Here is a 40,547-nt window from a genome sequence, read left to right as displayed (position 1 = left end):
CTTGGCCAGAAAAATGAGTCGTTCTCGCTGTTCTAAACTAAGTGGTACAGAAACAATTCGAGGCATGTGTGAACATCTGTTAACTAAAAAAACTTTTTTCGCATGATTAGTTATTTTTGTCAACTTACTTGCATTCGGTTTAATGGGATGTAACTCAAATTTAAATAATGAAGTGAGCCAAGAAAAAGTACAAAGTAATGCACCTGCAGAAACACAAGTTATTTATTTTAATGGCCCACAAGATTTAACCATTGAATTAAAATCTTCAGATAATTTTGAAACTGCAGAAATGGTAGATAATTCAGACACAGTTTATCATTTAAAACGTGCTGTATCTGGTAGCGGTATTTTACTGAGCAATGATGATGGTGTATCTATTCACTTTAAAGGTGGTGAAGGAGTACTTGAGTTAGTCAAAGATCAGCCTATTAATATTACTGAATTTAAAAAATAGATTTTTTGCTGATCTATACTTAAAAACATCATTCATATTATTTATGATTGATAAATCATTCTATTTGTTATATTGATGATGCTTTTATTTATACAAGCAAGCTTTAAAATAAATACTGAATTAAAAAACCACCTTTTGAGCGATATGCCGAAAGGTGGTTTTTTCTATACTTTTTTAGGGCTTAAATTATAAGAGAGTTAGGTATCCGCTGTTGGAACAATACCTGCAACAGCACAGCCTTTGAAAACTTGATCGCCATAATCTAAGGTCACAGAAAATTCAGCCATTGTACCATCTGCATCTTTACACGGTGTCGAATTAATATTCACATTCACCGCTTTATTGTCATGTTGCCCCATAAACTCAACCCCTTTTGGATACGCTGAACGTTCAACTGGAATTTTAAAGTTTGGCAACGCTGTTCCTTCAACCTCAATCTGGTCGCCATCCACAAGTACACGCCATGATTGTGTTACACCATAAGCTGTAAACTGTTGGATTGGCCCATCATTCACAACTTCAGAGGCAGCTGCATCATTTGTTGTATTTTGCACAGCAGACTGTTGGGTTTCGACTTTTTCAACTGTATTTTCAGGTGCTTTAGATTGATTACATGCACTAAGTAATATTGCTGAACACACTACTGAAAGAACTAAATAATTTTTTTCATGTTTGCTTCCTTCTAAGCGTAAAAACTACAAATGTATATTGATGCCAATTTGAAATCCGCGACCAGGTAATGGTGCAATATATTTCAATGGTGAATTTTGTGGGCGTGCCTCTTCATTTAATAAATTTGAGCCATGTAAGAAAAAGTCAAAACTGGCATTTTTTAATGCAACTTTCTTTTTAATCGACATATCTAACAACTGATAACTTGGTAAAGCAACCTCATCAAAAATATTTTTACCTAAATATTTAGGCTGATCATAATAGGTACTCGTCACATTTACAGACCAATCTAACCAATCCCAAGTTAAGCTCGCCCCATAACGATTTGTTGGCATATTGGAAAAATACTGCCCTTCATTATTAGAGTCTGTATTGTCTGTATTTAATTGGGTCTTATTCTTCATTAGAGTCTGTATTGTCTGTATTTAATTGGGTCTTATTCTTCACTAAATCAGCGAAAGCTGAAACACTTAAATCACCGTATTTTTGTAGTGAAAATGTATGTGCTGCATCCACCTCAAAACCAGTAATTGTCGTATCTGTTTGCGTCCAATATTTTAACGGTAAACGATTACGCATCGACATTCCTGTATTGCGTAAATATAAATAATTATCAAAATTCATTTCATACACTGTGGTTTGTAAACGTGATGCAGAATTAGAAAAAATTGCCGTTAATTCTTTCGCTTTTAGTTTCTCAACTTTTAAATCTTGATTGCCTTCTTCTTGAGCTAAAACCGAATAATGCGGCTGACTACTATATAACTCATTAATTTCAGGTGCACGTTTAGCTGCACTATATTTTGCTTTTAATTCTAAATAATCTGTTAATCGAGTCCCCACACCAACAGAAAAACTGTTTAAATCAAAATCTCTATTTTCTAATGTTGTATTTTGTGCATTCCGTGCCAATTTAAAGCTTTGATCCTGAATTTTATGCTGCAATCGCTCGGCGCGATAACCTGCATCAAAGTAAAAACGATTAAAATCCAGCTTTTGTTGAATAAAATACGCAAAAGTTTCACTTTTGACATTCGGTAAATACTTTAAATCCCCTGCTCCTGTTACATCACTGTTAAAGTAAATCGTTCCTATTTCACCACTCAAGGTATAATTATTCAACAACTTCAATGGCGTTGTTGAATACTTAATTCAGCCTGTTGAGTATTAAATTGATACTGATTGGCATTTTCCGCCGCAATATATTCACCCGAACTATTATTGAGTTTTGCTGCTTTAACTTGTATCGACTCTACAAAATTTGCAGGCTGCTCCCATAGTGCATCTAGCGCAAAACGGTTCTGCTTGGTGTGTACACTAACTGGTAACAACTCAGTATAGCTACTTTGAAATGACTTATTTTCTAAAGAAAAACCCGGCACACCATATTGACTGCTTTTATGATCTGCACTGAAACCAATATAGCCTTGCTCCATAAAATAAGTTGTGCCAATCGCATAATGATCTTGTGTTGAGGCTGAATTGGCCAATTTTTTATAATAATTGGGTGTAACATCCTGGTTTATTTTTTGAATTGCTTCCTTACTCTCACCTGCAACATAGTCGGGATTTGGTGTATTGACATAATCTACATATCTGCCATTTACATACCAAGTTGATACAGGTTTATCGGTATATTTAGCCGACTCCTGACTATCATAATAATCTGATAAATTACTTGGATTTTGTTGAATATGTTCAAGCACATAATTATTTAAATAAGGTTGATAACGCGTATTAAATATTTTTTCGATACGAGTATCTTTTTGACACTGGCTGGCTAAACCTGTGTTTACCCCACCACGCCCACCAAATACTTGCGTTTCACACACAGCCGCCTTACTTACGCCAGGAATATCATACACATCTATTTCCTGCTGCGAAAATTGCAACGTGGTTGCCCAGTTTTTTTGATTATTCAATTCTATACGCATGCCTTTTGCATCAAACTGATTGAATCCTTTACGCAAAACAACTTCCATATAGTGTGATTTGTTGGCAATTTCTTTGGGTATTAAACCTGTATCAATATCAACACTCCCACCAATTGCCTGCCCACCATGTCTCACTGCATCCGACCATTTATTTACAGTGATGTTTTGGCTGAATAAAGAATCAAACGGAATGGCTATATCACCACTCATGGTATTTAAACCTTGAATACTTAATCCATTTTCCATTACACCAACACGATGCCCGCTCAAACTACGAATGACTGGCGTACCTGCATGTGGCCCAAAAGCACTGCTTTGTACACCCGATAAATGCTTTAAAGCATCTCCCAAAGTATTTGCCGTTTGAATTTTTTCTTTTCCCACAACATGGTCTGAGTTTTCTTGTTGTGCCTGCAAGCTTATGATTTCAAGTAAAGTTGTTTCAGCATGAGCTGTATGCATCATATAAAAAATGGATAAGCCGAGTAGCGTCAAACGCATTTAAAAATCCCCCAATACAATCTATTGTTATGTTATAACACTCCTACAAAGTGGTGTGATTTTTTTATCAACGGTAAATTTTTTATGCATCTAAATGCTGAAAAACAAATCGAATTTTAATAGTTTTTTTATACAATTCGCCTTATTTTGATCTTTATAATAAAGGTCACTTTTGTACATAAAAATAATGACTTATCTTAATAAATACTGCGCTAGTCTAAATTTTAGACAAAAAAATCCCACATGGGAATGTGGGAAAACTAAGAAACTACAGCTATGTTTCGTTCATTTATTTTATCGTCATCTGACCGACAAACAGTGGCATAAAATTACTTTTTTAAGTCTATTTTTCACCTTTAACATATCCCATTGGATCCGCATCGAAGTATACGATTTACACCTAGATTATTATTTCCGATCTAACTCTACTAGACCCTGTCTTGCTTCTGTAATGATCAGCTGAATTTCTTCATTTTGCTTTCTCTTTTGTTCAAAATACACATAAATGCCTAGAGAAAATCCCACAGCTAAAATGATCAGCGTCATCATGATAATTGCATTATGATTCATTATATTTAGCCCCTTTAAACTTCCTCACTATTGTGAGATGCAAGGACTATACACAGCAATAACAAAAATGCTCAATTCCAATAAAGAAAATACACTGTTTTTTTTAATTTTATCTAAGAAAAACACTTTATTATTTAACAATATAATAAAAACCAAAATGTAACACGCATTCAAAAAATACGTTAAAATTCAATTATATTTTGTTCTATCTGTCATGATTATATTTTTAAGATATTTTAATTAATTTTCTCTCTATCTCAATTATCAGTCTGTTAAAATAAAAATTGATCTAAAAAACATAAGCTTATTTAAGCCATTACAGCCCGTTTGAAAAATGCTAATCTACAAAAATACCAACACAAATATGTGACGTAGTTAGCATTTTTAATCAATTCTTCAATTTTTTCTTGTAATGTGAAATACAATTTTTTGCATCCAGTGACTAAAAAAACACCAACTTCGATACGCTCCACTGATGCTCAATCATTCTGCTGTTATATTGAAGCTCTGACTAATCTAGATTGAAATGACTTTAAATCACCAAAACTCTGACAATGATGGTTTGATGCTCCTCATTTTCCTCAATCAGTTGTAAACGCTTTTGTTCTTTACTCACGACTTTAAAGCGCAAGTTTTGATATTCAATAATGCTTGGAATTTGGTCAAAATATTGTGCATCAGCATCAATTTCATCCTCAAATAATGATGTACCAAGTTGATAGTCCAAACTTTTTAAAACGATATATTTCACCGTTGTTTTCATCACAGCATCCTTTTTATTACTTTTTGCTTTACTTTTATTTGTATCACCGTTAATGCCACGATTAAACCTATAATTGTAAATTTTGCTGTATTTATAGGCAGTTAAATCGTGAACATTCTTATTTTAGCATTTCACTTTTTGATGTTTTTTCGCACAAGTCGACAAAATTCAGTACACTTGAGCAACTTATTCTATTCACTTGCAGATTTATCATGCTCAAACAATGCTGTGCCATACTTGAACAACGCCAACAGACTGTGGCTTTTATTGAAAGTGCCAGCTCAGGTTACTTATGTAGTCAGTTTTCTATTTATAAAAATAGCGGTGCCAATATTTTACTTGGTGGATTAGTCAGTTACGACCCAAGCATTAAACGTGAGATTTTGCATGTGAATAGTGACTTAATTGCCACCTATACCGCTGAATCCGCAGAAGTCACACAAGCCATGGCAGTTCAAGGCAAAAAACTATTTCAACATGCAGATTTTATTGTGGCATGCACAGGGTTACTGAAACCAGGCGGCAGTGCCACACCAGAAAAACCTGTAGGGACATTTTTTATCGCCATTCATTATCAGCAGCAAACTTTTCAGTACAAATATTTTTTAGATGGCAATCCATTACAACGACTAGAACAGCTCACTCTGTTAGTCGCTCAAGACCTGATTGATCTAATGCAAGATACAAACACTTGTACTGCACCCTGAAGTAAACCTATCTTTTTAAGTCTCTATAAAAATTCTCATGACTGCCCAATTTTAAAAGATAGAGTGTCATGATTTCGTCATCACTCACAGAGTAAGCCAGTAGCACAAGCTGTTTGTCCATTTTAAATTTATAAACAAATACTCCTGCTAAATCCCCCACTTTAGCTTCTCCGATATCAGGATTATTCCAAACGGTTATTACGGCATTATCAACATCTTTTTTCTGCTGCTTGGTTAGTTTTTTCACTGTCCGTTCAAATAGGGGAGTTTGTTGTATATTCATTGAACTCAACCAAAGCTATATGGTGTTGTATTCCCTGCTTTGACATGCGCCATACTAAGCAACAAATCTGCTATATCTTGAAAAGTTAAATCGGGATTGTCTTGTGCGATTTTTCCAATTTTAGCCCAGTACTCAATTTGTTTAGTTGCACTTCTACTTTCAGCCATCCCGTAAATCTTTGCTGATTCAACAATATCGCTGTCGATTTTAACTGCTACATGTGACATTGCTTTTTCCTCATATTAATTATGGAATAAATTTTAGCCAATCATGCAACCATTTACAACCTTAAGAAACAAAATACAACAACCTTCTTTTATGATCAAATATTTAAAAATGCGCTATCGTACGCCCGATCTTTTTTAATTCTCTAACGCTTCAATAATTACTCATTGTATTTTTGACTACCCTCATCCAAACCTCAAAAAAAATAAGGTTCCATTGCTTAACAATGAAACCTTATCTTCAGCCTAAACTGCTGCATCACATGATGTTCATGCACGGTACAGCTTTTTAGACAACCAATTAAGCAGCCGAACGCTCTGCAATTGGTACAACTTTACGCAATTCTGGGCCTGTATAATCTGCACTTGGGCGGATAATACGGTTATCTGCACGCTGTTCCATCACGTGTGCTGCCCAACCTGTTACACGGCTCATCACAAAGATTGGTGTAAATAGTTTGGTCGCAATACCCATAAAGTGATACGCAGACGCATGGAAGAAGTCAGCATTACAGAATAATTTCTTCTCACGCCACATCACTTCTTCACAACGCACCGATACAGGATAAAGTACTGTATCACCTACATCTTGCGCTAAACGCTCAGACCAGATTTTGATGATGCCGTTACGTGGATCATTGTCTTTATAAATCGCATGACCAAAGCCCATGATCTTTTCTTTACGTTCCAACTTGCCTAGCATTTCACGTTCAGCTTCTTCTGGCGATGTCCAATTTTCAATCATTTCCATCGCTGCTTCATTCGCGCCACCGTGTAATGGGCCACGTAATGAACCAATCGCGCCTGTAATACATGAATGCATGTCAGACAAAGTTGATGCGCAAACACGTGCTGTAAATGTTGATGCGTTGAACTCATGCTCTGCATACAAAATTAATGACACATTCATGACTTGTTCATGCAATTCATTTGGTTTTTCACCACGTAATAAATGCAGGAATTGTGCGCCAATTGAATCATCATCCGTATTTTCTTCAATACGCACGCCATCGTGGCTATAACGATACCAGTAGCAAATAATAGCTGGCAAAGTCGCCAAGATGCGGTCTGCTACATCTTGTTGCTGTTCAAATGACTGTTCGGTTTCTAAGTTACCTAGCATTGAAACACCTGTACGCATCACATCCATTGGGTGTGAATCTGCAGGAATACGCTCAAGCACTTCTTTGAGTGCTTGAGGCAATGCACGTAAAGATTTCAATTTTGCTTTATAGGCAGCCAATTGCTCTGAAGTCGGCAATTCACCAAAGAAAATCAAGTATGCAACTTCTTCAAACTGACAGTTTTCTGCCAAGTCTTGCACATCATAACCACGGTAAGTTAAGCCTGCGCCACTTTTACCAACAGTTGAGAGTGAGGTTTTACCTGCCACTTGTCCACGCAATCCTGCGCCTGTGAGTACTTTTCCTTCAGCCATTTTTTTAATTCTCCTGTTTGAACAGCTTGTCTAATGTATTTTCAAAAGTATGATAATCAAGGAATTCGTATAATTCTTTACGTTGTTGCATTTTGTCTAAGACATTCACTTGCGTGCCATCTTTACGAATGGATTGCATCACTTCAAGTGCTGCTTTTTGCATAGCACGAGTTGGTGAAAGTGGATACAACACCATGCGAATGCCCTGCTCAGCCAATTCTTCAGTGGTGTAATAAGGGGTATCACCAAACTCGGTAATGTTTGCCAATACAGGTACACCTACGGCATCACATACAGTTTTATACATGGTAATATCAGTCATAGCTTCTGCAAAAATTGCATCTGCACCCGCTTCCACACATGCGCAAGCACGGTCAATAACCGCCTGTAAACCTTCTTTTTGCAAGGCATCAGTACGTGCCATGACTACAAAGTTTGAATCGGTTTTCGCATCAACAGCCGCTTTAATACGATCAACCATTTCTTGCTGGGTTACAATTTCTTTGTTTGGACGATGTCCACAACGCTTTTGTGCAACCTGATCTTCAATATGAACTGCAGCAGCACCCGCAGCAATCATTTGTTTAATACTGCGGGCAATATTGAATGCACCGCCCCAACCTGTGTCAATATCCACCAATAATGGTGTATCAACACGCTCAGTAATACGACGTACATCTTCCAAGACGTTGTCTAAACTGGTCATGCCCAAGTCAGGTAAACCGTAAGAATAGTTGGCAACACCTGCACCAGATAAATAAATGGCTTTATAGCCCACTTGTTTTGCCATCATGGCAGCATAAGCATTTACCGTGCCGATAATTTGTAATGGCTTTTCGACTTCCAAGGCTTGTCTGAATCTTAAGCCCGCAGATGTTTGTTCTGTCATCTTCCTTTCCGCTTTTCTTACTATATTTTTCGAGATTCGAGTATATCGAGAATGCGAGATCACGCCATGGCTTTTTAGAATCTATACTCTAAAACTTTAGTCAAATAATTTTCAAATTTATTGCACAATAAATTTTCGTGATGTTGGTTATTCTTTATTTTTGATAAACACAGCTTTTCAGTACACTAAATGAGCAAAATTTAAACTATTTTCTAAAAATATGGCTTTTTCAGCTCAAATCATGCCATGTGCAAGTACACTTCGACACAGCACGCTGTACATATATTTGTTATAATGACAATCTCCGTTCTATTTAATTGATGATTTTTTACTCAATATGCACGAACTCGCCCATTTCGCTCCTTTAGGTAAAGATATACCACCAACCAAGCGTGGTCATGAGCGATGTGTAGCGTTATTAGTCAGTGCAACTGAGCTATTTTTAGAGCGTGGTTACGATGCCGTATCCTTAGATGATATTGTGCAACACGCAGGCGGTTCTAAAGCGTCGATCTATAAATACTTTGGCAATAAAGAAGGGTTATTCAAAGCTATTTGTGATTATCGCCGTGATAAATTTTTTCAGGATATTCACATTCCCTTTGAACAAATTGATTCAAATTTACGTGGTTATTTGATTCAAACCTTATTGAATTTTTATCATCATATTTTGGAACCAGAAAATGCAGCCTTTATGCGTCTGGTATTAGAGCAAAGTCAGCGCAATCCTGATATTGCCTTACACATACATGAGCGCGGCCCTTTGCATGTGCAACTTTGTATTGCCAAAGTATTGGAACATGCCAGTCAGCAAGGTTTAATTTGCTGTGAACAGCCTATTTATTCTGCACAACTGTATTTTGGTATTTTAAGAAATTTTGAATGGCGTATCATCATGGGTATTCCAAAACAAGAAACAGAACAAGAAACAACCAATTATGTAAGTTATTGTGTAGATCGCTTTCTAGACGCTCATCAAAAAGCTTAGATTTTTTGCAATTTCTGCATCCTATAGTATATTAGCCGATTCCCTTTTTCACTTAACCAACCAACAACTAATTGTTGTTTTTTCTCATTCAGCAATTATTGTGGAGTAACGAATGGCTCTACGTCACTTTCTAACATTACGCGATTTATCGACTTTAGAACTGAATCAAATTTTGCAACGCGCCATTGAGCTCAAGCGTAAACAGCATAACAATGAAGTTTTCCAGCCTTTTCCTGGCAAAGTCATGGGTATGATTTTTGAAAAATCCAGCACCCGAACCCGTGTATCGTTTGAAGCTGGCATGAGTCAGTTTGGTGGTAGCGCAATCTTCTTATCATCACGTGACACGCAATTAGGTCGCGGTGAGCCAATTGAAGATTCTGCTCGCGTCATTTCAAGTATGCTTGACATTGTGATGATTCGTACCTTTGGTCACGACATTGTAGAACGCTTTGCTTCTTACTCTAAAGTTCCTGTGATCAATGCCTTAACTGACGATCATCACCCATGCCAACTCCTTGCAGACATGCAAACCTATGTTGAACACCGTGGTTCAATTGAAGGTAAAACTGTGGCGTGGATTGGTGATGGCAACAATATGTGTAACTCATATATTGAAGCAGCACACATGTGGGGCTTTAATTTAAAAATTGCGACACCGAAAGGTTATGAGCCAGAACAGCGCTTCCTGTCTGAATTTGCACACTGCGTAGAATTGGTCGATTCTGCTGAGGATGCAGCAGTGAATGCTGATCTGATTGTGACCGATGTTTGGGCAAGCATGGGACAGGAAGAAGAACAAAAAATTCGTGAAAAAGCGTTTGCAGACTATCAAGTGAATGAACGCCTGATGGATTTAGCACATCCTGATTGTTTATTTATGCACTGCTTACCTGCGCACCGTGGTGAAGAAATTTCTGAAAATATGCTCGATCACAAAAATGCTGTAGTGTGGGATGAAGCAGAAAATCGCTTACATGCTCAAAAAGCATTGGTTGAGTTTTTATTGAATGAAAATCTTAAAAAAGACTAAGCTTTAAAACCCGTCTTAAATATTCGCAAAACTTTGATGAGTTTTGTTACAAACAGCACCAAAAGGTGCTGTTTTTTTATTTGGCTCGCTATAATCTTGAGTTATGGTCTATTTTTCTAAAATTTCTAAAAGAGCCTAGATAAACAATATGATTGATAAAACACTTGCCACAATTACGCTGTGCACTACTACACTGATCGCGAGTGCTTCACTCTATGCCAAAGCCAGTGAATTAGATCAATATTTAGTCCAACAAAAGATTCTAAGTGCAGATTATAAAATTCAAAATATCGTCGCTTTAAATGAAATTTTAGATGTCATTAGTGATGAAGATTCTCGTACTATGCCTTATCAGGTCGATCAAAATACAGTGATTGAACAAAGTACGGCGACAGACAAACAAATCAATATTCGTGGCATGATTATTTCACCTGACTTCACGCAGTTTGTAGAAAGTACGGGTTATAACAATGTCAAAAATATGATTAAACAAAACTTAATTCATAATTGTGAATCTATTTTTGAGCATCAGTTCCAACGGGTAAATCCCTATGTATTGAACTTAAAACTCAGTGCAGAAAAAACCCAGTTTAATGTGCAATTGGCAAATAGCGAGTGCCAATTTAAAGCAGACTGAACTGTATTTAAAACTAAAACAACCTCAGCTTTAAGATTTAATGCCTAAGGTTTAATGCGTAAACCCAAATATAACCTAACGTATTAAACCTTGCGGTTGTAAAATAATGATCAATGCGCCTAAAACTACTATCATTCCACCGAACATATCCCAACGTGTTAAATTGACTTGATCTACATACTTTAACCAAATCAAGGCTGTACAAATATAAATACCACCATAAGCCGCATAAATTCGCCCCGATGCCGCAGGATGTAGAGTCAATAACCACACAAAAGCCGCTAAGGCTAAAATTGTTGGCAGCCATAACCACTGTGATTTCCCCTGATTTAAAATCAAATAAGGAAAATAACAGCCTAATATTTCCATAACTGTCGTAACAAAAAACAAGAACGTTGTGCTGGCAATTTTAGTGATCTGAAAATCCATAAATCCTGTGTGGTCTCTCTTTTAGCAGTAACGATTCAAGTTCACGCATCTGCGAATTCATAAAAAATAACCCATGTTCAACATGGGTTATTTTCAAAATTCAAATAAGGATTGATTAGGCTGGTTCAGCCGTTTGATCTTCAAAGACTTCAAGTTTCAAACCGACTGCCTTACCGTTCTCTTTCTTCACAGAAACAGCCACATTACCGCCCTGTTCTGCAAGTTCACCAAACAGAATCATTTCTGCCAATGGCTTTTTCAAGTGTTCCTGAATCAGACGTTGCATTGGACGTGCGCCCATTAAGCGATCATATCCATGCTCAGCCAACCATTCACGCGCATCTTGATCAACCTCAAGAATGACTTTTTTATCATCCAACTGCGCTTGTAATTCAGTCAAGAATTTATCCACTACATTTTCAATTACTGTAGTAGGTAAAGCTTTAAATTGAATGACCCCATCCAAACGGTTACGGAACTCAGGTGAGAAGGCTTTTTTCATCGCTTCTTGGTTGTCATTACTGTTGTCTTGATCCATGAAACCAATGCTCACGCGGGAAATACTTTCCGCACCAATATTAGTGGTCAGAACCAAAATCACATTACGGAAGTCTGATTTACGACCATTATTATCGGTCAATGAACCATGATCCATAATTTGCAGCAATAGGTTAAATACATCAGGATGCGCTTTTTCAATTTCATCCAACAACAACACACAATGCGGATTTTTATGAATCGCATCGGTGAGTAAGCCACCCTGATCAAAACCGACATAGCCTGGAGGTGCACCAATTAAACGTGAAACGGCATGGCGCTCCATGTACTCAGACATATCAAAGCGAACCAATTCCACACCCAACAGTTTTGCCAACTGCTTGGTAACTTCGGTTTTACCAACGCCTGTCGGGCCAGCAAATACAAAACTACCCACTGGTTTGTCTGGTGTTTTTAAACCAGCACGTGACAGTTTAATTGCTGATGCTAACGCTTCAATAGCTTCATCTTGACCAAAGACCACACGTTTTAAATCACGCTCAAGATGTTCAAGTACAGTCTTGTCATCTTTCGATACGGTTTTAGGTGGAATACGTGCAATTTTAGAGACGATATCTTCAATGTTTTCTACTGTGATTAAAGTATCATCTTGCTCAGCTCTTAAACGGCGCTGCGCACCTGCTTCATCAATCACATCAATGGCTTTGTCTGGCAAGAAACGGTCATTGATAAATTTGGCCGATAACTCTACCGCAGACACCAATGCTTTATCATCATATTTAACATGGTGAAATTCTTCAAATTTCGATTTTAAACCACGTAAAATATCAATCGTTTCTGAAATTGAAGGCTCATTCACATCAATTTTTTGGAAACGGCGTGAAAGTGCATGGTCTTTTTCAAATACCTGACGATATTCTTGGAATGTCGTCGAGCCAATGCAACGCAAAGTACCATTTGCCAACGCAGGTTTAATTAAATTTGATGCATCCATAGTGCTACCCATGCTTGAGCCTGCACCAATAATCATGTGGATTTCGTCAATAAATAAAATGGCATCAGGTTTCTTTTTCAAGGCATTTAACAGTTGTTTTAAACGCTTTTCAAAGTCACCACGGTATTTTGTACCCGCTACCAACGCACCGATATCCAAACTATATACTTCGGCATTTTCGAGTGGTTTTGGCGCTTTACCATTCACAATCAGCCACGCCAGACCTTCGGCAATAGAGGTTTTACCCACGCCTGGATCACCCACCAACAATGGGTTGTTCTTACGACGACGGCATAGAATTTGTGCAGCACGCTCAATTTCTTTTTCACGCCCAATTAACGGATCGGTTTTACCCTTTTGCGCTTCAGTATTCAAATTTAGCGTGTAAAGCTCTAACGGGCCAGCATTGGCAGAGCTTGAACTTTCGCTATCTAATTCTTCAACCTCTTCTTCCGCTTGCGTTTCGTCTTTACGTGTACCGTGCGATAAGTATTGCGTTAAGGTCAAACGGTTAATTTGATGACGCTTGAGTAGATACACGGCAAATGAATCACGTTCAGAGTACATTGCCACTAAAATATCTGCGCCTTCAACCGTACGGTCACCACCGCTAGATTGCACATGGAAAATACCACGCTGCAAAATGCGGTCAAAACTTTCGGTCGGGTGCGGCGCCTGATCGTTATTTTCAGCAAGTTTAGGGGTATGTTGTTCTACATATTCTTCGAGTTCTTTACGCAGCACAATAACATCTGCACCACACGCCTTGAGTGCATTGACTGCCGAATCATTGTCTAATAAAGCCAATAATAAATGTTCAACCGTTAGAAACTCGTGTCTCTTTTGACGAGCCATGCTAACAGCCAAACGTAGTGATACTTCTAATTGACGACTGAGCATGTAACCCCCTTAATCTTTAGGCTCAATCTGACAAAGTAATGGATGACCTTGTGATCGAGCGTAATTATTGACTTGGTTCGCTTTCGTTTCCGCAATATCCCGCGGATAGACCCCTGCGACACCTTTTCCTTCATAGTGTACAGTTAGCATTACTTGAGTCGCTTGGTCAAGATTCATTGCAAAGTATTGTTGTAAAATTTCAATTACAAAGTCCATTGGGGTGTAATCATCGTTCATTAAAACGACAACATATAAAGGTGGGCGTTTTAATTGTGGCGGCGCAGTTTGTACCGCAATATCACCATCATCTTCATGTCCTGCATCATCCACACTTAAACGCGGGGTTAAATGCCAATCGACATAGCCAGATTGATGAAAAGTGGTTTTAATTTCATTTAAACAGATGGATCTTTTTTGGGTTCGCATAAGTTTTACATATCACACATTATTGAGCGCTAGCTTCTGCTTGTGGAATTTCAGAAATAAAGGCAGAATCTGCCTCCACGGCTTTGCCTTTGCTCCAACTGAAGCGTTTAATCACAGGAGTTGCGCCATTTAAACGGACTTCAATAAAGTCTGGATTAAAGCCTTTAGGCATGCTCCAGCGCCCTGTTAAACGCTCATAATTATCAAAATTAAAATTGCTGTCTTCCATCGGAACAACCAGCACTTCTGTGCCTTGAATTAAACGCAGTTCTACCGTACCACTTGCACGTCGCTTGTTTGGACTCACTTGTACCAAATCGACCTGATATTCATAAGCATTGTCTGGTAATGGTTTCACCCCAAGATTTTGCACGGTCAGGCTTAAACCACCACGTTGACGCAAAACTTCACGATAAATCGCACTCATGCCTTCAGTACGTTGCTTATCTTCAGTTGCTTGAGTGAAAGCTTGATACAAATCATTGGAGTTACTGACCGCAACATCGCGTTCTTGAACCGCAGCATTTAAGCTCTTATTCAGACTTTCCAAACGCGTTTTTTGTTCTTGCACCACTTCAACCAGTTGTTCTGCATCGGCATCGTAACCAACCACAGTTAAGCCCTGACGATGCCCGACTGAATAGCCCAAAAAGCCACTACCTAAAATTAAAATGGCAGCACCAATTGCCAAAGGCGCATTGCTTTCAAGAAATGGCTTTTTTTCTGGCGGTGTAGATGAGGGTGTCATGCTTGAATTCGACTGTGACGTGGTTTCTGTATCGGTGTTATGCATCGTCATCTCTTGTTTTGATTCATTCAAAACACACATTTAAATCGAAATCTAAATGTGTGTGAAGTTGAAAAACGTGTTCTTATGGTAATAAACCAATCACCTCAAGTCCTGCATGTTCTGCAAAACCAAACATGAGGTTCATATTTTGTACTGCTTGCCCTGCTGCACCTTTCACCAAGTTATCTTGTGCCACCAAAAGTACTAATTTTTTCGGTTGTGGCTTATACAATGCGATACGCAACTGGTTAGCGCCACGTACTGAGCGTGTTTCTGGTGAACTGTTGGCTGGCATGACATCTACAAACTGTTCATTGGCATAAAACTGCTCGTACAGGCTTTGTAAATCTGCTGCATCACCTGCATCAGTTAAATCTACATAAATGGTGCTGAGCATACCGCGAATCATAGGTACTAAATGCGGTACAAACACAATGTGATTAAACACATCTTTTTGACCCGAAATATTTTCCAATGCTTCTACAATTTCTGGATGATGACGATGCCCCGCAACGCCATAAGCCTTAAAGTTGTCTGCATTTTCAGAATAAATCATGCCCAAACTGGCTTTACGGCCTGCACCAGACACACCTGATTTTGCGTCAATAATAATGCTTTCAGGTTTCACTAAAGCTTCAGCTTGTTTAAATAATGGTGCTAAACCAAGTTGCACTGTGGTTGGATAACAACCTGGGTTACCAATCACCTGTGCGTGTTTAATTTGCTCACGGTTGAGTTCAGACAAGCCATAAACTGAATCTTTTAAAATGTCTGGGCAAGCATGTTGCATGCCATACCATTTTTCAAACTGTGCTAAATCTTGCAAACGGAAGTCTGCTGCTAAATCGACTACTTTGGTATTGGCTGCAACAAGTTCCGCAGCATGTTGCATGGCAACGCCATGCGGTGTAGCAAAGAACACCACATCACACTGTTTTAATTCTTCGATGTTTAAATCTGAGTAGCATAGGTTTGTGTGCCCACGCAGGCTTGGGAACATATCATCTACACGGCGACCCGCTTCTGTACGTGAAGTCAGTACATTTACTTTTACATTTGGGTGTCGTAGCAAAAGACGCAATAATTCAACGCCTGTATAACCTGTACCACCGACAATACCAACTGAAATCACGTGCATTACCTCAATTCAAAAGCATGTTTAAGCTAACGCTATAGTATGACAGGAAGTTTTGGTTTTCTAAACTGTTTTACTAGGGTTTTGGGGCTTTTCTTTATTCTGTTGATTTTATAAAAGATGATTTGGATTGTAGTCAATACGTGCAACACCTTTGCATTGTAGTCTTATCATGTGGGTGTTGGCTTTTTTATTGATACCACCACCAAGGCAAAGACGTTGTTTTTAACTGCTTGCGATGCTGCAAATAGTGCGCATCATGCCGTTGTACTTCAACCCAAAATGCAGGACTATGATCAAAATGTCGTGTATGCGCCAACTCATGCACAGCAACATATCGCACAATTTGTTCAGGAAACAACACCAAGGCGCTATTGAGCATAATATGCTGTTGCGTACTGCAACTGCCCCAACGGGTTTTCGGTTGACGAATTGCGCACTGTTTAAATGGCAAAGCAATTTCATGACTGACTGTTTGCAAATATATCGGCAACATTTGTTTGGCATAAGCAATAACAAAGGCTTTTAAATATGCCGCAGGTTGGCGGTCACTAACCCATAGGCAATGCTGTTTTAAATCTAAAATAAAACTGTGTTTTTGTGTTTGATAATGAATATTTAAAGGCTCAGGCAAATTAAAAAGTGATAACTGATTTGGCAATTCACGCTGCACAAGTCCTTGCTGTGCTTGCTGTTTATGCCAAGTTTCAATCATCCACTGTTCAGATTGTTGCAAAAAATCCTGAATTTGTCGCTGAGTACAATATTTCGGTACAGTTAAGCGAATTTGATGCGGCTCGACACGCAAACGTAAACGTGTTGCTTTTGCATGTGGTGTGATTTGAATTTCAGGTAAGTCGGATAATGTCATTGTTGTTCTTTTATTAAATCCTCCCCGCCCCCTCCTTTAATAAAGGAGGAAGAAAAGCCCCCCATTAAAAACAAGGGACTTGGGAGACGAATTAAACCGCAGTACGTTCTTCAATGCCGTTATTGGTCGCTACAATTGCAATATCTGCTTTATTGATGGCAAAAATACCATTGGTCACAACACCCGGAATATCATTCAAGGTTTTTTCTAATTCCAACGCATTTAAAATATTTAAATTATAAATATCTAAAATCACGTTACCGTTATCAGTCACCACACCTTCACGGTAAGCAGGATCGCCACCTAAAGCCACAATTTTACGTGCTACCGCAGAACGAGCCATTGGAATGACCTCGATTGGCAATGCAAACTCACGTCCTAACTGCTCTACCCATTTTGAATCATCGACAATACAGATAAACTTACGTGCAATAGAAGCCACAATTTTTTCACGGGTCAACGCTGCGCCGCCGCCTTTAATCATGTGCATGTGACGGTCAATTTCATCTGCACCATCAACATAAGCATCTAAACTGCCCACAGAGTTCATATCGACCACTTCAATACCAAGTTTCTTTAAGCGCTCCGCAGTCGCTTCAGAACTTGCCACAGCTGCTTCTAATTGTAATTCAGGCAATAAATCAATCAGGAAATTCACTGTACTGCCTGTACCTACCCCCAAAATCCCGCCTTTAGGCAAATGTTTTAATGCTGCTTTGGCAGCCGCTTGCTTCTTTTCATCTTGGGTAGCATACAGACTCATGACTTCACTCAACTATTTTTGACATTTGTTGCCGATTTTACAGCGCAAATGTGCAGGGGTTTGTTACAATACCCCCCTATTTTAAACTGTTAGATGGAAGATTAACATGCTGTCTCGTTTGGTTCGACAAATTTTACAAGCAACGGTCTACGATGTTGCAATCGAAACCCCACTCGACGCAGCGCCACGAATTAGTGAAAAACTGAACAATAACATTCGCTTTAAACGTGAAGACTTACAACCTGTATTCTCTTTTAAATTGCGTGGTGCGTATAACCGTATTAGCCAATTACCCAAAGACCAACTTGAACGTGGTGTAATTACTGCCTCTGCAGGCAACCATGCGCAAGGTGTAGCATTGTCTGGGCAAGAACTGGGCATTCGCGCCATTATCGTTATGCCTAAAACCACGCCAGATATTAAAGTACAAGCGGTAAAACGCTTGGGTGGCGAAGTGGTATTACATGGTGACTCATTTGATGTTGCCAACAAATATGCAATTCAACGTGCCCAAGATGAAGGCATGACTTTTATTCCACCGTATGACGATGAATTGGTCATGGCAGGTCAAGGCACCATTGCCAACGAAATTTTGCGTCAATGGCGCGATGTCGAATATGTTTTCGTTGCTGTTGGTGGTGGCGGTTTAATTGCAGGTGTTGCAGCCTACTTGGGCGATGTCGCACCGCATGTCAAAGTCATTCCTGTAGAATATGATGAATCGGCTTGCTTAAAAGCGGCTTTTGAAGCCAATGAACGGGTTATTTTGCCGCAAGTGGGTTTATTTGCCGATGGTACTGCTGTCGCACAAATTGGTGAGAAACCGTTTGAAGTTTTACAACTACAAAAATCAGATCAATCAGGCCCAATTGTTGAGCGCGATGTAGTTTTGGTGAATACCGATGAAATCTGTGCGGCAATTAAAGACACCTTTGATGAAAACCGCAGCATTGTAGAACCTTCAGGTGCAATGGCTTTGGCAGGCATCAAAAAATATGTCGAGCAACACCAATTGCAAAATAAAAATATTGTGTCAATTGTCTGTGGCGCAAACATGAACTTTGACCGTTTACGCTATATTGCGGAACGTACTGAACTCGGTGAACATAAAGAAGCAATTTTTGCCGTGACCATTCCAGAAGAAAAAGGTGCGTTCCTTAACTTCTGCCGTGCGCTGCAAGGTCGTAATATCACCGAGTTTAACTACCGCGCCAGCGATGCTACTGCTGCACAAGTCTTTGTCGGCATCAGCTTAAAATCTGGTGAAAAAGAACGCCACGATATTTATGAGTTACTCAAAACCCAGTACGATGTTGATGATTTGTCGGATGATGAAGTAGCAAAACTACACATTCGTTATTTGGTCGGTGGTCATGCCGATATTGAAAATGAACGTCTATTCCGTGTGGAATTTCCAGAGCGTCCGGGTGCATTACTGACTTTCTTGGAGCGCTTAGGCCCAACCCATAACATCACCCTGTTCCATTACCGTAACCACGGTGCAGCGGAAGGTCGTGTATTGGTCGGTTTAGAAGCTTCGGATGCCAAACAGAACCCAGATGGTTTAATTGAAACTTTGGAAAAGATCACTTATCCATACCAAGAGATTACTAATAACTTGGGTTATCAGCGTTTCTTAAAATAACCGATCACACATCTCAATAAGTGCAAAAAACCGCTGATTTCAGCGGTTTTTTAGTCATATTGCTACAGTATAGAGCCCTAAAATATTTTAGAATATTGGAAGAATAATATAATTTTTCAGGATGATGCTATGGCACAATTTGCTGTCATTGGTTTAGGTAGCTTTGGTGCAACTGTGGCGACACAATTGGTCAAACTCAACCATGATGTCATTGGGATTGATAGCAATAAAAAGTTTGTAGAAAACATTGCCGATCAAATTACCCATGCGGTGATTGCCGATGCAACCGATGAACACGTTTTGGAAGAACTGAATATTCAAAATTGTGATGCAGTGGTGGTCGCCATTGGTGAAGATATTGAAGCCAGTATTTTGTGTGTCTTAAATTTAAAGAATTTGGGTATTTCTAAAATTTACGTTAAAGCCAAAAGTAAAGCGCATACCATGATTTTGACCCATTTGGGCGTAAGTAAAATTATTCACCCTGAAGAAGATATGGGCGTTCGCATCGCGCAATCGCTGAGTTATCCGATGGTGAGTCGTTATATGAGCCTAAACGACAACCACTATATTGTAAAAGTAAAAATTAAAGACAACTTGCATGGCACGCGCATTCATAGTCTGATGTCACATGCACCCGAAGTTAAACTTTTACTGTTTAAACGTGCCGAAACGATTTTCTATACGCTTGAATCCAATTTAATGCTACAAACAGATGATATTTTGGTGGTTGAAGGACAACTTGAACCATTAAAACGCTTATCTAAACAATTTAAGTCAGAATGAAAAAAACAGCGAAACAACCAATCAAAACTGTCAATTTAAGCCCACCCAGTCTTTTGGCACTGGGCTTTTTAAGCTTTATTAGCATTGGCACAATCTTGCTGAAACTGCCCATTTCCCATCATGGCGAGATGAGTTGGATTAATGCCTTATTTACTGCTACATCTGCAGTGACGATCACTGGATTGTCTGTAGTGAATATTGGCGATGCTTATACCGTATTTGGGCAAATGGTCATTATGTTGTTGTTACAATGTGGTGGCTTAGGTTTTATGACTTTTGCGATTTTAGCGGTTTTAAGTTTGTCATCCAAAATTGGTTTAAAACAACAAATCATGGCGCAAGACACCATTGGGCAAACCAACCTGTCTAAAGTGTCGATGACCATTAAAAGCGTGTTGCTCTACTCATTGTTTTTTGAAGGGATTGGCACGGTTATTTTAACCTTGGCATGGATGCAGGATTATCCATTTAGCGATGCATTTTTCTATGCGGCTTTCTATAGTGTTTCAGCCTTTAACAATGGTGGATTTTCATTATTTCCCAATAGCTTAATGAGTTTTGCAGATCAATACCTGATTACCTTAACTATTAGTATGCTGTATATCATTGGCGGTATTGGTTTTGTGGTACTCATGGATATTAAACGTGCCAAACGCTGGAAAAAACTCTCACCCAATAGCAAGCTGATTTTATCGACCATTGCTGGTTTAAACTTTGTGGCCTTTCTGCTGATTTGGGCGATTGAAGCCAATAATCCACATACCCTTGCAGCCATGAGTATTGGCGATCAAGCCCTCAATGCATGGTTTCACGCTACCGTTCCTCGCTCATCAGGCTTTAATAGTCTAGATGTCGCAAGTATGCAAAATAGCTCGACCTTGCTCACCATGCTTCTGATGTTTATTGGTGGTGGTTCGCTCAGTACCGCAGGCGGTATTAAAGTTGGCACATTTATTATTGTCATTTTAAGTGTGATCAGTTTTTTAAGACGTTCAGATGAGGTGCGTGTGTTTAATCATGCTGTACCTGAACGTACCACCTTTAAAGCTTTGGCGGTGATCAGCATCACAGGTATGTTAATTTGCCTCGGTTTGTTTAGCTTACTTGCCCTTGAACCGAAACTGAATTTTTTAGACCTGTTGTTTGAGGCTGTATCTGCAGCGTGCACGGTGGGTTTATCCCGTGGTGTTACAGGTGAATTACAACCTGCCAGCTTAATTATTTTAATGTTGTTGATGTTTGCAGGTCGTTTAGGGCCGCTGACTTTGGCTTATTTAATCGCCACACCACAAAAAAGCCGACTTAAACATCCAACCGCAGATATTCAAGTTGGATAAAAGCTGGATACGATCCGACTTCAAAAACAAACGCCAATCTTCAAGATTGGCGTTTTATATTCAGCGAGCAATAATGAGAAATCAATCTTAATCTACTTAAAACCAATTCATTAAAGACACACCCAAACCAACATAGGTTGCACGGTGATTATAGTCAATCAAGCTTTCGCCATAACCATCAAACAATTGGAAGTGACCACGTAACTTACCACTAATCGGGAAAACCCAATCAAACTGTGCCGCACCGTGCGAGTCATCACCACCTTTTAGGCTATGACGTAACATCAAAGAAAAGTCATGCTCTTTCCAACGATAAAATGCCAACATGTCACCACGCCCGATATAGTTTTTAATATCTGGGTTGTTGTCATCAGCGCGGTCTTCTTCAATGCGATACCAAGGACGCAACATCAAAGCAAAATTGTCTTTTTCAAAACCAAGATTAAAAATCACCCGATTCCAGCTACGTGACAAAGGGTCTGAACGACCATTGGACTGGTGATTCAATGTCAGCCCCATCAAACGCCCATGTAAACCAAAAAGCTGATAATTGGTACGGAACATTAAACTGGCTTCAGGCTCATAATTGGTTTCACGAAATGGGCGTGACTCATCACCATTGTAAACTTGCCAGCGAGAAGACTGGGTATATCCTAACCAGACATCACCATTATTCCCTAGCAAGTTCTCAACCGCTTTGGTTTTTAAAGAAAGCTGAAATTTACTTTCCATTGAAGTAAGATTCTGCTCCTCACCCAATTGAACTGTGTTTTGCTTATTTAAACTTTGAGGACGTTCGTTTTTATCACTGGTCCAAAAGCCGGGCATTAAATACACAGGCTGATAAGCACGTAAATTCCATGTACCCAACTTACTGTCTGCCGAAAGTTCCCAACGCTTATCCAGTAAAGATACATTCGGATCAAGCTTTGGTACATCAAAAGAAAATAAATTGCTTACGCTTACTGCAATTTTTTCTGTCACCGTTTCGGGTTCAGGCGCTAGTGCCTGAGCAGCTTGACGTTCGCTAATCAGCGCTGTTTTTTCTGCTTCAGGAATTTTAAACAGAGCATCGTAACACACCAAACGATCAGCATTTGACTCTAAAGCCACACAGGCTTCAGGTGTTGCAGGTGCAACTAAGCTAGCTGGGTCTTGTGCATAGGTTTTCGCCACAAACACAGTGCTGAGTGCGGCAACACTCAGCGACAGTCCTGTGCGTTCAAACAGTTTGAACGCGCTCATAAATCCCCCTAAGTTTTCGTTGTTATTTCACGTATCAGTTCACTTGTTTAATTTCAAAACCAAGTTCGAGCAATGCTTCACGTTTTGACACAGGTGCGACTACGGCTTTAGATGCTTGCTGCTGACGCAAATATTGCTCCGCAACACGTTTTAAATCGTCTAAAGTCACCGCCAATAAACGCTCACGTAATACTGTGCGGAATGAGGGTGTACGCGCGTGCAATAATGCATAACATGCAGTAATCGCTTCACCTGCAGGCGAACCCGGTTTATCCATACTAGCAATTAAACCTAAAATCGCTTCTTCTAGTTGATGCGGCAATTGCTCTGCATTAAATAACCAATCAATACTCGCTTCAAAGTCTGCGAAAGTTTCTGCCAAGCGTGGATCACGGTAACTGTAAAAACGGAATGAGCATGCATTGCCATCGTAACTTGCACCGCCACCGTAAGCACCGCCTTTTTCACGGATTGCGCTGTGTAAGAAACCATTGCGCAAATATGCAGCCAATACCATCAAAGGTGCAGCATCAGGATGCGAGACTTCCACCGCAGGATATGCAGCCGCACAGAATTGCACATTGGCTTGAATCAACCATGCCTGATCTTGCTCGGAATGATCTACAGGAACTTGAGTTAAAGCAGCAGGATTTTCTGCGACAGTGAGTTTATCCCAAACTTCTTGAACTTCTTCGACCAAACGATCAGATTGATGTTCTTCACATACCAACAAAAATTGCTTAGGTGCTTGCAGTAATTTATGGTGAATCAATTGCAATTCAGCAATTAGTTTATTGTATTCCGTTGCATCATTTTCAATTTTAGCAACCAAATCTGCCAACCAATTTAATGCGCCCAAACCTGTATTGTTGTAATCACGCAGCGCCAAAGCACTGTGATGTCGCCCTGCAATTTGCATAGCATAACTGTGCCCAGAACCTGATAAACGTGACTGCCAACGGGTTTTACGTTGTTGTAACAACTCAATAATGCGATCTTTTTCATCAAAACGTAATTGCTCAAATGCCAGTTTCAGCAAGCCGATAGCTTCAAGATTATTCACCAATGATTTGGTGGTTAAGGTGAGCCATGCACTGATCTGATTTTTGTCATCGACTTTAGAGCGTAAAGATGCGCCCATGCCCAAACCACCGCTGACTGCGGTTTGTAACTGTTGCAATTCTAAATAGTCGTATTCACCTGCACCCACTTCGCCCATCAAAATAGACAGCAAATTAAAATATGGCGATTGAACAATTTCATCAGGAATTTGAATCAATACTTGCTGATAGTAAATTCCATTGGTTCCTGCATGATATAAATTTAAAGGATAATCAATGCGGTTACTGATAATTTCACGCAACTCACCCTGCACAATATGCAAGGCTGCAGGCACATCTTCCAAACCAACTTTTGGCAATAAATTCAAATCATCTGGCGTATCTTGACGGACTTTTAAAGCTTCTGTTTGTGCGATGATTTCTGCTTTTTGCTCATCTGTGAGTTGTGCGCCTATCTCAGCCAGACGTGCTTTTTCAAGTGCAGCATCTTTGGCCGATTTTTCTGCATCTGGAACCAAAGTCATTTGAACACGGTGCGGGTTATCAATTAAATGCGTCTGAATTAGCCGTGATAACCACATTGGATCTTTAAGTTCTTCTTTGACTTGCTCAATCGCAGTATCTACATCCCACACCTGAATTGGGTCATTGTGGTGAATTGCACTGCTTAAACCATTTAAAATCAAGCTCAACCCGTATGGCATACCATCGCCATTAATTTCACGCTGATGCAATTCAATTTGATGCAAAATTGCATCAACCAAAGCCGTATCTACAGGCTGCGCAGCCACGTCTTGTAAAACTTTTAAAACGCCCGCCTGAAATTCTGCTGCATGTTCAGGGTTAGAACCTTGCACACCACAGAAGAAGGTCATTTCAAAGTTGGAATCATCCACGCCCATCAATGGCCCTGTAGATTGTGCATGCGCCCAAGTTTCCAAATAATGACGCAGTGGTGATGCAGAATTTTCAAGTAAAACACCTTCAACCAAACGCATACCTAAGCGTAATTTAATATCGCTTGCTTCAGGCAATAACCACGCCAAAACATGATAAGTTTTATCTTTGAGTTCTTCTGCATCGACTGCATAACTTTCAGTCACTGCCACTGGCGCAGCTAAACGACGCTCAGGCTTCGAATACAACGTTTCGCCCTGTTCAAATTTCGCCAAAGCCAACTGTTCAAACTGTTCTTGTAAATCGTATGCAGGCGTATTGCCAAAAGTCATAAATACCGCATTACTTGGGTGATAATGTGACTTATAAAAATCTACCAATTCTTGATAGGTTAAATCTGGAATATCTTTCGGGTCGCCACCTGAATTGTAGTGGTAAGTTGTTTCAGGGAATAAATGATAAGCCAATTGGTGATAAAGCTGATCGGATGGCGAACTCATCGCACCTTTCATTTCATTAAATACCACGCCTTTATAAACAGGCTCGCCATTTTCCAGCTCAATACGAATACCTTCCTGAGCAAAATCGAGAGGATTTAAATTGGCTGCAAAAGCCGCATCCATATACACCGCAAGCAGGTTTTGGAAATCTTTTTTGTTTTGTGTTGCAAATGGATAAGCTGTCCAATCTGCCGCGGTAAATGCGTTCATAAAAGTATTCAATGAACGACGAATCATTAAAAAGAACGGGTCACGGACAGGGAATTTTTCAGAACCACACAACGCAGTATGTTCTAAAATATGTGCCTCACCTTTGGAGTCCATCGGCTGAGTGCGAAATGCGACTAAAAATACATTTTCATCATGTTCTGTCGCTAAGTGATAATGCACCGCACCTGTAACTTTATGTTTATATTCAGACACTAAAATGTCTAAGGCTTCAACATGGTGTTGACGTACCAACTGAAACGCAGGATGTACAGTCTGGGAAATGGTTTCAGTGACATCTACAGTCATGTGATCTCCTAAAAATAAGCAAATAAAAAACTAAAGCCATTATAGCTTTAGTTCTTTAGATAATTCACGTTGAAAACCCGACTAAATTGATTGAAATTTGCAAAGTATCAACAAAATGCTGCCTACACTGCTTGTAGCAGAAGCAAAACTAGATCAGGTATTTAAAATAACTATAGTTTGGATGATTTTCGACATACACATAATTCTGTTTTTGATAAAAATGCGCTGCCGATTTGGTATCAGTGTTTAAACACAACGCCGAAAAATTAGCACGTGCTTTTTTCTCTAAATGTTGCAAGAGCTGTTTGCCTACGCCATGTTTACGATAATTTGGCAAAACATAAAAACGACGTACACGTCCAATACGACTTTCAATATCTTGCTCATTCCATTGCTGGTTTAAGCCACCACATGCAACCAATTGATCACCATCGTAAACAAACAATAAAAACTCACCAGGCTGATTAAAGCGGTTTTTACCACTTTCCCATTCTTCAATTAAACGATGGACAAAATCAAAGCCTTCTTGAGCAGCATGTTTGGCCAAAGTCTGAATTTGCGTTGGTAACTCTTGTGCTTCTTTAATTTCGATGTTCATCTAACCTTCCTGATAACTCTGCTAAACCCCTATTTTTCATCAATAACATTCATTCAGCTGAATTTTATTCATGAAACTACAGCAATCCTGAGCATTGGTGTAAACTTAGCGTTTTTAATTTTGACTGTGATTTAAAGACATGGCAACTGTTGACCTTTTTGCAATTGGTAATGCATTAATTGACCAAGAATTTCAAGTCTCGGATGACTTTCTCATTCAACATAGCTTGCAAAAAGGTACTATGCAATTAACCGATGGTGAAACACAAGTAAATTTATACAACAACTTAATTAAAACACAAAGACATAAAGGCCAAGCTTCGGGTGGTTCTGCCGCAAATACCACCGTTGCATTTAGTGCTTTAGGTGGTCAAGCCTTCTATGCCTGCCGTGTTGGTAACGATGAATTGGGTGATATTTACCTCAAAGGCTTAAATGAAGCAGGTATTCACACCACAACCAAATCGGTCAGTGAAGGCGTTACAGGGACTTGTATGGTACTTGTGAGTGATGACTCTGAACGTACCATGCACACTTACTTGGGCATTACCGCAGAACTTTCTGCTACACAAATTGATTTTGAGCCACTTAAAACAGCAAAATGGCTTTATATCGAAGGTTATTTATCTACTAGTGATACTGCACGTGCTGCGGTAAAACAAGCGCGTGAAATTGCCAAAGCCAATCAGGTTAAAATTGCACTGACTTTATCTGATCCTGCCATGGTGCAATATGCGCGTGAAGGTTTGGATGAATTACTAGATGATGGTGTGGATTTGATCTTCTGTAACCAGCAAGAAGCCATGATGTACACAGGAACGGAAACGGCTGAAGCGGCATTAGAACAACTAAAACAAAAAAGCAAATACATTGTCATTACATTGAGCGCACAAGGTGCCCTAATTTATGATGGCAACAACGCTTTTTCTGTACCAGGTCGTCAAGTCACTGCTGTTGATGCCAACGGTGCGGGTGATGCCTTTGCAGGTTCATTCCTGTATGCACTCAATGCAGGCTTAGGTTTCCAAACTGCAGCTCAACTTGCCATTCTGATTTCAAGTGAAGTGGTTTCTCAATTCGGCCCTCGTCTTGCGGTAGAAGATTACGCTAAACTTTTGCATAGCATTCAAAAGGAATCTGCATAATGAATAAAATTTGTATGATGGAAGACATTCCTGAGCGTGAAGCACGTGCCTACGAAACGCCAAATGGTGACACAATTTTTATCACCCAACGTGATGGCATGTATTACGCTTACCAAAACGTCTGCCCACACCTACAAGTGGAATTAGAATTTTTAGAAAACCAGTTCTTAGACCGCGACCAAGAATATATCGAATGCTCAACGCATGGTGCATTGTTTATGGTTGAAACAGGTGAATGTATTTCTGGCCCTTGTTTAGGTCAATCACTTGAAAAAGTCGAGATCAGCGTTCATTCAGATGGTGGGATTTACTTGATCAACGACTAACTTTTTTGCAACTTTCAGAAAGAAGCGAAAAGTTCCAAATCTTAGCTCTATACAAAACCAGATCATTTATCTATGCTCTCTAAGCAGAGTTAGATCAATGATCTGCATCTAATAACATCACCTATAAATATTTCAACACGTGAGTTTAGCGCATGCATGAGTTTTTATCTGATTTGAACTTAATGCCCTTTCATCTCAGCCTAGTTGTTTTATTGCTACTCAGCACTGTCGAAACGATTGGTTATTACTTTAATTTTCGCCCAAGTCAGTTGCTCAAACGTGCATTTTCACAACGAATTACAGAATCGCCACTTTTAGATGTTAAATTTTCTAAAGTACTGATTTTTGTTTTTTTACTGATGAATTTCAGTGTTGCAGGATATTTTTTACAGTTTTTGATTTACTCACAACAACAACATTTCGTTCCTGCTTATTACATTATTATTCCAGCGTTTATTATTGCCATCTTTTTTACAGTCTTCATGATTCACTGTTTAGACCAAGTGATTAAGCCCAAATATAGCGTGCGCCAAGTCGATTTACTCGGACGTTTAGCCACAATTTCCAGTGGTAATGCCCGTCCTGGTTTTTCTGCACAAGCACGTGTACGTGATGAGTTTGGGCAACTGCATTATGTGCAGGTTGAACCTGAATTTGGTGAGCTTGAATTTCAAGCTCAAATTATTATTGTGCGCAAAAAAAGATCTCACTATCTTGCCAAAAAAATTTCGGCATCAAATAACCTATTTAGCAATCAATAAGTTATTTTTTAAGATTTAAAACCAATCTTGCTGACCTAAGAAAGTTAAAATTTTTCACTCAAACTCAACACAATCTGTTTGTTTATAAACGATACATTTCATGTGATCTGAACAATATTTACACAAAATCATTATGAAAAAATGCTGTTTACCCTAGACTAAGCCAAAGACAAAGCACCACTACATTGTAGGGAAATAAAAAAATATGCGGAATCGTCATTAAACTTTAACAAAAGAATGAGAATAATTATTAGCTGATAATATCTCTAATTTATTGTGGTTTTTAGATTGATTTTTATTCATAGCAATTTAGTCAGATTTGCTTTTTTAAAATATAAGTATTTTAGTCAGATTTTGAATTATTAATTACAAGTGTTTCTGTCAAGTTTAAAAAATATTACTTTCCTCCATTTATTCTCTGCAACACCCAAAAACAAACTATTGATTTATAATAAGTTAACAATATATTTTCATTTTAACTGTGCCAGCTATTTTTTTTTGTATGTTTTTGTTTAATAATATAAAACACAGTTTAAAAAATAGGCTTATAAAAGTGAGCTTAGTTCCTAAAGATTTAAATAGAAAAGTAGTTCGTGAACTCACGGTCATTTTAATAATTAAGGTCGTGCTGTTAATGGTCATCAAAAATATTTGGTTTGATGCCCCAACTATTCCTCAAAATTTTGATTCACAAGTTGCTGAGCGTATTGCTGGCAGTCCTTCCTCAATCAAGGAGACACGTTGATGATTTCTGAAAGCGTGGTCGATCTCTCGCGGTTCCAATTCGCAATGACCGCGATGTATCACTTTATTTTTGTTCCACTGACTTTAGGTCTGGCTTTTATTCTTGCCATTATGGAAACCACGTATGTGATTTCTGGTAAAGAAATTTATAAAGACATGACCAAATTCTGGGGAAAACTCTTCGGTATTAACTTTGCCTTAGGGGTAACCACTGGTTTAACCATGGAGTTCCAGTTTGGTACAAACTGGGCGTATTACTCACACTACGTGGGTGATATCTTTGGTGCACCACTCGCAATTGAAGGTTTAATGGCCTTCTTCTTAGAATCGACCTTCATTGGTTTATTCTTCTTTGGATGGGATCGCCTCTCCAAAGTGCAGCACTTATGTGTAACGTGGCTGGTTGCGCTTGGTTCTAATATGTCCGCTCTCTGGATTTTAGTTGCCAACGGCTGGATGCAGAACCCAGTGGGTTCTACCTTTAACTACGCAACCATGCGTATGGAATTGGTTGACTTCGGGGCGTTAATTTTTAACCCTGTTGCGCAAGTTAAATTCGTACACACTGTTTCTGCAGGTTATGTAACGGGTGCTATTTTCGTTTTAGCGATTTCAAGTTATTACTTATTGAAAAAGCAAGACTTGCCATTTGCGCGTCGTTCATTCGCTATTGCAGCAATTTTCGGTTTAGCTTCTACTTTATCTGTAATTCTACTTGGTGATGAATCAGGTTATGAATTAGGTGATGTTCAAAAAACCAAACTCGCAGCAATTGAAGCAGAATGGGATACTCACCCTGCTCCTGCAGCGTTCACTTTATTTGGTATTCCAAACGAAGAAACGCAAACGACAGATTACGCAGTTAAAATTCCTTATGTCATGGGGATTATTGCAACGCGTTCTATCACCGAAGAAGTGACTGGTATTAAAGACCTGATCGCAAACCACGAAGTTCGTATTCGTAACGGTATGGTTGCTTATCAACAACTTGAGCAATTACGTGCGGGCGACCAATCTCCTGAACTTAAAGCTGCATTTGAGCAAACTCAAACCGATTTGGGTTATGGTTTATTGTTGAAAAAATACACGCCAAACGTAGTAGATGCGACTGACGAACAAATTAAAATGGCTGCTGCGGATACTATTCCACACGTACCAAGTTTGTTCTGGGCATTCCGTGCCATGGTAGCTTCTGGTTTCTTAATGCTGTTGTTATTCGCACTTGCAACTTTTGCAGTGGCTAAACGCAACGCAGAAAGCAAACCTTGGTTATTAAAATTTGCGTTATTCTCATTACCATTACCTTGGATTGCAGCGCAAACAGGTTGGTATGTAGCAGAAGTTGGTCGTCAACCATGGACAATTGGTGAAGTACTTCCAACACACTTGTCTGCATCTTCACTCAGCACTGGCGACGTATGGGGCTCAATCATTGCATTGGCAGCGTTCTATACCGTTTTGCTGATTATTGAAATGTACTTGATGATCAAATTCTCACGTCTAGGCCCAAGCTCGCTTCATACTGGTAAATACCACTTCGAGAAAATTGAAGCTGCGAAAAAAGCCAATGAGGAGGCTTAAGCATGATCGAATATGAATTACTCAAAATCATTTGGTGGGTGTTAGTGGGTGTATTACTCATTGGCTTTGCCCTCACCGATGGCTTCGACATGGGCTCAATGGCGATCATGCCATTTGTAGGTAAAAATGACGAAGAACGCCGTGCTGCAATCAACACGATTGCACCGCACTGGGATGGTAACCAGGTTTGGTTCATTACAGCGGGTGGCGCGTTATTTGCTGCTTGGCCAATGGTATATGCAACAGCATTCTCAGGCATGTATTGGGCACTACTCTTAGTTCTGTTTGCCCTATTCCTGCGCCCAGTTGGTTTTGACTACCGTTCAAAACTTGAAAACACCAAATGGCGTACATCTTGGGACTGGGGTTTGGCTGTAGGTGGTGCAGTTCCTGCATTAGTATTCGGTGTTGCGTTTGGTAATATGTTCCTTGGCGTACCATTTACCCTAGACGAAACTGTACGTTCAACATATACAGGCAGCTTCTTTGCATTATTAAACCCATTTGCTTTAGTTTGTGGTTTAGTCAGCTTGTCTATGCTTTGTGCGCATGGTGGTGCATGGTTAATGCTGCGTACCGATGGTGACTTACGTGCACGCTCTGCAAAAGCAACGCAAATCATGGGTATTGTGTTCCTTGTGTGTTTCTTAGGTGCAGGCGCATGGTTATACTTCGGTGGTATCGAAGGTTATACCCTAGTAACTCCATACGACACGAATGGCGTAGCAAACCCATTGGCTAAAGAAGTTTTAACCAATGCAAACCCAGGCTGGATGAATAACTACTCAGCGTACCCTATTACCATGATTGCACCAATTATGGGCATCTTGGGCGGTATTTTGATTATTCTTGCAGCAGGTAAAAACAAAGCTGGTTTAAGTTTCACAGGTTCATCTTTAGCGGTGATCGGTGCGATTTTAACTGCAGGTTTTGCATTGTTCCCATTCTTAATGCCATCAAGCCTCAACCCAGTTGCAAGCTTGACCATGTGGGATGCGGTATCAAGTAAAAACACATTAACTGTAATGACTGTTGCAGCATGTATCTTCGTACCAATTATTTTGCTATACACCACTTGGTGTTACTACAAAATGTGGGGCGTTATCACCAACAAGCACATTAAAGAGAATTCACACAGCCTTTACTAAGGCTGTGTCTAAGGAGAATAAATTATGTGGTACTTTGCATGGATTCTCGGTATTCTGATGGCATGCTTTGCAGGTGTCTTGAGTGCCCTGTATATTGAATCTCATCAAGACCTTGACGAGGAATAATTAGATGACAGACACTGCAGTGAACGCTGAAACAACAGTTCAAAAACCGAACAAGATTGCGATGGTTATTTCATGTTTATTGGCATTCCCACTCGCAGCTGTACTGCTTCTTCATCCAGCAGCAATGCTGGATGCCAACGGTGAATATAGCCACCGTGCCATGATGTTTATTATGATTGGTATTTCAGGTGGCTTTGTACACGGTGTTGGTTTTATTCCACGCTTTTGGTTTTGGAAATGGTTATTTAGCCCATTTGTGGCTTGGCCATTGATGATTTGGGGTTATTACACTTGGTTTCTTTAATGAGGTGTAAATAAATTCCTTGAAAAGAGCGCAATATGCGCTCTTTTTTATTGGCTTAATATTTAGGAGCCGCAGATCATTCCTCTGCATCTTCACCATATAAAACAGCGTATAAAATTTTGAAACTTACAATCTAAAAGAAGAACTAAGCTCAAAACTCAGGCAGAAAAAAGCCAAACACTACGGTTTGGCTTTTTTCACAACATATTTTCGCACTTGGCAATGATTATGCACCTTGCTTAAAGCATATTGTTATTTCGGCTCAATGGGTGCAAACGGTGCAACCACATCGGCATTCTGCGCACGATGACGCATGAAATGATCCATCAATACAATCGCAAGCATAGCTTCTGCAATTGGCGTTGCACGCACACCTACGCAAGGATCATGGCGTCCTTTGGTCAGTACATCCGTATCTTCACGGTTTAAATTAATGGTTTTACCAGGTGTAGTAATACTGGCTGTTGGTTTTAAAGCAATCGCAACACGAATATCTTGACCACTAGAAATACCGCCTAAAATACCGCCTGCATGGTTCGCCAAAAAGCCGTCAGTGGTCAGTTCGTCACGGGTTTCATGCCCAAACTGCGCTGCCACTGCAAAACCATCTCCAATTTCAACGCCTTTCACAGCATTGATAGACATCATGGCATGGGCAATATCGGCATCTAAACGATCAAAAACAGGTTCCCCCCAACCCACAGGAACTTTTTCAGCCACAATTTCCAGTTTTGCACCACAGCTTGTACCCTGTTCACGCAAAGACGTTACCAAAGCTTCAAAACGTGGTACAGCATCGGCATCGCCACAGAAAAATGGATTGTTTGGTACTTCGTTCCAATCTAGCTTTTCAGCTTTTTCTGTACCAATTTGAGTGACGTGACCACGAATCACAATTCCAAATTTTTCGAACAGGTATTTTTTTGCAATTGCACCTGCTGCAACGCGCATTGCTGTTTCACGTGCGCTTGAACGTCCACCACCACGATAATCGCGGAAACCATACTTTTGCGTATAGGTATAATCTGCATGCCCAGGGCGGAAAGTCTGTGCAATATTACCGTAGTCTTTCGATTTTTGGTCAGTATTACGAATCAGTAAACCAATTGAAGTTCCAGTGGTTTTACCTTCAAAGACACCTGAAATAATTTCAACTTCATCGGGTTCTTTACGCTGTGTCGCAAACTTAGACGTACCCGGTTTACGGCGATCCAAATCTTTTTGTAAATCTTCTGCAGACAGTTCAATCCCCGGTGGCACGCCATCGACAATCGCCATCAGACCTACGCCATGAGATTCACCACAAGTCGTTACACGGAAAAGTTGCCCTATACTATTACCTGCCACGTCCAACGACTCCTTATGCTTGAACAGATTGAATAAATAAATCGCGATATTGACGGCATTGTGCTGCAGTCAATGCAAAAATACCTGAACCACCTTTTTGGAATTTTAACCAGTGCAAATCAACCGTGTTGAAATTCTGTTTCATCGCCCATTTAGAATTACCTACTTCAATCACAATCAGACCATCTTCAGTTAAGTAATCTGCCGCCTGCGCCAACATTTTACGGACTAAATCTAAGCCGTCTTGCCCTGCTGCCAATGCCAATTCTGGCTCATGATGGAATTCTTCAGGTAAATCTGCCATATCTTCCGCATCAACATACGGCGGGTTAGATACGATTAAATCATACTGATTTTCGGCTGGGATTTTGGCGAATAAATCAGACTCAAGCAACGCCACTTGGTATTGTTTGTTGTGATGTTCACAGTTAATTTGTGCGACTTCCAAAGCATCTTTTGAAATGTCAGTTGCATCGACTTCAGCATCTGGAAAAGCATAAGCCAAAGCAATCGCAATACAACCTGAACCCGTGCACATATCCAAAATACGTTGTGGGGTTTTAGGCGCAGCATTGGCTGGTAAATTGTTATCTGCTTCGCGCATTTGACCTTCTTCATCTAGGCAATATGGCGCAAAACGATTTTCAATTAGCTCGGCAATAGGTGAACGTGGAATTAGAACACGGTCATCGACATAAAATGGTTTTCCGAAGAAATACGCCAAGTTTAATAAGTAAGAAGTTGGTACTTTTTCATTGATACGACGTTCGAGCAAGCTTAAAAATTCAGCTGCTTCGCTCGGCAATAATTTTGCATCTAAAATTTCAGCGTCTGCATTCCAGTCTAAAGACAAAGTTTGTAACACCAATGCAGAACTTTCTGCAAAATAATCTTCTGTACCTTGACCTAAATGTGCATCGTATTGACGTAGTGCTGTAACCCCAAAGCGAATAAAATCACGAATGGTTGATAGGTTTTCAGCAGCTTCCTGCAAATGTTCAGGGCTAATTGTCGGTCGATCCACTTAAGGTGCTCCAAGGTCAAATTTTAAAACGCCTTATGATACCTTGTTTTGCTCGGTTTTATAATGTTTAAGCAGTTTCCAAGTAATTTATTTACTATGGTTTTACTTATTTGATTCCCACAAACTGACCTTGATAATAATCAGCGCGCTCTGCTGTTTGCAGCAAAACACATTGTGCACGTTGTAATGCGGCAAAATCGCTTTGAGTCGATAAATAACAGCGTTGTTTTACACGGTTTTCCCAAAGTTGATGCTGTTGTTGAATATTACTGGCATTGCCTGCGCTGCGTTTTACATAGGCTTTATAGTGTTTTTTGAGTCGTTTGGTTTGTGCTTTTTGCTCAGTTTTAATACATTTTTGCGATTGGGAAATTTTGCCATAACTATTGTTCATACATTGCGTATAGCCTTGTGAAACGCCATTCGCCCAAACTTGAGCTGTACCCAAAGTCAGCATCCCCAATAGTGTAAATATCCAAACTTTCATATTTTCCCCTGAGCGCAGTCTGTTTTTAAAGCGCGGTAAATTTTCAATATTTTATAATTTTACAAAACCCAAATTGCTGCATTGATGCTACAAGATTCAGGTTAAAAAGCATATAGTCAATCCCCTGCTTTTTATGATTCAGTCTATGATAAATGCACAACAATCATTGAAAAATGTGACAATATCCCAATAATTGAATTACTCATTTTATAGATGAAACTTTCAGCCTTATGAGCTACAAACACAATAATTTGATGGCCATGCGCCAAAGCTATTGGAACGACAACCACTCCGAAGCAGTCTTGATTGAAAAACAATTTTTTCAGCAAATTTTGATTGAAAACGGCATTTTTGAAAATTCGTCATTAGATGATGCCAAATATCTATTTTTTAGTTTGCCCAGCGTGATTATTGTTAAGGGATATGCGCATGGTTTTTTACACGATTCTGTAAAATTGATGATTCTCAAATTTATCCAAGACAACAAAGCGCAATTGATGAAAAAAGCCGAAACCAAAGTGCAATATCGGATGTAAAAGTACTTTTAAGCCGTTTTTCATACTTTTTTCACGAGGAAACTCGTCGTTCAGCAAGTTGAACTTTTTTAATACGTTAAGACGCGCTAATATCCGTTACAATCTAATTTTCCTGCGTATTGCTGATTTAAGGATTGATTTTAATGTCAGATCAGAACGATAAGCTTAAACAACTCAAGACTTCCTCTATGGATCGACGCTTATCCATCGCAAAGGCATCTTTACTTGCAGGAACACGATGGGCAGCCTCGAATGCCACCTCTATGTTTTCAAGCGAAGAAGAAAAAGAACGTAAACGAAAAAAAGCCATGAAAGAACAAGCCGATTACTTGGTGGCTGAAATTGGCAAACTCAAAGGCTCTATCGTGAAGATTGGGCAAATGATGGCGCTGTACGGCGAACATTTTTTACCTGAAGAAATTACGCAAGCACTCAACACGCTGAATAACCAGACTGTCGCATTGGCATGGCCTGCAATTAAACAGCAATTACAGGCACAGTTAGGTGCCAAACTTGATGATCTCACCATTGATCATGAGCCATTAGGTACAGCCTCTTTGGCTCAAGTTCACCGCGCGACCCGCAAGTCGGATGGTTTGGAGTTGGTATTAAAAATCCAATATCCAGGCGTAGCAGATGCGATTGACTCAGACATGAGCCTATTTAGAAATATGCTCAAATTGACACGCATGGTGCCGCAAACCCGTGAATTTGATCAGTGGTTTGATGAAGTGCGTGAAATGATGCATCGTGAAGTCAACTATCAAATTGAAGCGGAAACGACACGTCGTTTTGCTGCCCGTTTAAAAGATGATCCGCGCTACATTGTGCCGCAAATTGTGGATGAATACTGTAGCGACCAAGTGCTGTGTATGACCTTTGAACGTGGCGTACCGATTAACAGCCCTGTCATGCTCTCATTACCTCAAGAACGCCGTAACCAATTAGGCGAAGCCTCTTTAGAAATTGCTGTGCGTGAAGTATTTGAATGGGGCGAAATGCAGACTGACCCGAACTTTGGCAACTACTTAGTTCGCTTAGGTAATGGTGAAGATATTCACGATAAAATTGTACTGCTCGACTTTGGTGCTATTCGTCAATTTGATCAACACTTGCTGACTGTGGCGCGTAATTTGATCAAGGCGGGTTATTACCACGACCCACAAATGATGGTGAATGCCATGACGGGTTATGAGTTTTTTGACAGCATCCCTGAAAGCATTAAACCTGACATGGCAAAAGTGTTTCTATTGGCAACCGAAGCCTTTAGTCACTTAGACAATAACCGCGATTTACCTGCAGGCGTGATGGATGAACAATCGCGCTATGACTGGAAAAAAAGTCAGCTGCATAGCCGTGTCATGCAACAAGCATCTAAATCGATGGCTTCGCGTTACTTTAGTGTGCCGCCTAAAGAATTTATGTTTATTAGCCGTAAATTTATTGGTGCCTACACCTTTATGACCGTGATTGATGCGAAAACCAATGTCCGCAAAATGATTCAAAAGTTTATTTAAGTCCCAACTTTTATTTCTTTGATCAAAGCTGTTATATAGACCTAAATGATTGTTGCCCACTCGATGCAATTGTCATTTAGGTCAATTTATTTTAAAAGCGTAGATTTCTATAAAATTAATAATCTATAAAAATCCACATATTAGTCCAGTTATAAGAAAATTTTTACCGTTTATCTTTGACAATTCTGCATGTCAGCAATGACATAGTTTTTTTATAGTCTGCATGTCAGCATAAAAAACAAGCATTCTCTGTGTAGGACAACACAATCATGAGTCAAATGATAAACAAAGCCCAAGGATTCGGCTTAGCGCTACTCACTAAAATGGCATCGAGTGATCTGCTCGATCAATTCAAATTACGCAAATGGGTTGAACAATCTCTATATCACTCAGCCAAAGCAGGTTTTAAAACCTTTGAAACCACTCAAAAAAATTTTAAAAGCACACAAAAATTACCGCAACAACGACTGACACGTCAATCCAAAGATTTATTTGATTTGTCATTGAGTGAAGAACAGCAAATGCTGGTCGATGCCATGCAGCAATTTGCTACAGAAGTGATCTATCCATTGGCACATCAGGCAGATCATGATGCGAAATTCCCACAAGTATTATGGCAATACAGCACAGATTTAGGTTTGAACACCTATGCTCTGCCCGAAGCTTTAGGCGGTGTTGCCACTGAACAAAATATTGTCAGCCATATTTTAATTGCCGAACAATTGGCACGTGGCGACTTTGGCTTAACCGCAGGATTACTTTCCACATTTGGCGTAATGAATGCCATAACTCGCTGGGGTTCAGAACAGGTTCAAAATCAGTATTTATCTGCGTTTTCCGAAACAGACGCGAACCATCCAACGCCACTTCAAGCCACTTTTGCGATTCAGGAAAATACTGCTGCGTTTAATCCGTATCAGCTAAAAACCAAAGCGACTTTGCAAAATGGACAGTACCTAATTACAGGTGAAAAAACGCTGGTGATTTTGGCCGAAACAGCAGATTTATTTTTGGTTAGTGCAGAGCTAAATGGTCAAGCCGATGTGTTCATTGTGCAACGTGATGCTTCTATTCAATTTAAAGCAGCGCCTGCAATGGGCTTAAAAGCCTGCGAAACGGCGACTTTAAAGTTTAATCAAACCCCTGCGGAGCGTTTAGGCACAGATGATTTCGATTACAGCGCATTTTTAGATTTAGGCAATCTCATGTGGTGCGCCATGGCAGTTGGTTGCTGTGAAGCAGTGAAAAGTTATTGTATTCGCTATGCCAATGAGCGCACTGCATTTGGCGAACCAATTTCACATCGTCAAAGTGTGGCTTTTATGATTGCAGATATGGCCATTGAAATTGAAGCCATGCGCATGCTGTTGCTGAATGCAGCGAGTCTTGCCGAATCGGGTAAAAACTTTCATCGAGAAGCATATTTAGCACGTCTGCTCTGTGCAGAAAAATCTATGCAAATTGCCACCAATGGCGTGCAAATTTTAGGTGGTCATGGCTTTACCAAAGAACATCCTGTAGAGCGTTGGTATCGTGATTTACGTGCGACTGCAATTATGCATTCAGGCTTGCATGCTTAATCTCACACCATCAATAAACGATAGCCAGCTAGAAAAATAAGGAATACATCCATGAATTTACAAAATCCAAAAAAATTCAAAATGTTGGTCGATCAGGCACATGAAGTTGCTTTAAATGTATTACGTCCCATTTCAAGGAAATATGATAAAGCCGAACACGCCTACCCGAAAGAATTAGACATGCTTGCCGCCTTAGTTGATGGTATGAACCAAGCGGGCGATGGCATGAATGCAGGTGCAGCAGTCAACAAACGTGGTGACACATCTACAGGTAACAAAAATGGCGTAAATATGTCTACCGCACTGAGTATTGTCGAAATGTGTTATGGCGATACAGGTTTATTACTCAGTATGCCACGCCAAGGTTTAGGTAATTCTGCGATTGCTGCGGTGGCCAATGAAGAACAATTACAACGCTTTAATGGTGTTTGGGCAGCCATGGCAATTACCGAACCCAACTGTGGTTCTGACTCTGCGGCTATTCGTACCACTGCCACCAAAGTAGACAATGAATATATTTTAAATGGTGAAAAGATTTTTGTGACCTCTGGTGACCGCGCCGATGCCGTTGTTGTGTGGGCAACCTTAGACAAAAAACTGGGACGTGCTGCGATCAAATCCTTTGTTGTGACTAAGGGCACACCTGGCATGACCGTGGAACGCTTAGAACATAAATTAGGGATTAAAGCCTCGGACACAGCAACAATTCGATTTGAAAATTGCCGTGTTCCTGCGAGCAACCTTTTAGGCAATACAGAAATTGATGTTGCCAAAGGGTTTGCAGGTGTGATGGAAACCTTTGATAACACTCGCCCTTTGGTGGCAGCTATGGCCGTTGGTTGTGCCAAAGCCGCTTTAGAGCGGATTAAGGAAATTTTTAAAGACCAATTAGATGCAAATTATGCCACGCCCTATTTACAGTGTTCACATATCGCAGCACAGATTTATCGGATGGAAGCAGAATGGGAAGCCGCACGTTTATTGATGCTCAAAGCAGCATGGATGGCAGACAATAAACAGCCTAACTCACGCGAAGCTTCTATTTCCAAAGCCAAAGCTGGTCGCGTGTGTAATGAAATCACGCTCAGGTGTGTCGAGTTAGCTGCATCGGTGGGTTATAACGAAGATGAGTTATTGGAAAAATGGGCACGTGATTCAAAAATTTTAGATATTTTTGAAGGTACGCAACAGATTCAGCTATTGATTATTGCCCGTCGTGAATTAGGTAAAAGTTCGAGTGAGCTCAAGTGATTTTATGATTTAAGGCATATAGTAAAATAAGATAAAAGACAGATTTTCATAGAAATATTGCTCTGTACACGACAAATTTCACAGAACCCTTATCCTATCAGGATTCTGCTTTCTTAAAATTGCCAAAATTTCCTTAAACTCTTCTTTTTTCCCAAAACCAATTAAACGCTGAATCGCCATTTGAACA

40 protein-coding genes and 2 pseudogenes are annotated in these 40,547 nt (G+C 39.7%); 20 read left to right on the top strand and 22 right to left on the bottom strand.

Features of this window, described 5'->3' with window-relative positions; translation table 11 throughout:
- Positions 1 to 66 (bottom strand): annotated as a pseudogene (locus tag FTU35_RS13550) (helix-turn-helix domain-containing protein); the annotation flags it as partial.
- Positions 67 to 142: 76 nt separating this feature from the next.
- Here FTU35_RS13550 and FTU35_RS11675 point away from each other — a divergent pair.
- Positions 143 to 454 carry a hypothetical protein gene (locus tag FTU35_RS11675; protein WP_180064758.1) on the top strand — a complete coding sequence of 104 codons (312 nt, stop codon included), beginning with the start codon at positions 143 to 145 and terminating at the stop codon, positions 452 to 454.
- A 197-nt stretch (positions 455 to 651) separates the two neighbouring features.
- Here FTU35_RS11675 and FTU35_RS11670 read toward each other — a convergent pair whose 3' ends face one another.
- From FTU35_RS11670 to FTU35_RS11655, 4 genes and pseudogenes are all read right to left on the bottom strand, one after another.
- The gene (locus tag FTU35_RS11670) at positions 652 to 1,095 is read right to left on the bottom strand and encodes a hypothetical protein (RefSeq protein ID WP_154320728.1); all 444 of its coding nucleotides are present in this window, start codon (positions 1,093 to 1,095) and stop codon (positions 652 to 654) included.
- A 54-nt stretch (positions 1,096 to 1,149) separates the two neighbouring features.
- Positions 1,150 to 3,561: pseudogene (locus FTU35_RS13570) on the bottom strand (TonB-dependent receptor domain-containing protein).
- A gap of 408 nt (positions 3,562 to 3,969) precedes the next feature.
- Positions 3,970 to 4,131, bottom strand: a complete 162-nt coding sequence (locus tag FTU35_RS11660) for a hypothetical protein (protein WP_004973471.1) — start codon at positions 4,129 to 4,131, stop codon at positions 3,970 to 3,972.
- A 532-nt stretch (positions 4,132 to 4,663) separates the two neighbouring features.
- A complete protein-coding gene (locus FTU35_RS11655) occupies positions 4,664 to 4,894 on the bottom strand; it encodes a hypothetical protein (protein WP_026438431.1) in 231 nt (76 codons plus the stop codon).
- 212 nt (positions 4,895 to 5,106) lie between these two features.
- Here FTU35_RS11655 and FTU35_RS11650 point away from each other — a divergent pair, with 212 nt between their 5' ends.
- On the top strand, positions 5,107 to 5,601 hold the full coding sequence (locus tag FTU35_RS11650; RefSeq protein WP_096901591.1) for a CinA family protein: 495 nt from the start codon (positions 5,107 to 5,109) through the stop codon (positions 5,599 to 5,601).
- 7 nt (positions 5,602 to 5,608) lie between these two features.
- On the opposite strand, the gene FTU35_RS11645 is transcribed toward FTU35_RS11650, so the two are convergent.
- The 4 genes from FTU35_RS11645 to prpB all read right to left on the bottom strand — a co-directional run bounded on the left by FTU35_RS11645 (position 5,609) and on the right by prpB (position 8,435).
- On the bottom strand, positions 5,609 to 5,884 hold the full coding sequence (locus tag FTU35_RS11645) for a type II toxin-antitoxin system RelE/ParE family toxin (RefSeq protein ID WP_004973465.1): 276 nt from the start codon (positions 5,882 to 5,884) through the stop codon (positions 5,609 to 5,611).
- Positions 5,885 to 5,889: 5 nt separating this feature from the next.
- Positions 5,890 to 6,111, bottom strand: coding sequence for a hypothetical protein (locus tag FTU35_RS11640; protein WP_004973462.1), 222 nt, complete (start codon positions 6,109 to 6,111; stop codon positions 5,890 to 5,892).
- A 298-nt stretch (positions 6,112 to 6,409) separates the two neighbouring features.
- A complete protein-coding gene (gene prpC / locus FTU35_RS11635; protein ID WP_004973461.1) occupies positions 6,410 to 7,546 on the bottom strand; it encodes a 2-methylcitrate synthase in 1,137 nt (378 codons plus the stop codon).
- Positions 7,547 to 7,550: 4 nt separating this feature from the next.
- Positions 7,551 to 8,435, bottom strand: coding sequence for a methylisocitrate lyase (gene prpB, locus FTU35_RS11630; protein WP_004973459.1), 885 nt, complete (start codon positions 8,433 to 8,435; stop codon positions 7,551 to 7,553).
- 337 nt (positions 8,436 to 8,772) lie between these two features.
- Between prpB and FTU35_RS11625 the strand changes: the two genes are divergently transcribed.
- The 3 genes from FTU35_RS11625 (at position 8,773) to FTU35_RS11615 (ending at position 11,093) form a co-directional block, all read left to right on the top strand.
- Entirely contained in the window at positions 8,773 to 9,423 is a 651-nt protein-coding gene (locus FTU35_RS11625; RefSeq protein WP_096901590.1) for a TetR/AcrR family transcriptional regulator, read from the top strand.
- Positions 9,424 to 9,535: 112 nt separating this feature from the next.
- Entirely contained in the window at positions 9,536 to 10,456 is a 921-nt protein-coding gene (gene argF / locus FTU35_RS11620) for an ornithine carbamoyltransferase (RefSeq protein ID WP_004973455.1), read from the top strand.
- Positions 10,457 to 10,604: 148 nt separating this feature from the next.
- Entirely contained in the window at positions 10,605 to 11,093 is a 489-nt protein-coding gene (locus FTU35_RS11615) for a hypothetical protein (protein ID WP_004973445.1), read from the top strand.
- A 75-nt stretch (positions 11,094 to 11,168) separates the two neighbouring features.
- Here FTU35_RS11615 and FTU35_RS11610 read toward each other — a convergent pair whose 3' ends face one another.
- The 7 genes from FTU35_RS11610 to rpiA all read right to left on the bottom strand — a co-directional run bounded on the left by FTU35_RS11610 (position 11,169) and on the right by rpiA (position 17,899).
- Positions 11,169 to 11,522, bottom strand: coding sequence for a YnfA family protein (locus FTU35_RS11610; RefSeq protein ID WP_154320725.1), 354 nt, complete (start codon positions 11,520 to 11,522; stop codon positions 11,169 to 11,171).
- A 115-nt stretch (positions 11,523 to 11,637) separates the two neighbouring features.
- Positions 11,638 to 13,914, bottom strand: coding sequence for an ATP-dependent Clp protease ATP-binding subunit ClpA (clpA, locus tag FTU35_RS11605; protein WP_154320724.1), 2,277 nt, complete (start codon positions 13,912 to 13,914; stop codon positions 11,638 to 11,640).
- A gap of 9 nt (positions 13,915 to 13,923) precedes the next feature.
- The gene (clpS, locus tag FTU35_RS11600) at positions 13,924 to 14,340 is read right to left on the bottom strand and encodes an ATP-dependent Clp protease adapter ClpS (RefSeq protein ID WP_004973438.1); all 417 of its coding nucleotides are present in this window, start codon (positions 14,338 to 14,340) and stop codon (positions 13,924 to 13,926) included.
- Positions 14,341 to 14,359: 19 nt separating this feature from the next.
- Positions 14,360 to 15,133, bottom strand: coding sequence for a DUF6776 family protein (locus FTU35_RS11595; RefSeq protein ID WP_096901621.1), 774 nt, complete (start codon positions 15,131 to 15,133; stop codon positions 14,360 to 14,362).
- Between the two features lie 79 nt (positions 15,134 to 15,212).
- Complete coding sequence (argC, locus tag FTU35_RS11590) at positions 15,213 to 16,268, bottom strand: N-acetyl-gamma-glutamyl-phosphate reductase (RefSeq protein ID WP_171458206.1); 1,056 nt, start codon at positions 16,266 to 16,268, stop codon at positions 15,213 to 15,215.
- 187 nt (positions 16,269 to 16,455) lie between these two features.
- On the bottom strand, positions 16,456 to 17,136 hold the full coding sequence (locus FTU35_RS11585) for a M48 family metallopeptidase (protein WP_154320723.1): 681 nt from the start codon (positions 17,134 to 17,136) through the stop codon (positions 16,456 to 16,458).
- Between the two features lie 91 nt (positions 17,137 to 17,227).
- Complete coding sequence (rpiA, locus tag FTU35_RS11580; protein WP_179995374.1) at positions 17,228 to 17,899, bottom strand: ribose-5-phosphate isomerase RpiA; 672 nt, start codon at positions 17,897 to 17,899, stop codon at positions 17,228 to 17,230.
- A 106-nt stretch (positions 17,900 to 18,005) separates the two neighbouring features.
- Between rpiA and ilvA the strand changes: the two genes are divergently transcribed.
- The 3 genes from ilvA (at position 18,006) to FTU35_RS11565 (ending at position 21,667) form a co-directional block, all read left to right on the top strand.
- Entirely contained in the window at positions 18,006 to 19,544 is a 1,539-nt protein-coding gene (gene ilvA / locus FTU35_RS11575) for a threonine ammonia-lyase, biosynthetic (protein ID WP_180064757.1), read from the top strand.
- A 129-nt stretch (positions 19,545 to 19,673) separates the two neighbouring features.
- Positions 19,674 to 20,330, top strand: coding sequence for a TrkA family potassium uptake protein (locus FTU35_RS11570; protein ID WP_004973425.1), 657 nt, complete (start codon positions 19,674 to 19,676; stop codon positions 20,328 to 20,330).
- Positions 20,327 to 21,667, top strand: coding sequence for a TrkH family potassium uptake protein (locus tag FTU35_RS11565; RefSeq protein ID WP_004973423.1), 1,341 nt, complete (start codon positions 20,327 to 20,329; stop codon positions 21,665 to 21,667). Before FTU35_RS11570 ends, FTU35_RS11565 begins: the two co-directional genes overlap by 4 nt.
- Before the next feature lie 96 nt (positions 21,668 to 21,763).
- Here FTU35_RS11565 and FTU35_RS11560 read toward each other — a convergent pair whose 3' ends face one another.
- The 3 genes from FTU35_RS11560 to FTU35_RS11550 form a co-directional block, all read right to left on the bottom strand.
- Complete coding sequence (locus tag FTU35_RS11560) at positions 21,764 to 22,912, bottom strand: phospholipase A (protein ID WP_167846033.1); 1,149 nt, start codon at positions 22,910 to 22,912, stop codon at positions 21,764 to 21,766.
- 34 nt (positions 22,913 to 22,946) lie between these two features.
- Positions 22,947 to 25,886, bottom strand: coding sequence for an insulinase family protein (locus FTU35_RS11555; RefSeq protein ID WP_180064756.1), 2,940 nt, complete (start codon positions 25,884 to 25,886; stop codon positions 22,947 to 22,949).
- Positions 25,887 to 26,034: 148 nt separating this feature from the next.
- Positions 26,035 to 26,484 (bottom strand): GNAT family N-acetyltransferase, encoded by a 450-nt coding sequence (locus tag FTU35_RS11550; RefSeq protein ID WP_004973417.1) that lies wholly within the window; start codon positions 26,482 to 26,484, stop codon positions 26,035 to 26,037.
- Between the two features lie 139 nt (positions 26,485 to 26,623).
- On the opposite strand from FTU35_RS11550, the gene FTU35_RS11545 reads away from it, so the two are divergent.
- The 8 genes from FTU35_RS11545 (at position 26,624) to FTU35_RS11510 (ending at position 32,618) form a co-directional block, all read left to right on the top strand.
- A complete protein-coding gene (locus tag FTU35_RS11545; protein ID WP_180064755.1) occupies positions 26,624 to 27,628 on the top strand; it encodes an adenosine kinase in 1,005 nt (334 codons plus the stop codon).
- 14 nt (positions 27,629 to 27,642) lie between these two features.
- The gene (locus FTU35_RS11540) at positions 27,643 to 27,954 is read left to right on the top strand and encodes a Rieske 2Fe-2S domain-containing protein (protein WP_179988655.1); all 312 of its coding nucleotides are present in this window, start codon (positions 27,643 to 27,645) and stop codon (positions 27,952 to 27,954) included.
- Between the two features lie 152 nt (positions 27,955 to 28,106).
- Positions 28,107 to 28,715 (top strand): OB-fold-containig protein, encoded by a 609-nt coding sequence (locus FTU35_RS11535; RefSeq protein WP_096900848.1) that lies wholly within the window; start codon positions 28,107 to 28,109, stop codon positions 28,713 to 28,715.
- A gap of 553 nt (positions 28,716 to 29,268) precedes the next feature.
- Positions 29,269 to 29,460 carry a cytochrome oxidase putative small subunit CydP gene (gene cydP / locus FTU35_RS11530; protein WP_004973408.1) on the top strand — a complete coding sequence of 64 codons (192 nt, stop codon included), beginning with the start codon at positions 29,269 to 29,271 and terminating at the stop codon, positions 29,458 to 29,460.
- Positions 29,460 to 31,040 carry a cytochrome ubiquinol oxidase subunit I gene (locus FTU35_RS11525; protein WP_180064754.1) on the top strand — a complete coding sequence of 527 codons (1,581 nt, stop codon included), beginning with the start codon at positions 29,460 to 29,462 and terminating at the stop codon, positions 31,038 to 31,040. The genes cydP and FTU35_RS11525 overlap by 1 nt, the downstream gene beginning before the upstream one ends.
- A gap of 2 nt (positions 31,041 to 31,042) precedes the next feature.
- Entirely contained in the window at positions 31,043 to 32,188 is a 1,146-nt protein-coding gene (gene cydB / locus FTU35_RS11520) for a cytochrome d ubiquinol oxidase subunit II (RefSeq protein ID WP_004973405.1), read from the top strand.
- Positions 32,189 to 32,212: 24 nt separating this feature from the next.
- Complete coding sequence (gene cydX, locus FTU35_RS11515) at positions 32,213 to 32,314, top strand: cytochrome bd-I oxidase subunit CydX (RefSeq protein WP_004860610.1); 102 nt, start codon at positions 32,213 to 32,215, stop codon at positions 32,312 to 32,314.
- Between the two features lie 4 nt (positions 32,315 to 32,318).
- Positions 32,319 to 32,618 carry a cyd operon YbgE family protein gene (locus FTU35_RS11510; protein ID WP_004973403.1) on the top strand — a complete coding sequence of 100 codons (300 nt, stop codon included), beginning with the start codon at positions 32,319 to 32,321 and terminating at the stop codon, positions 32,616 to 32,618.
- Between the two features lie 252 nt (positions 32,619 to 32,870).
- On the opposite strand, the gene aroC is transcribed toward FTU35_RS11510, so the two are convergent.
- From aroC to FTU35_RS11495, 3 genes are all read right to left on the bottom strand, one after another.
- Positions 32,871 to 33,965: a chorismate synthase gene (gene aroC / locus FTU35_RS11505; protein WP_004973401.1), complete on the bottom strand. Its 1,095-nt coding sequence runs from the start codon at positions 33,963 to 33,965 to the stop codon at positions 32,871 to 32,873.
- 13 nt (positions 33,966 to 33,978) lie between these two features.
- The gene (gene prmB, locus FTU35_RS11500; RefSeq protein WP_180064753.1) at positions 33,979 to 34,989 is read right to left on the bottom strand and encodes a 50S ribosomal protein L3 N(5)-glutamine methyltransferase; all 1,011 of its coding nucleotides are present in this window, start codon (positions 34,987 to 34,989) and stop codon (positions 33,979 to 33,981) included.
- A gap of 106 nt (positions 34,990 to 35,095) precedes the next feature.
- Complete coding sequence (locus tag FTU35_RS11495; protein ID WP_004973395.1) at positions 35,096 to 35,476, bottom strand: DUF1311 domain-containing protein; 381 nt, start codon at positions 35,474 to 35,476, stop codon at positions 35,096 to 35,098.
- Between the two features lie 230 nt (positions 35,477 to 35,706).
- Between FTU35_RS11495 and FTU35_RS11490 the strand changes: the two genes are divergently transcribed.
- From FTU35_RS11490 to FTU35_RS11475, 4 genes are all read left to right on the top strand, one after another.
- Positions 35,707 to 36,012 (top strand): hypothetical protein, encoded by a 306-nt coding sequence (locus FTU35_RS11490; protein WP_154320717.1) that lies wholly within the window; start codon positions 35,707 to 35,709, stop codon positions 36,010 to 36,012.
- A 143-nt stretch (positions 36,013 to 36,155) separates the two neighbouring features.
- Positions 36,156 to 37,529: an AarF/ABC1/UbiB kinase family protein gene (locus FTU35_RS11485; RefSeq protein WP_004973390.1), complete on the top strand. Its 1,374-nt coding sequence runs from the start codon at positions 36,156 to 36,158 to the stop codon at positions 37,527 to 37,529.
- A gap of 269 nt (positions 37,530 to 37,798) precedes the next feature.
- On the top strand, positions 37,799 to 39,109 hold the full coding sequence (locus FTU35_RS11480; protein ID WP_004973388.1) for an acyl-CoA dehydrogenase family protein: 1,311 nt from the start codon (positions 37,799 to 37,801) through the stop codon (positions 39,107 to 39,109).
- A 51-nt stretch (positions 39,110 to 39,160) separates the two neighbouring features.
- Positions 39,161 to 40,360 carry an acyl-CoA dehydrogenase family protein gene (locus FTU35_RS11475; protein ID WP_179994402.1) on the top strand — a complete coding sequence of 400 codons (1,200 nt, stop codon included), beginning with the start codon at positions 39,161 to 39,163 and terminating at the stop codon, positions 40,358 to 40,360.
- Positions 40,361 to 40,547 lie beyond the last annotated feature (187 nt).

It is taken from the genome of Acinetobacter sp. YH12095, assembly GCF_013419245.1.
In the GTDB taxonomy this organism is placed as follows: Bacteria; Pseudomonadota; Gammaproteobacteria; order Pseudomonadales; family Moraxellaceae; genus Acinetobacter; species Acinetobacter towneri.
Note: the sequence above shows the minus strand (reverse complement) of the source record. Positions and strands in the feature narration are given on the sequence as shown.

Bases quoted from the DNA above. Each gene is read 5' to 3' on its own strand.
- FTU35_RS11525 (WP_180064754.1), top strand. From the start codon at position 29,460: ATGATTTCTGAAAGCGTGGTCGATCTCTCGCGGTTCCAATTCGCAATG.
- prpC (WP_004973461.1), bottom strand. From the start codon at position 7,546: ATGGCTGAAGGAAAAGTACTCACAGGCGCAGGATTGCGTGGACAAGTG.
- FTU35_RS11625 (WP_096901590.1), top strand. From the start codon at position 8,773: ATGCACGAACTCGCCCATTTCGCTCCTTTAGGTAAAGATATACCACCA.
- FTU35_RS11585 (WP_154320723.1), bottom strand. From the start codon at position 17,136: ATGACATTATCCGACTTACCTGAAATTCAAATCACACCACATGCAAAA.
- clpA (WP_154320724.1), bottom strand. From the start codon at position 13,914: ATGCTCAGTCGTCAATTAGAAGTATCACTACGTTTGGCTGTTAGCATG.
- FTU35_RS11480 (WP_004973388.1), top strand. From the start codon at position 37,799: ATGAGTCAAATGATAAACAAAGCCCAAGGATTCGGCTTAGCGCTACTC.
- FTU35_RS11640 (WP_004973462.1), bottom strand. From the start codon at position 6,111: ATGTCACATGTAGCAGTTAAAATCGACAGCGATATTGTTGAATCAGCA.
- FTU35_RS11560 (WP_167846033.1), bottom strand. From the start codon at position 22,912: ATGAGCGCGTTCAAACTGTTTGAACGCACAGGACTGTCGCTGAGTGTT.
- FTU35_RS11645 (WP_004973465.1), bottom strand. From the start codon at position 5,884: ATGAATATACAACAAACTCCCCTATTTGAACGGACAGTGAAAAAACTA.
- FTU35_RS11570 (WP_004973425.1), top strand. From the start codon at position 19,674: ATGGCACAATTTGCTGTCATTGGTTTAGGTAGCTTTGGTGCAACTGTG.
- FTU35_RS11660 (WP_004973471.1), bottom strand. From the start codon at position 4,131: ATGAATCATAATGCAATTATCATGATGACGCTGATCATTTTAGCTGTG.
- FTU35_RS11475 (WP_179994402.1), top strand. From the start codon at position 39,161: ATGAATTTACAAAATCCAAAAAAATTCAAAATGTTGGTCGATCAGGCA.
- FTU35_RS11565 (WP_004973423.1), top strand. From the start codon at position 20,327: ATGAAAAAAACAGCGAAACAACCAATCAAAACTGTCAATTTAAGCCCA.
- FTU35_RS11535 (WP_096900848.1), top strand. From the start codon at position 28,107: ATGCATGAGTTTTTATCTGATTTGAACTTAATGCCCTTTCATCTCAGC.
- FTU35_RS11540 (WP_179988655.1), top strand. From the start codon at position 27,643: ATGATGGAAGACATTCCTGAGCGTGAAGCACGTGCCTACGAAACGCCA.
- FTU35_RS11610 (WP_154320725.1), bottom strand. From the start codon at position 11,522: ATGGATTTTCAGATCACTAAAATTGCCAGCACAACGTTCTTGTTTTTT.
- cydB (WP_004973405.1), top strand. From the start codon at position 31,043: ATGATCGAATATGAATTACTCAAAATCATTTGGTGGGTGTTAGTGGGT.
- FTU35_RS11675 (WP_180064758.1), top strand. From the start codon at position 143: ATGGGATGTAACTCAAATTTAAATAATGAAGTGAGCCAAGAAAAAGTA.
- FTU35_RS11650 (WP_096901591.1), top strand. From the start codon at position 5,107: ATGCTCAAACAATGCTGTGCCATACTTGAACAACGCCAACAGACTGTG.
- rpiA (WP_179995374.1), bottom strand. From the start codon at position 17,899: ATGAGTCTGTATGCTACCCAAGATGAAAAGAAGCAAGCGGCTGCCAAA.
- FTU35_RS11545 (WP_180064755.1), top strand. From the start codon at position 26,624: ATGGCAACTGTTGACCTTTTTGCAATTGGTAATGCATTAATTGACCAA.
- argC (WP_171458206.1), bottom strand. From the start codon at position 16,268: ATGCACGTGATTTCAGTTGGTATTGTCGGTGGTACAGGTTATACAGGC.
- FTU35_RS11555 (WP_180064756.1), bottom strand. From the start codon at position 25,886: ATGACTGTAGATGTCACTGAAACCATTTCCCAGACTGTACATCCTGCG.
- FTU35_RS11550 (WP_004973417.1), bottom strand. From the start codon at position 26,484: ATGAACATCGAAATTAAAGAAGCACAAGAGTTACCAACGCAAATTCAG.
- FTU35_RS11495 (WP_004973395.1), bottom strand. From the start codon at position 35,476: ATGAAAGTTTGGATATTTACACTATTGGGGATGCTGACTTTGGGTACA.
- FTU35_RS11655 (WP_026438431.1), bottom strand. From the start codon at position 4,894: ATGAAAACAACGGTGAAATATATCGTTTTAAAAAGTTTGGACTATCAA.
- ilvA (WP_180064757.1), top strand. From the start codon at position 18,006: ATGCTGTCTCGTTTGGTTCGACAAATTTTACAAGCAACGGTCTACGAT.
- prpB (WP_004973459.1), bottom strand. From the start codon at position 8,435: ATGACAGAACAAACATCTGCGGGCTTAAGATTCAGACAAGCCTTGGAA.
- FTU35_RS11490 (WP_154320717.1), top strand. From the start codon at position 35,707: ATGAGCTACAAACACAATAATTTGATGGCCATGCGCCAAAGCTATTGG.
- FTU35_RS11485 (WP_004973390.1), top strand. From the start codon at position 36,156: ATGTCAGATCAGAACGATAAGCTTAAACAACTCAAGACTTCCTCTATG.
- clpS (WP_004973438.1), bottom strand. From the start codon at position 14,340: ATGCGAACCCAAAAAAGATCCATCTGTTTAAATGAAATTAAAACCACT.
- FTU35_RS11615 (WP_004973445.1), top strand. From the start codon at position 10,605: ATGATTGATAAAACACTTGCCACAATTACGCTGTGCACTACTACACTG.
- FTU35_RS11510 (WP_004973403.1), top strand. From the start codon at position 32,319: ATGACAGACACTGCAGTGAACGCTGAAACAACAGTTCAAAAACCGAAC.
- cydX (WP_004860610.1), top strand. From the start codon at position 32,213: ATGTGGTACTTTGCATGGATTCTCGGTATTCTGATGGCATGCTTTGCA.
- argF (WP_004973455.1), top strand. From the start codon at position 9,536: ATGGCTCTACGTCACTTTCTAACATTACGCGATTTATCGACTTTAGAA.
- FTU35_RS11595 (WP_096901621.1), bottom strand. From the start codon at position 15,133: ATGCATAACACCGATACAGAAACCACGTCACAGTCGAATTCAAGCATG.